At 49.0% G+C, this 55,561-nt stretch carries 66 protein-coding genes and 2 tRNA genes (1 of these 68 cut by a window edge); 29 read left to right on the top strand and 39 right to left on the bottom strand.

The window, feature by feature from the left end:
* The first annotated feature begins 266 nt into the window (after positions 1–266).
* The gene (locus tag K7P76_RS20760) at positions 267–770 is read left to right on the top strand and encodes a ferritin (protein WP_304518416.1); all 504 of its coding nucleotides are present in this window, start codon (positions 267–269) and stop codon (positions 768–770) included.
* A gap of 84 nt (positions 771–854) precedes the next feature.
* Here the strand turns inward: K7P76_RS20760 and tyrS are convergent, their stop codons facing one another.
* The gene (gene tyrS / locus K7P76_RS20765; protein ID WP_232187235.1) at positions 855–2,120 is read right to left on the bottom strand and encodes a tyrosine--tRNA ligase; all 1,266 of its coding nucleotides are present in this window, start codon (positions 2,118–2,120) and stop codon (positions 855–857) included.
* Positions 2,121–2,270: 150 nt separating this feature from the next.
* On the opposite strand from tyrS, the gene K7P76_RS20770 reads away from it, so the two are divergent.
* Entirely contained in the window at positions 2,271–5,339 is a 3,069-nt protein-coding gene (locus K7P76_RS20770) for a transglycosylase domain-containing protein (protein ID WP_232187236.1), read from the top strand.
* Between the two features lie 280 nt (positions 5,340–5,619).
* Positions 5,620–6,195 (top strand): MepB family protein, encoded by a 576-nt coding sequence (locus tag K7P76_RS20775; RefSeq protein WP_232187237.1) that lies wholly within the window; start codon positions 5,620–5,622, stop codon positions 6,193–6,195.
* A gap of 96 nt (positions 6,196–6,291) precedes the next feature.
* Here K7P76_RS20775 and acsA read toward each other — a convergent pair whose 3' ends face one another.
* Complete coding sequence (gene acsA / locus K7P76_RS20780; RefSeq protein ID WP_232187470.1) at positions 6,292–7,965, bottom strand: acetate--CoA ligase; 1,674 nt, start codon at positions 7,963–7,965, stop codon at positions 6,292–6,294.
* Between the two features lie 300 nt (positions 7,966–8,265).
* Between acsA and K7P76_RS20785 the strand changes: the two genes are divergently transcribed.
* Both K7P76_RS20785 and K7P76_RS20790 read left to right on the top strand, forming a co-directional pair.
* A complete protein-coding gene (locus K7P76_RS20785) occupies positions 8,266–8,898 on the top strand; it encodes a GNAT family N-acetyltransferase (RefSeq protein ID WP_232187238.1) in 633 nt (210 codons plus the stop codon).
* Between the two features lie 40 nt (positions 8,899–8,938).
* Positions 8,939–10,153, top strand: a complete 1,215-nt coding sequence (locus K7P76_RS20790; RefSeq protein WP_232187239.1) for an acetoin utilization protein AcuC — start codon at positions 8,939–8,941, stop codon at positions 10,151–10,153.
* A gap of 65 nt (positions 10,154–10,218) precedes the next feature.
* On the opposite strand, the gene K7P76_RS20795 is transcribed toward K7P76_RS20790, so the two are convergent.
* On the bottom strand, positions 10,219–10,971 hold the full coding sequence (locus tag K7P76_RS20795) for an AraC family transcriptional regulator (protein WP_232187240.1): 753 nt from the start codon (positions 10,969–10,971) through the stop codon (positions 10,219–10,221).
* A 206-nt stretch (positions 10,972–11,177) separates the two neighbouring features.
* Here K7P76_RS20795 and K7P76_RS20800 point away from each other — a divergent pair, with 206 nt between their 5' ends.
* From K7P76_RS20800 to K7P76_RS20815, 4 genes are all read left to right on the top strand, one after another.
* Positions 11,178–12,083, top strand: coding sequence for a nucleoside hydrolase (locus tag K7P76_RS20800; protein WP_232187241.1), 906 nt, complete (start codon positions 11,178–11,180; stop codon positions 12,081–12,083).
* 61 nt (positions 12,084–12,144) lie between these two features.
* Positions 12,145–13,473: an ABC transporter substrate-binding protein gene (locus tag K7P76_RS20805; protein WP_232187242.1), complete on the top strand. Its 1,329-nt coding sequence runs from the start codon at positions 12,145–12,147 to the stop codon at positions 13,471–13,473.
* A gap of 14 nt (positions 13,474–13,487) precedes the next feature.
* Positions 13,488–14,348 carry a carbohydrate ABC transporter permease gene (locus K7P76_RS20810; RefSeq protein WP_232187243.1) on the top strand — a complete coding sequence of 287 codons (861 nt, stop codon included), beginning with the start codon at positions 13,488–13,490 and terminating at the stop codon, positions 14,346–14,348.
* Positions 14,349–14,368: 20 nt separating this feature from the next.
* A complete protein-coding gene (locus K7P76_RS20815) occupies positions 14,369–15,211 on the top strand; it encodes a carbohydrate ABC transporter permease (RefSeq protein WP_232187244.1) in 843 nt (280 codons plus the stop codon).
* Between the two features lie 48 nt (positions 15,212–15,259).
* Here the strand turns inward: K7P76_RS20815 and K7P76_RS20820 are convergent, their stop codons facing one another.
* From K7P76_RS20820 to K7P76_RS20840, 5 genes are all read right to left on the bottom strand, one after another.
* Positions 15,260–15,961, bottom strand: coding sequence for a 5'-methylthioadenosine/adenosylhomocysteine nucleosidase (locus K7P76_RS20820; protein WP_232187245.1), 702 nt, complete (start codon positions 15,959–15,961; stop codon positions 15,260–15,262).
* A gap of 90 nt (positions 15,962–16,051) precedes the next feature.
* Positions 16,052–17,065 carry a catabolite control protein A gene (gene ccpA, locus K7P76_RS20825; RefSeq protein WP_232187246.1) on the bottom strand — a complete coding sequence of 338 codons (1,014 nt, stop codon included), beginning with the start codon at positions 17,063–17,065 and terminating at the stop codon, positions 16,052–16,054.
* A 130-nt stretch (positions 17,066–17,195) separates the two neighbouring features.
* Entirely contained in the window at positions 17,196–17,555 is a 360-nt protein-coding gene (gene ytxJ / locus K7P76_RS20830) for a bacillithiol system redox-active protein YtxJ (protein ID WP_232187247.1), read from the bottom strand.
* Between the two features lie 99 nt (positions 17,556–17,654).
* On the bottom strand, positions 17,655–18,065 hold the full coding sequence (locus K7P76_RS20835; RefSeq protein ID WP_232187248.1) for a TraR/DksA C4-type zinc finger protein: 411 nt from the start codon (positions 18,063–18,065) through the stop codon (positions 17,655–17,657).
* A 76-nt stretch (positions 18,066–18,141) separates the two neighbouring features.
* A complete protein-coding gene (locus tag K7P76_RS20840; protein ID WP_232187249.1) occupies positions 18,142–18,549 on the bottom strand; it encodes a VanZ family protein in 408 nt (135 codons plus the stop codon).
* A 78-nt stretch (positions 18,550–18,627) separates the two neighbouring features.
* Here K7P76_RS20840 and K7P76_RS20845 point away from each other — a divergent pair, with 78 nt between their 5' ends.
* Positions 18,628–19,149: a type 1 glutamine amidotransferase domain-containing protein gene (locus K7P76_RS20845; RefSeq protein WP_232187250.1), complete on the top strand. Its 522-nt coding sequence runs from the start codon at positions 18,628–18,630 to the stop codon at positions 19,147–19,149.
* A 90-nt stretch (positions 19,150–19,239) separates the two neighbouring features.
* On the opposite strand, the gene ptsP is transcribed toward K7P76_RS20845, so the two are convergent.
* From ptsP to K7P76_RS20875, 6 genes are all read right to left on the bottom strand, one after another.
* Positions 19,240–20,994, bottom strand: a complete 1,755-nt coding sequence (gene ptsP / locus K7P76_RS20850; protein ID WP_232187251.1) for a phosphoenolpyruvate--protein phosphotransferase — start codon at positions 20,992–20,994, stop codon at positions 19,240–19,242.
* On the bottom strand, positions 20,991–22,838 hold the full coding sequence (locus K7P76_RS20855) for a glucose PTS transporter subunit IIA (protein ID WP_373692457.1): 1,848 nt from the start codon (positions 22,836–22,838) through the stop codon (positions 20,991–20,993). Before K7P76_RS20855 ends, ptsP begins: the two co-directional genes overlap by 4 nt.
* A gap of 292 nt (positions 22,839–23,130) precedes the next feature.
* Complete coding sequence (locus K7P76_RS20860) at positions 23,131–23,559, bottom strand: CoA-binding protein (protein WP_232187253.1); 429 nt, start codon at positions 23,557–23,559, stop codon at positions 23,131–23,133.
* A gap of 34 nt (positions 23,560–23,593) precedes the next feature.
* Positions 23,594–24,886 (bottom strand): 3-phosphoshikimate 1-carboxyvinyltransferase, encoded by a 1,293-nt coding sequence (gene aroA / locus K7P76_RS20865; RefSeq protein WP_232187254.1) that lies wholly within the window; start codon positions 24,884–24,886, stop codon positions 23,594–23,596.
* 22 nt (positions 24,887–24,908) lie between these two features.
* Positions 24,909–25,289 (bottom strand): fluoride efflux transporter FluC, encoded by a 381-nt coding sequence (locus K7P76_RS20870; protein ID WP_232187255.1) that lies wholly within the window; start codon positions 25,287–25,289, stop codon positions 24,909–24,911.
* On the bottom strand, positions 25,286–25,663 hold the full coding sequence (locus K7P76_RS20875) for a fluoride efflux transporter FluC (RefSeq protein WP_232187256.1): 378 nt from the start codon (positions 25,661–25,663) through the stop codon (positions 25,286–25,288). Before K7P76_RS20875 ends, K7P76_RS20870 begins: the two co-directional genes overlap by 4 nt.
* Before the next feature lie 80 nt (positions 25,664–25,743).
* Here K7P76_RS20875 and K7P76_RS20880 point away from each other — a divergent pair, with 80 nt between their 5' ends.
* The gene (locus tag K7P76_RS20880) at positions 25,744–26,049 is read left to right on the top strand and encodes a rhodanese-like domain-containing protein (RefSeq protein WP_232187257.1); all 306 of its coding nucleotides are present in this window, start codon (positions 25,744–25,746) and stop codon (positions 26,047–26,049) included.
* A 10-nt stretch (positions 26,050–26,059) separates the two neighbouring features.
* Here the strand turns inward: K7P76_RS20880 and K7P76_RS20885 are convergent, their stop codons facing one another.
* A complete protein-coding gene (locus tag K7P76_RS20885) occupies positions 26,060–26,596 on the bottom strand; it encodes a shikimate kinase (RefSeq protein WP_255678677.1) in 537 nt (178 codons plus the stop codon).
* A gap of 126 nt (positions 26,597–26,722) precedes the next feature.
* On the opposite strand from K7P76_RS20885, the gene K7P76_RS20890 reads away from it, so the two are divergent.
* Positions 26,723–27,007 carry a hypothetical protein gene (locus K7P76_RS20890; RefSeq protein ID WP_232187258.1) on the top strand — a complete coding sequence of 95 codons (285 nt, stop codon included), beginning with the start codon at positions 26,723–26,725 and terminating at the stop codon, positions 27,005–27,007.
* Position 27,008: 1 nt separating this feature from the next.
* Here K7P76_RS20890 and gnd read toward each other — a convergent pair whose 3' ends face one another.
* Positions 27,009–28,424: an NADP-dependent phosphogluconate dehydrogenase gene (gene gnd / locus K7P76_RS20895; protein WP_232187259.1), complete on the bottom strand. Its 1,416-nt coding sequence runs from the start codon at positions 28,422–28,424 to the stop codon at positions 27,009–27,011.
* Positions 28,425–28,594: 170 nt separating this feature from the next.
* Here gnd and K7P76_RS20900 point away from each other — a divergent pair, with 170 nt between their 5' ends.
* Entirely contained in the window at positions 28,595–29,128 is a 534-nt protein-coding gene (locus K7P76_RS20900; RefSeq protein ID WP_232187260.1) for a YceI family protein, read from the top strand.
* Between the two features lie 109 nt (positions 29,129–29,237).
* On the opposite strand, the gene K7P76_RS20905 is transcribed toward K7P76_RS20900, so the two are convergent.
* On the bottom strand, positions 29,238–29,837 hold the full coding sequence (locus K7P76_RS20905; RefSeq protein ID WP_232187261.1) for a YkzI domain-containing protein: 600 nt from the start codon (positions 29,835–29,837) through the stop codon (positions 29,238–29,240).
* 245 nt (positions 29,838–30,082) lie between these two features.
* Here K7P76_RS20905 and K7P76_RS20910 point away from each other — a divergent pair, with 245 nt between their 5' ends.
* Positions 30,083–30,727 (top strand): YktB family protein, encoded by a 645-nt coding sequence (locus K7P76_RS20910; RefSeq protein ID WP_232187262.1) that lies wholly within the window; start codon positions 30,083–30,085, stop codon positions 30,725–30,727.
* 202 nt (positions 30,728–30,929) lie between these two features.
* Here K7P76_RS20910 and K7P76_RS20915 read toward each other — a convergent pair whose 3' ends face one another.
* Positions 30,930–33,947 carry an efflux RND transporter permease subunit gene (locus K7P76_RS20915; RefSeq protein WP_232187263.1) on the bottom strand — a complete coding sequence of 1,006 codons (3,018 nt, stop codon included), beginning with the start codon at positions 33,945–33,947 and terminating at the stop codon, positions 30,930–30,932.
* Between the two features lie 288 nt (positions 33,948–34,235).
* Between K7P76_RS20915 and K7P76_RS20920 the strand changes: the two genes are divergently transcribed.
* Genes K7P76_RS20920 through K7P76_RS20930 form a run of 3 tightly spaced genes read left to right on the top strand, consistent with a single transcriptional unit; the run spans position 34,236 to position 36,715 of the window.
* On the top strand, positions 34,236–34,991 hold the full coding sequence (locus K7P76_RS20920) for an ABC transporter ATP-binding protein (RefSeq protein ID WP_232187264.1): 756 nt from the start codon (positions 34,236–34,238) through the stop codon (positions 34,989–34,991).
* Positions 34,988–36,016, top strand: a complete 1,029-nt coding sequence (locus K7P76_RS20925) for an ABC transporter permease (RefSeq protein ID WP_232187265.1) — start codon at positions 34,988–34,990, stop codon at positions 36,014–36,016. The genes K7P76_RS20920 and K7P76_RS20925 overlap by 4 nt, the downstream gene beginning before the upstream one ends.
* A gap of 42 nt (positions 36,017–36,058) precedes the next feature.
* Positions 36,059–36,715 carry a TetR/AcrR family transcriptional regulator gene (locus K7P76_RS20930; RefSeq protein ID WP_232187266.1) on the top strand — a complete coding sequence of 219 codons (657 nt, stop codon included), beginning with the start codon at positions 36,059–36,061 and terminating at the stop codon, positions 36,713–36,715.
* Positions 36,716–36,796: 81 nt separating this feature from the next.
* Here the strand turns inward: K7P76_RS20930 and K7P76_RS20935 are convergent, their stop codons facing one another.
* A complete protein-coding gene (locus tag K7P76_RS20935; protein ID WP_232187267.1) occupies positions 36,797–37,972 on the bottom strand; it encodes an MFS transporter in 1,176 nt (391 codons plus the stop codon).
* 237 nt (positions 37,973–38,209) lie between these two features.
* Here K7P76_RS20935 and K7P76_RS20940 point away from each other — a divergent pair, with 237 nt between their 5' ends.
* Complete coding sequence (locus K7P76_RS20940) at positions 38,210–39,682, top strand: aminotransferase class I/II-fold pyridoxal phosphate-dependent enzyme (protein ID WP_232187268.1); 1,473 nt, start codon at positions 38,210–38,212, stop codon at positions 39,680–39,682.
* A gap of 52 nt (positions 39,683–39,734) precedes the next feature.
* Here K7P76_RS20940 and K7P76_RS20945 read toward each other — a convergent pair whose 3' ends face one another.
* Complete coding sequence (locus K7P76_RS20945; RefSeq protein ID WP_232187269.1) at positions 39,735–40,022, bottom strand: DUF3055 domain-containing protein; 288 nt, start codon at positions 40,020–40,022, stop codon at positions 39,735–39,737.
* A gap of 133 nt (positions 40,023–40,155) precedes the next feature.
* Between K7P76_RS20945 and K7P76_RS20950 the strand changes: the two genes are divergently transcribed.
* A complete protein-coding gene (locus K7P76_RS20950; RefSeq protein WP_232187472.1) occupies positions 40,156–40,575 on the top strand; it encodes a DUF1885 family protein in 420 nt (139 codons plus the stop codon).
* 86 nt (positions 40,576–40,661) lie between these two features.
* On the opposite strand, the gene K7P76_RS20955 is transcribed toward K7P76_RS20950, so the two are convergent.
* From K7P76_RS20955 to K7P76_RS20970, 4 genes are all read right to left on the bottom strand, one after another.
* The gene (locus K7P76_RS20955) at positions 40,662–40,988 is read right to left on the bottom strand and encodes an L-rhamnose mutarotase (RefSeq protein WP_232187270.1); all 327 of its coding nucleotides are present in this window, start codon (positions 40,986–40,988) and stop codon (positions 40,662–40,664) included.
* 103 nt (positions 40,989–41,091) lie between these two features.
* Positions 41,092–41,391: a DUF1292 domain-containing protein gene (locus K7P76_RS20960; RefSeq protein WP_232187271.1), complete on the bottom strand. Its 300-nt coding sequence runs from the start codon at positions 41,389–41,391 to the stop codon at positions 41,092–41,094.
* Positions 41,392–41,512: 121 nt separating this feature from the next.
* Complete coding sequence (locus K7P76_RS20965; protein ID WP_232187272.1) at positions 41,513–42,103, bottom strand: stalk domain-containing protein; 591 nt, start codon at positions 42,101–42,103, stop codon at positions 41,513–41,515.
* A 173-nt stretch (positions 42,104–42,276) separates the two neighbouring features.
* Positions 42,277–42,480 carry a hypothetical protein gene (locus K7P76_RS20970; RefSeq protein ID WP_232187273.1) on the bottom strand — a complete coding sequence of 68 codons (204 nt, stop codon included), beginning with the start codon at positions 42,478–42,480 and terminating at the stop codon, positions 42,277–42,279.
* A gap of 184 nt (positions 42,481–42,664) precedes the next feature.
* Between K7P76_RS20970 and K7P76_RS20975 the strand changes: the two genes are divergently transcribed.
* A complete protein-coding gene (locus tag K7P76_RS20975) occupies positions 42,665–43,438 on the top strand; it encodes an MBL fold metallo-hydrolase (RefSeq protein ID WP_232187473.1) in 774 nt (257 codons plus the stop codon).
* A gap of 194 nt (positions 43,439–43,632) precedes the next feature.
* On the opposite strand, the gene K7P76_RS20980 is transcribed toward K7P76_RS20975, so the two are convergent.
* Positions 43,633–43,821: a hypothetical protein gene (locus tag K7P76_RS20980; protein WP_232187274.1), complete on the bottom strand. Its 189-nt coding sequence runs from the start codon at positions 43,819–43,821 to the stop codon at positions 43,633–43,635.
* Between the two features lie 186 nt (positions 43,822–44,007).
* Here K7P76_RS20980 and K7P76_RS20985 point away from each other — a divergent pair.
* Positions 44,008–44,083, top strand: a tRNA-Val gene (locus K7P76_RS20985).
* Between the two features lie 240 nt (positions 44,084–44,323).
* Here K7P76_RS20985 and K7P76_RS20990 read toward each other — a convergent pair.
* Positions 44,324–44,701 (bottom strand): type II toxin-antitoxin system HicB family antitoxin, encoded by a 378-nt coding sequence (locus tag K7P76_RS20990; RefSeq protein WP_232187275.1) that lies wholly within the window; start codon positions 44,699–44,701, stop codon positions 44,324–44,326.
* Positions 44,698–44,874: a type II toxin-antitoxin system HicA family toxin gene (locus K7P76_RS20995; protein WP_232187276.1), complete on the bottom strand. Its 177-nt coding sequence runs from the start codon at positions 44,872–44,874 to the stop codon at positions 44,698–44,700. Before K7P76_RS20995 ends, K7P76_RS20990 begins: the two co-directional genes overlap by 4 nt.
* Before the next feature lie 234 nt (positions 44,875–45,108).
* Between K7P76_RS20995 and K7P76_RS21000 the strand changes: the two genes are divergently transcribed.
* From K7P76_RS21000 to K7P76_RS21015, 4 genes are all read left to right on the top strand, one after another.
* Positions 45,109–45,255 (top strand): hypothetical protein, encoded by a 147-nt coding sequence (locus tag K7P76_RS21000; protein ID WP_232187277.1) that lies wholly within the window; start codon positions 45,109–45,111, stop codon positions 45,253–45,255.
* A 33-nt stretch (positions 45,256–45,288) separates the two neighbouring features.
* Entirely contained in the window at positions 45,289–45,459 is a 171-nt protein-coding gene (locus K7P76_RS21005) for a hypothetical protein (RefSeq protein WP_232187278.1), read from the top strand.
* Positions 45,460–45,472: 13 nt separating this feature from the next.
* A complete protein-coding gene (locus tag K7P76_RS21010; RefSeq protein WP_232187279.1) occupies positions 45,473–45,622 on the top strand; it encodes a hypothetical protein in 150 nt (49 codons plus the stop codon).
* A 107-nt stretch (positions 45,623–45,729) separates the two neighbouring features.
* Positions 45,730–45,954: an alpha/beta-type small acid-soluble spore protein gene (locus tag K7P76_RS21015; protein WP_232187280.1), complete on the top strand. Its 225-nt coding sequence runs from the start codon at positions 45,730–45,732 to the stop codon at positions 45,952–45,954.
* Positions 45,955–46,015: 61 nt separating this feature from the next.
* Here the strand turns inward: K7P76_RS21015 and K7P76_RS21020 are convergent, their stop codons facing one another.
* The 3 genes from K7P76_RS21020 to K7P76_RS21030 form a co-directional block, all read right to left on the bottom strand.
* On the bottom strand, positions 46,016–46,969 hold the full coding sequence (locus K7P76_RS21020) for an aldo/keto reductase family protein (RefSeq protein WP_232187281.1): 954 nt from the start codon (positions 46,967–46,969) through the stop codon (positions 46,016–46,018).
* Positions 46,970–47,048: 79 nt separating this feature from the next.
* Positions 47,049–47,222 (bottom strand): aspartyl-phosphate phosphatase Spo0E family protein, encoded by a 174-nt coding sequence (locus K7P76_RS21025; protein WP_232187282.1) that lies wholly within the window; start codon positions 47,220–47,222, stop codon positions 47,049–47,051.
* 87 nt (positions 47,223–47,309) lie between these two features.
* A complete protein-coding gene (locus tag K7P76_RS21030; RefSeq protein ID WP_232187283.1) occupies positions 47,310–47,531 on the bottom strand; it encodes an alpha/beta-type small acid-soluble spore protein in 222 nt (73 codons plus the stop codon).
* A gap of 162 nt (positions 47,532–47,693) precedes the next feature.
* Between K7P76_RS21030 and ku the strand changes: the two genes are divergently transcribed.
* From ku to K7P76_RS21050, 4 genes are all read left to right on the top strand, one after another.
* Positions 47,694–48,533 (top strand): non-homologous end joining protein Ku, encoded by an 840-nt coding sequence (gene ku / locus K7P76_RS21035; RefSeq protein WP_232187284.1) that lies wholly within the window; start codon positions 47,694–47,696, stop codon positions 48,531–48,533.
* Between the two features lie 147 nt (positions 48,534–48,680).
* Complete coding sequence (locus tag K7P76_RS21040) at positions 48,681–49,604, top strand: ComEC/Rec2 family competence protein (RefSeq protein ID WP_232187285.1); 924 nt, start codon at positions 48,681–48,683, stop codon at positions 49,602–49,604.
* Positions 49,601–49,816 carry a DUF3006 domain-containing protein gene (locus K7P76_RS21045; protein ID WP_232187286.1) on the top strand — a complete coding sequence of 72 codons (216 nt, stop codon included), beginning with the start codon at positions 49,601–49,603 and terminating at the stop codon, positions 49,814–49,816. The genes K7P76_RS21040 and K7P76_RS21045 overlap by 4 nt, the downstream gene beginning before the upstream one ends.
* A gap of 223 nt (positions 49,817–50,039) precedes the next feature.
* Positions 50,040–50,957, top strand: a complete 918-nt coding sequence (locus K7P76_RS21050) for an S-layer homology domain-containing protein (RefSeq protein WP_232187287.1) — start codon at positions 50,040–50,042, stop codon at positions 50,955–50,957.
* On the opposite strand, the gene K7P76_RS21055 is transcribed toward K7P76_RS21050, so the two are convergent.
* The 9 genes from K7P76_RS21055 to K7P76_RS33370 form a co-directional block, all read right to left on the bottom strand.
* Complete coding sequence (locus tag K7P76_RS21055; protein WP_232187288.1) at positions 50,897–51,769, bottom strand: SPL family radical SAM protein; 873 nt, start codon at positions 51,767–51,769, stop codon at positions 50,897–50,899. The two genes, K7P76_RS21050 and K7P76_RS21055, sit on opposite strands and share 61 nt — an antisense overlap.
* Positions 51,770–52,471: a uracil-DNA glycosylase gene (locus K7P76_RS21060; RefSeq protein WP_232187289.1), complete on the bottom strand. Its 702-nt coding sequence runs from the start codon at positions 52,469–52,471 to the stop codon at positions 51,770–51,772.
* Positions 52,472–52,563: 92 nt separating this feature from the next.
* A tRNA-OTHER gene (locus K7P76_RS21065) sits at positions 52,564–52,657 on the bottom strand.
* A gap of 246 nt (positions 52,658–52,903) precedes the next feature.
* The gene (locus K7P76_RS21070; protein ID WP_232187290.1) at positions 52,904–53,524 is read right to left on the bottom strand and encodes a DUF4352 domain-containing protein; all 621 of its coding nucleotides are present in this window, start codon (positions 53,522–53,524) and stop codon (positions 52,904–52,906) included.
* 102 nt (positions 53,525–53,626) lie between these two features.
* Positions 53,627–54,355 carry a peptidoglycan recognition protein family protein gene (locus tag K7P76_RS21075; protein WP_232187291.1) on the bottom strand — a complete coding sequence of 243 codons (729 nt, stop codon included), beginning with the start codon at positions 54,353–54,355 and terminating at the stop codon, positions 53,627–53,629.
* Complete coding sequence (locus K7P76_RS21080) at positions 54,321–54,758, bottom strand: phage holin family protein (protein ID WP_232187292.1); 438 nt, start codon at positions 54,756–54,758, stop codon at positions 54,321–54,323. Before K7P76_RS21080 ends, K7P76_RS21075 begins: the two co-directional genes overlap by 35 nt.
* Positions 54,759–54,774: 16 nt before the next feature.
* Positions 54,775–54,909 (bottom strand): hypothetical protein, encoded by a 135-nt coding sequence (locus tag K7P76_RS33200; RefSeq protein WP_255678679.1) that lies wholly within the window; start codon positions 54,907–54,909, stop codon positions 54,775–54,777.
* Positions 54,909–55,277, bottom strand: a complete 369-nt coding sequence (locus K7P76_RS21085) for a hypothetical protein (RefSeq protein ID WP_232187293.1) — start codon at positions 55,275–55,277, stop codon at positions 54,909–54,911. Before K7P76_RS21085 ends, K7P76_RS33200 begins: the two co-directional genes overlap by 1 nt.
* A gap of 9 nt (positions 55,278–55,286) precedes the next feature.
* On the bottom strand, positions 55,287–55,561 hold the end of the coding sequence (locus tag K7P76_RS33370; protein WP_304518415.1) for a LamG domain-containing protein. It continues 1,963 nt past the right edge of the window; only the last 275 of its 2,238 coding nucleotides appear in the window; its start codon lies off the right edge, out of view; the stop codon is at positions 55,287–55,289.

A 55,561-nucleotide genomic window follows, 5' to 3' on the forward strand; every position in this document is an offset into this window, starting at 1 on the left:
AAGACATCGGATCATCTTGTTTTCGCCCCCTATCTGAAACCTATGCGCTAACTTCATTATACCAAACACTTGTTCTTATATCTAGATTTCCGAGCTCATTGTAAGTTTTTAAGGTCATGACTTCGAGTACGAAGATTCTAGGCTTCGCCTAGCCGAAATTCATCCCCTCCCTATAGAGGAAGAGGACTTCTTTCGGATTGCCGTTAAATTATGGTACAATCCGGGTATAACGTCCAAGCGCATTTCAAAGGGAGTGAAAGGTAATGATGAAAGATTCATTAAGCGAAAGTCTAAACGAACAACTTAATTTCGAGCTCTTCTCTGCTCACGTTTACTTAGCCATAGCCGCCTATTGTTCAGGAGAAAGCCTAGATGGGTTCGCTAACTTCTTTATGGTGCAAGCAGAAGAAGAGAAATTTCACGCCATGAAAATTTATAAGTATTTGAACGACAGAGGCCAGCGAGTAACGTTATCCGGCATGGATGTCCCGAATAACGAATATCATTCTATTCTCGATGCGTTCGAGCACGCCTACGCCCATGAGCAAGAGGTAACCAAACGTATTTACCACCTATCCGACCTGGCCATGAACGACCGTGAGCATGCAACCATCCAATTCTTGAAATGGTTTATCGACGAGCAAGTCGAAGAAGAATCCATGTTCGACAGCATTATTAACAAGCTCAAACGGATCGATAAGGACAGCAACGCCTTTTTCATGCTCGATGCCGAGTTCGCACAGCGTACGTTCACCCCGCCTGCCGTATAAACTTCATAATAAGCGCACATTAAAGAGAGACCGACCGTTAAGTTAAACTTATCGGCCAGTCTCTTTTATTGTTGTCGGAATTTACTATCTCTTCGCCGTAAACCGGACAAACTTGCGTTTGCCGACTTGCAGAACGTCACCGTCAGACGGTGCAATATCGCCGTCGATATCCGCGAGCTTCTCTTCGTTCAACCTCACTGCGCCTTGCTGGATGCTTCTTCGGGCCTCGCTGACCGACGCTTGCAACCCTAGCAGGATGAGCAGTTTAGTCACGCGGATTTTACCCTCTACGAGCTCGGCGGTCGGGATAGCGACTTCTTCGATATCGTCCGGGAGCGCCCGTTTCTGAAACACGGTAATAAAATGATTCTCGGCTGCCGCTGCCGCTTCCTCTCCATGGTACATTCGGACGAAGGTGCGGGCTAACCGCATTTTGGCATCTCTTGGATGAACGCTTCCGTCCGCCAATCCTTCACGCAGCGTCTTCAGATCCTCCAGGCTCAAATCCGTAGCCAACTCGTAATATTTCAGCATCAACTCATCCGGCACGCTCATCGACTTGCCGTAGATTTGATTGGCTTCCTCATCGATCCCGATATAATTTCCCAAGCTCTTGCTCATCTTGTTCACGCCGTCAAGACCTTCGAGCAGCGGAAGCATAAGCGCCGCTTGCGTAGCCTTGCCGTATTCCTTCTGCAACGTGCGGCCCATAAGCAGATTGAACTTCTGGTCCGTCCCGCCAAGCTCCACATCGCTATCCAGCGCGACTGAGTCATACCCCTGCATAAGCGGGTAGAAAAATTCATGGACGCTGATGGGCTGGTTGGATTGGAACCGTTTCGTGAAGTCATCCCTTTCCATCATGCGCGCAACCGTAATTTTCCCGGCTAGTCCGACAACGTCCGCGAAAGTTAACGGGGACAACCAAGAGGAATTATAATAAATGGTCGTTTTTTGCGGATCCAAAATTTTGAAAATTTGCTTCTGGTACGTTTCCGCATTGCGCTTGACGTCTTCTTCGCTTAATTGCTTGCGAGTTTCCGATTTCCCCGTCGGATCGCCGATTCTGCCTGTGAAATCGCCGATGATCAATTGCACTTCATGGCCGAGCAATTGAAACTGTCTTAATTTATGTAGGACGACCGTATGTCCGACATGGATATCCGGCGCAGAAGGATCAAGTCCCAGCTTCACCTTAAGCGGTCGCCCAGTCATCACGGATTCCGCAACTTTGTTAACTAGTTCTTCCTCCGGCACGATCTCTACAGTGCCTCGCCTTATCACTTCGAGCTGACGAGCGACCTCGCTTTGCTGCTCAGCGGATAAAGTATTTTTCCCGTCCGTCTTCAATTCCGATTTCCTCCCTCGTGATCACTCGCTTCGTCCCGATTACCGCATTTTCAGGTGCGAATTTCTCTCTTTATAGCACACCCTTCCGAAGGAAGTCAAACGATGGCTAAATGTGCTATAATAGTTCTGTTTGTTGAAGGAGGCTTCCCTATGAATGAGACGAAACAACCCCCTTCCACGCCGGGGCGTAAAGGCGCAGGATTCAGAACGGCCGGAAAAATCGCAGGATTTACCGTGCTTTGGCTTATCTTGTTCGGCGTGTTGGCCGGACTTGTCGGCGCAGGAGCAGTGACTGGATACATCGCTTCTTTAGTAAATGACGACCCGATTCGGTCCCGCAGCCTGATCGAAGAGAAAATAAACGAGAATGCCATAACCGGGTTCGTCTATTTCAACGATGGCACCCCTATCGGACAATTGCGTTCCGAAGAAGATCGTCGCCCTGTTACATACGACCAAATTCCGAAAACAATCATCGACGCGGTTGTCGCGATAGAAGATAAAAACTTCTTCACGCACCCCGGCGTCGATACGAATGGCTTATTCCGTGCGGTCAAACAGCAATTGTTGAACGAGAGCGTGCAGACGGGCGGCAGTACGATTACCCAACAGCTTGCACGGCGCGTATTCTTAAGCTTAGACCAGACTTCCAGCCGGAAAGCCAAAGAAATTTTCCTGTCGCTTAGACTGGAACGGTTTCTGAGCAAAGAAGAAATCATTACGGCCTACTTAAATAAAGTCCCTTATGGGAACGGATCTTCCGGTTATCAAGTTTTCGGAATCAAAGCGGCTTCCAAAGGAATATTCGGCATCGAGAAATTGGAAAAGCTGAACATAGCCCAAGCTGCCTATTTGGCCGGCGTACCGCAACTGCCTTCCTTATATTCCGCCTTTAACGGCAAAGGTGATTTCAACGAAAAGAACTTTAAGCGGGCTGTCGAGCGTCAGAAGCTCGTCCTCAGCCGCATGCTGATTGAAAAGAAGATCACCAACGCGGAATATGAAGAAGCGCTGGCTTTCGATCTCTATAGTTCACTGGCTAAGCCCAGCGAGAAGGCGTATAACACTTTTCCTTACTTAATGCTTGAAGTCGAGCGCCAAGCGGCTGAATTACTCGTTCTGAAACAAAACCCGGAGCTTAAGCTCGAGGATTTGAAAAAGAAAGAAAACTCGGCGCTTATCGAAGATGCGCGCGGACAGCTGCTGCGCAGCGGCTATAAAATAACGACAACGATTGACAAAAAAGTGTATAACCTTATGCACGGAGTAGCTGAAAATCCGGAAAATTTCGCACCCGACCATCCCGTCAAAGGGGTTGAGCAAATTGCCGCCGTTATGATGGACCAGAAAACGGGCGCCATCTTAGGCATGATCGAAGGGCGCGACTTCCATATCGAGCAAATGAACTTCGCCACGCAGATGACGCGTCAGCCGGGCTCAGCGATGAAACCGATCGGCGCTTATTTGCCGGCAATCGACAAAGGGCTCATCCAGCCTGCCAGCGTCCTTGACGATGCGCCTATCATTCTGAAAAACGGCGGAGGCGGCTACCATATTCCGAAAAACTCCAACAACCGTTATTCGGGTCTCGTAACCGCGCGCCAAGCGCTTAACAATTCCTACAATATTCCCGCATTGAAAATATTCCTTAATAAAGTAACGATTAAGGATTCTTGGGCATTCGCCCGTTCCCTTGGAATCACCACGCTGGTGAAAGAGGATGACGCTGCCCAAACGGGCGTAATCGGAGGACTTAAGTACGGCGTTTCGGTAGAAGAGTTGACCAATGCCTACTCCGCGATCGCGAACAAAGGCGTTTTCAACGATGCTTATTTAATTGAAAGTATCCGCGATGCCAACAATGAATTCGTATATAAGCATGAAGCGAATCCGAAACGAATCGTATCCGAGCAATCGGCTTATCTGATGACAGACATGCTTCGCACGGTTGTCACGAACGGTACGGCAACGTCGATCATGTCCCAATTCAAAAATTACGGTAAAATTCCGGTAGTCGGCAAAACGGGAACGACCCAAAACTATGGGGACGTATGGTTCGAAGGTTACACTCCGGACATTACGCTCGGGGTATGGGCCGGATATGAGAAAGTCATTCACACTTTGTCTGCAGACAGCCATGGTCGGGCACGCTCGATCTGGGCGAAAATTATGAACGAAGTTACGGAAGCCAAGCCGGAGCTGTTCCCGACCAAAGCTTTCGAGAAGCCGGACGGCATTGTTTCGATGACCGTATCCAGCGTCAGCGGCAAGCTGCCGACGGAAATAACGAAATCTGCCGGCAAGCTCGTAACGGATATCTTTAACCGTAAATTCATTCCGACGGAGGAAGACGACGCCCTCGTCAAAGTCAAATATATTTCCTACAACGGCGTTAACTACTTGCCGCACCCCGAGACCCCGGAGGATCTGCTGCGGGAGTCCGTAATGGTCGTACGCGAGACGCCGTTAGATACGCTTATAGAGGAATTACAAGCGAAGCTCGGAAAGGTGTCCGCGCAATCCCGCAAATCGCTTGCTTATTATTTACCGAAGGATGCCGCTCAAAGCGCTCCTTCCAAGATCGATCCGCGCGTAGACGATGGGGGCGCCCCGAGACCTCCAGCGCACATCTCGGTGGAAACCATGAACGGCTTGGCGAGGATTTCGTTTACGCCTTCCACGCAAGCCGATGTTGCTGGCTATAGGCTCTATCGTTCCGTTAATGGCGGGGCCTTCGAGAAAGTCGAGGCTTCCGTACCGACGGGGGAGGACCCGAAATTCGTCAACTACATCAGCTCAAACCAAACCTATCGTTATTATGTCGCGGCCGTTGATGTTGTCGGCAATGAATCCGCACCGAGCGAGTCCATATCGACGGACGGCGGTCAAATCATAACCGATCCTAACATACCGGATGGCGGCGATCCCGGATTCCCGGATAATCCGAACAACAGCAACAATCCCACAACGCCAACAGGGCTTAAAGCGGAAGGAACGGATATCGGCGTTACGTTATCGTGGAATGAGAATCCGGGCAGTGAAGGCGTAACCCAGTATCAGGTATGGTATAGTTCGACTGAACGCGGTAAATACAAGCTGCTCGGAACGACGGAATCCGCATCCTTCGAGTATATTGCTCCTATGTCGACCGGATGGTATCGCATAACGGCGATAAATTCGTCCGGAGAGTCTTCTCCTACCCGGTCTGTCGAAGTTTAATCTACAGAGCCCGCCACCGTCTTGTACGGGGGCGGGCTTTGTATAACGAGAAAATAGCGCAAACCTAGTCCCATATATTTGGGCGCTCGATTTCAGCCGTTCTACCGGTTTCCAATCCAGACTTTCCTCAGGAATACTTTCCCACACTTTAATGCTCCTACGTCTAACTTCTTCATATAGCTGAAGTGAGCTTGTGAACTAGCCACGTTTACATTAAGATAGTGAACATTAAGAACAACAATGGATTGCTACATGTGACGCATATGGGGGATTTGAATAGATGGATGAAATAAAACGAGACTTTTCAAAAGCAAGCCATAGCGATCAAAATGATTCGACTTCCTCTGACACAATTCACAGTGACTTGCTTGCCACCAAAGATCTTGTTTATAACCCCTGCAGGTTTGATTGCTCTCGACCACTCTTAGAAGAACAAAATGCTGAGTATGGGGCTTATGTATTTAACTTAGATGGTCTCTCCATTAGATTTCGAGTCGCAAAAATCACTCCTACAAAGATCGGGCAATTTGTGACTTTATGGGAGAGAATTGGAGATGGACCAATCCAACCATACGACGTATCCGATCCAGCCGATTTCTTTGTTATTAGTACACGCAAAGGTAGTAACTTTGGTCAGTTTATATTTCCAAAGGCTGTTTTATATGATCACGATATCGTATCCAATCAAGGCAAAGGCGGTAAAAGAGCAATGCGCGTTTACCCACCTTGGGACAATCCTACGAGCCGTCAGGCTCAGAAAACTCAAATATGGCAATTGGAATATTTCCTAGACATACCTGAGAATCTCCCGATAGACTTCGTTCGTGCTCAACTGCTTTACGGTCCCAATCGTTAAAGGCATAAGTAAATTACAAATCAAAAAACCTCCCTTCGAGCGAGTACGTTAAAACGTACCCACCCTAGGGAGGTTTTAAGTAATTAAAACTAGATTCTAATCTTCAATCGTGGACAAGTCGCCTGTAGGCAAGTTGAGCTCCCAAGCTTTCAGCACCCTGCGCATGATTTTACCGCTGCGGGTTTTGGGAAGCTTATCTTTGAATTCGATCTCGCGCGGGGAAGCATGGGCGGAAAGCCCTTCCTTTACGAACTTGGCGATGTCGGCTTTTAACTCATCCGATGGCGAGTAACCTTCCCGCAAGGAAATGAATGCTTTAATAATCTCTCCGCGAAGCGGATCCGGTTTCCCGATAACGCCCGCTTCGGCGACAGCAGGATGCTCTACGAGCTTGCTCTCTACCTCGAAAGGCCCTACTCGCTCGCCGGAAGTGTTAATGACGTCATCGATACGCCCTTGGAACCAGAAGTAACCTTCGTCGTCCTGGTAAGCGGAATCACCCGAAACATACCATCCCGGGATATGGAAGTACTCCGCGTATTTCATCGGGTTGTTCCATATTTTACGCATCATCGACGGCCATGGTGTCCGGATCGCAAGATTACCCATGCGGAACGGCGGCAATTCATTGCCTTGATCATCGATAATCGCAGCTTGAACGCCTGGAACCGGCCGCCCCATCGAGCCCGGCTTAATCTCCATGCTCGGATAGTTACAGATTAATTGTCCACCTGTTTCCGTCATCCACCACGTATCGTGAATGCGTTGACCGTAAACCTTGTTGCCCCAACGGACAACTTCGGGATTCAGCGGCTCACCGACGCTCAACACATGGCGCAAGCTGGACAGATCGAACGAATTAACGACATCGTCACCCGCCCCCATCAGCATGCGGAATGCTGTCGGTGCGCTGTACCATACGGTTACTTTATATTTTTGAATCGTCGAGTACCAATCCTGAGGGCTAAATCTGCCGCCGCGAACGACGTTGGTGACCCCGTTCAGCCAAGGCGCGAAAATACCGTATGAAGTTCCCGTTACCCAGCCCGGATCGGCCGTGCACCAGTATACGTCGTCTTCCCTCAAATCCAGAACGATACGTCCCGTATGATAATGTTGGAGCATCGCGTTCTGAACGTGGAATACCCCTTTGGGTTTGCCTGTAGAGCCTGATGTATAATGCAAAATAAGTCCGTCTTCCCGATCAAGGAAAGTCAACTCCGCAGTATCGGAAACATTCGCCATCGCTGCGCGATAATCGACGATTCCGTTGCCCTCTTCGACATCGTCACCATATAGGATAACATGTTTAAGATCTGGGAGTTCCGCCCGCGGAACCCGCGACAACAGCGCAGGGGTCGTAACGATCGCTACCGCGCCGCTATCCTGAAGGCGATCTCTGACAGCCGTCTCCATGAATGCTTCGAATAACGGACCTACGACTGCGCCAACTTTAAGCGCGCCGAACAAACTAAAGTACAATTCCGGCGTGCGGGGCATGAAAATAAATACTCGGTCTCCCTTATCAACGCCTAACCCGCGAAGCACGTTGGCAAACCGATTGGATTGCCTCGACAATTCCGCGAAGGAGTAGCTTTCGTCACGCTTGCTGTCGCTGTAGTGAAGCGCTATTTTGTCCCCCCGGCCGTTCTCTACATGGCGATCGATCGCTTCGTAAGCCATATTGACCTTGCCGGTCGACGCCCAAGAAAATTGATTCTCGACATCCGCCCAGTCGAAGCTCTTTACCGCATCTTCATACGTTCCCATGTTTGCCGCCGTCGCTGTGACGGCTAATTTCTCGTCAGACTGAAATGTCACGATCCATCACCTTCCAAATTGGAATACATGCATTCGATATCGAATGCGCTTTCATTATCATGAGGTAATTGTCTTCTCTGCCAAAATTCATTATATCACATTGAGTGTGAGCTAGGCATAGGGGAAAAGAACCTTTTCAGGCACAAAAACGACGATATTTTCCGCCCCGATTTCAGACGCGCTGTTCCTCCCCCATCCCCCTATAGTGTATAATGACATCAAAGTTAGCACGGCTGAAGGGAGAACGGCATGGAGCATATCAAATCTTATGTCCGGTATCCAATAGACCGAAATGGCCGATCCTTGATCGTTGAAGGTCCCGTATCACCTGAAACGTTAAGCGAATGGACGCTCCATCAGAAATTGGACGCTTTTAGAAGGCCTAAAGAGCAGCATCAGGCATTAGTTGAAATCGCCGAGCTTCCGGAGGGGAGAATCATCCTTGCGAGGGAAGAGAACGTCATCGTCGGATACGTCACTTTCCACTACCCGGACGAGATGGAACGGTGGTCGGAGGGCGGCATGAAAGACCTTGTCGAGCTTGGCGCGATCGAAGTAGCGGATGATTACCGCAATCTCGGTCTAGGTAAAGCGCTCATCACCGCAGCGTTTCATGACGGTCAATTGGACAATATGATCGTTTTTACGACCGAATACTATTGGCACTGGGATCTGGAATCCAGCGGGTTAAATGTGTGGGAATACCGCGAAATGATGGAACGGCTAATGAAATCGGTCGGAATGGTCTGGTTTGCTACGGACGATCCGGAAATATGCGCGCACCCCGCCAACTGTTTGATGGTGAGAATAGGCAAAGACGTCCCCCTCTCCTCCGTGGAACAATTCGACCGGGTACGATTCCGGCAACGCTTTATGTATTAGTGCCAAACAAAGCGGCTTCGCCGCACTTGGAACAGCTCTGATGAAAGGCAGGCGACCTCCACTGGATTCGAGAACGATTTGGATCAACAATTCGGCTTCCGGGCTTTATCGTTTTCATGACGATCATCCTTTTCATCCCATACGCCTGGAATTGACGGAAAACCTTTTGCGAGCTTGCGGAGCATTGGATAATAAACAAATGTCTCCTCCCTTCTCTCAAGAAGAAGCCGAACAAGTTATCCGCGATATTCATAGACCCGATTACATCGATGCAGTAACCGCTTTAAGCTCCGAAAACCCGGACATGGCTGCAATAAAGCTAGCCGCGCAATACGGCCTCCAAGCTGATGGGGATACTCCTTATTTTCACGGCATGCATGAAGCTTCTATAGCGGTGGCCGCCGGGTCTCTCGCAGCAGCTGAAGCGGTTATGTCGGGACGAGCGGATCATGCGCTGCATCTGGCAGGAGGGCTTCATCACGCTTTTCCCGACCGCGCTTCCGGCTTCTGCGTTTACAATGACGCCGCGGCAGCGATATCCTATATTCGGCATCATTATAAAGCACGAGTACTCTATATCGACACGGATGTTCATCATGGGGACGGCGTTCAATGGTTTTTCTATACGGATCCCGAGGTGTTCACGCTATCCATACACGAAACGGGCAAATTTCTGTTTCCAGGCACGGGCTTCCACCATGAGAGAGGAGATTCCTCCGGCTATGGAGCCTGTCTGAATCTATCCATGGAGCCCTATACGGAAGACGAGTCATGGCTCGATTGTTTCCGGCAAGCCGTGGAGCATGCCGCCCGCTCCTTCCGACCCGATATTATCGTCAGCCAGCATGGCTGTGATGCGCATGCGTTCGACCCGCTCGCCCATATCCATTGCAGCATGGAAATTTATCGTGAAATGCCGCGAATCATCCACGACTTAGCGGATCGTTATACGCAGGGCAAGTGGGTGGCGCTTGGCGGCGGCGGGTATGATCATTGGCGGGTAGTGCCTAGAGCGTGGAGTTTGTTGTGGCTGGAGATGAGCGGTCATCCTCTTCTCAATAAGATCGATTCAACGGAGAATGGCGGCCCTCTTCCTCAACAATGGCCTAACATGAATACGAACCGCAAGCCCGACTTTCCGCTCCCAAGCACATGGCTTGACGACGTGGGTTCCTGGACCTCGATGCCAAGAAGAGCGGAAATAACCGCCAAAAACAAAACCATGCTGGAGCTAGCCTTGCAGCATATCGGATAGGCGTAGATGTCCCCCATATAATACCTCAGGCTTCTTAACCGAAATCTATTGATTTCGGTTATTTTTTATAAACATTTATTCCGAAACGTCTTGGGTGTTAACCCGGTTTCACGCTTGAATATGCTGCAGAACTGAGCATCATTTACAAACCCCGTTTCCGAAGCAATATCGGATATGCGCATTTTTGTGCCCAGCAGCAGAGATTTAGCGAACTCGATCCGCTTGAGAAATATATACCGTAACGGGGCGATCCCCATTTTTTCTTTAAATAAATGCCTGAACCGCCCATAGCTGTATCCCGACATTATCGCCAATGATTCAACAGAGACATCCTGCTGATAATGTTCATCCATGAAGTTAATGACATACTGCAACTGATCTTCCTGCGGCTGCGGAATTCCTTTTAGCCCGATTAATCTTTGAAGATGAATGGTGAGCTCTTCAACCATTAGATTAAGCATATCGGAATATCCGTCCCGCTTTTGCGTGAACTCCTGTTTCATGCGAAGAAGGAATTGTCCGATCGTTTGATCGTTGTCATCCTCGTACATGCTTTTCAAATCCTTCAAATCAACATGACTGGAATGAAACCCGATGCAAAGCACGTCAGATTCCTCTGCTACATGGTGCTCATCATGCAGAACGTGGGGAGAAATAATTGCAAAACTATTGTCCTGGAAGTTGTATTTCCGCCTTCCGATTTGCGTTACCCCCTGCCCCCGAAAATAATAAACGAGTTCGTGGCAGCCATGCTGATGGGCTTGGATGTAAGTTTGCTGCGGATGCTTGATAAAGAAAATGAAATTAATCCGGCTCATGCATTCACCTCCTCCCTACATATAATTAGCCAAATCATATAATAGTTCGATCGAAAATAGATAATGATTTATTTGGATTCTTGTTATGATTATATCACCCCGCTAATCAAATCATAAATTAGAAGGGAAGACAACTTGTTTATTCGGCTTCAAACGTAAGCGATTACAACAATAAAACCTGTATAAAGGATGGAAGGAATTTGACTATGAATCGAATTATTATCGACACGGATATCGGCAGCGATATCGATGACGCAATGGCATTGGCACTTGCTATGAGATCTCCGGAAATAACTATAGAAGGCGTAACGACCGTTTACGGAGACGTCGACTTGCGGGCCAGAATGACTCGAAAAATGCTTCAGTATGGACAAAGAGAAGATGTACGGGTTTATCCAGGCATCAACAAGCCCCTGCTCCACAATCGAGAAATCTGGCTTGCGGGACATGAGGGCAAAGGAATTCTAACGGAGGAGGACGTTAATCTTGAGATCGAGTCAAAGCATGCCGTTGATTTCATTATCGAGACCGTGATGGCCAATCCCGGACAAATCACTTTGGTACCGATCGGCCCCCTTACTAATATCGCCGCATGCATTATTCGCGAGCCGGAACTGGTGAACAATGTAAAGGAGATTATCATGATGGGCGGCGTAACGCGCCTTGGCGATAACGGAGCCAGCCTTGCGACGGTAGAGCATAATATCGTCAGCGATCCGGAAGCAGCGTCTCTCGTATTCGGAAGCGGGGCCAAAATCGTAATGGTAGGACTCGATGTCACACTCAAAGTGGTTATTACGGACGAAGAACAACGCAGGCTGCATGAGACTGGAGATCCACTGAATATGGCTTTAGCACGAATGCTGGAGGAATGGTTCAGCTTTGTCAAGAAACCAAAAACCTTTATGCATGATCCGTTAACCATTTCTTTATTAATCGACCGGACGCTCGTGCGTACGAAGAAAATGAAAGTTCATGTCGAGTATGACCATCGTCAGAAGACGGGCCAAACCGTAGCTGCTTTGTCCGATGACGGGAACGTCGAGGTGTGTCTGGAGGTCGATCAAGACAGATTCATGAAACTGCTCATGGAGAGGCTGACTACGATATAAATGCAGTCGAACGCGGTCATTAGCTGAACTCAATCGATATATAAAAGGGGATTATTAACCAATGAAAAAATCATTACCTCTTCTTCTGCTGCTTGCGTTAATTACGACCATCTTGGCCGGCTGCCAATCCAAAAACGACGTTTCCCCCGATACCGCAAGCGAAACGACCGGCCAGAATGCTGGCAAAGAAACCGAAATTACGATGGTTACCCTCAGCGATTACGATAAATACGGTCTTAACGATGTAATCTCCAGCTTCGAGAAAGCAAATCCAACAATTAAGGTAAAGCTGGAAATGTACCCTTTTAACAACTACTTCGAAACCCTCGAAGTCAAACTAGGCTCAAGGTCCACCGATTACGATCTTATCATGGTGGATGGTCCGCTCATCTCCAACTACACGGTAAAAGGATATTTGGCTCCTCTTGACTCCTACCTGAAGCCGGAGCAGTGGAATTCCAAATGGGTGGATTCCTCTGTAAAGGCCGGAACCTATAACGGTAAATTGATGGCGGCGCCGATGGATACATCTACTCAGGTGCTCTATTACAACAAAGATCTTTTTGAACAAAAAGGAATTACGCCTCCGTCCTCCGATCCGGATCAAAGATGGACTTGGGAGCAAGTTGTCGATGCAGCCGCAAAGCTGACCTACGACACCAATGGAGACGGCCAGAACGATGTGTTCGGATTCGGGTTCGAACAAGTTAGCCGCGCCTATCAAATTCTTTCCCTTTCGGATAGCCTTGGAGCCAAACCGCTTAGCGATGACGGTTTGGTGGCGACGGGTTATACCAATTCCGACAAATTCGTTCAGGCCGGTAAGTTCTATTACGATTTGTTTCATACTTCCAAGGTAAGTCCAAAAACGGATCAAACCCAAGAATATTTCAAGACGGGTAAGCTGGCCATGCTGATCGGCGGCACTTGGGATCCGAAAATATTCGCCGAGGCGAAGGTTAACTTCGGTATTGCGCTGCATCCTTATTTCGCCGGTCAGAAAGCGGCTACGCCTACTGGCAGCTGGCACCTTGGCATCAGCGAGACATCGGGGAAGAAAGAAGCCGCCGCTAAATTCATTGAATATTTGACCCTGGGAGAGGGAGCGAAAATTTGGTTTGAAAAAGACGGTTCGCTTCCAGCCAACGTGGACGTCCTAAACGCAATTGATCAGGATCCGAAGTACGATCAATTCCCGAACAACTTATACCGCATCGCTTCCTATGAAGCCAAAAATACGGCCGTCTCTAGACCGGTGACCCCAGGATACTTGGATTGGGAATCCCTTTATTTCAAAGCTTTCGAGGACATCCGCAACGGCATTGAGCCGAAGCAAGCGCTTGATGGTATTGTCACGCAAATGGATCGCCAGTTGAAAAAGTATGAATAGAAGGGGCAGCCCACATGGCCAAAGTGAAGTACACGCCCTACTTATTCTTGCTGCCAGCAGTCTTGTTACTTCTTATTTTCAAAATGTATCCGATCGTTCTGGGGTTTAAAACAAGTCTTTACACGGAAAGTTTCATCGGCAACATCGAATCGTTCGCGGGTTTTGACAACTACACGGGACTGTTCACGGATACAGTGTTTTGGAAATCGGTATACGTGACATTGTTTCTGAACGTCTTCATCAACCCGATTCAAGTCGTTTTATCCTTTATACTAGCGATTCTGCTTAACAAAAAGTTAAAAGGGATTAGTCTATTCCGCAGCATCAATCTGCTGCCCGTCGTCGTATCGCTCCCGATTGCATGCATCCTATGGAACATCATGCTAAGCCCGGAACAAGGCATCGTGAATTCGATTTTGAATTTCCTTCATTTGCCCCAACAGCCTTTCCTTGCAAGCCAGCATCAGGCCATTTGGATCATTATCGCGATCGCGACCTGGAAAGGGGTTGGATACTGGTCCGTCTTCCTGCTCGCAGGGCTGCAGGAGGTTCCTGATTCGTTGTATGAAGCGGCTAATATCGATGGCGCAAGCAAATGGGAGCAATTCAAAAACGTCACTTTTCCGTTGATGAAGCGACCGCTCACCTTCGTTACCGTAACCGATACGGTTACCAACTTCTTGTTGTTTGCGCCTATGTATCTTCTGACCAAAGGTGGACCCCAGAACAGTACCAACGTATTGATGCTGGAAAGCTACAACAGCGCCTTCGTCTATTCGGACCCGGGGAGAGCCTCCGCGATCGTCATGTTGCTGTTAATTCTAATTTTGACCATTATCGCCTTGCAATTTCGTATGCTTCGTTCCAAGGTATGACATCAGGGAGGTATTCGCTCGTGGCCTCGACCAAACCGATCAAGGAAATTGCTTATTACGCGCTTCATATTCTGATCGTGCTGGCGATCGTCTCGCCGTTGCTGTTTGCATTAGTCTCTTCCGTGAGGCCCTTAAACGACATCTTTAAGTACGTGTCGCCGGTAACTTGGAGAACGTTTATCCCAACGGAGATTACCCTGCAAGCTTATGTTGATTTATTCAAGGAATGGGCATTTGGCACCATCCTTTTCAACACGCTCTTGGTGGCTGTAGCTACGGTTTTATTCGGCATTATCATTGGATCGATGGCTGCGTTTTCTTTTGCCAAATTCGAATTCAAGGGCAAGAGCCTGCTATTCGGTTTTGTATTGCTGACCTTCATGATTCCGTTCGAAGTCATCGCCATTCCCCTATACCGGCTTATCGACCAGCTCAATTGGATCGACTCTTATTATGCGTTGATCGTTCCAGCGGTCGCGAACGGATTGGTTATCTTCTTGTATCGTCAGTTTTTCATGGACTTGCCGAACGCTTTAATTGAATCCGCTCTTCTTGACGGCGCCCGTTGGTGGAAAATTTATACCGCAATCATAATGCCTCTATGCAAACCGGTGTCTATCAGCGCAGGATTGATGCTTTTCATCTCGCAGTGGGAATCGTTCCTCTGGCCGCTTCTCGTAACGCACTCACAGAAATTCAGGGTCATCCAAGTGGCATTAAGCGATTTTACGACGGAACACTCTACCCTATGGAACGAAATGTTCGCCATGGCGGTAATCGCGGTCATTATCCCGATTCTGATCTTGCTCCCACTCCAGCGCTACTTTGTGCAAGGAGTTACGAACACCGGGATTAAAGAGTAACTGAAAAAGCCAAGCCTACCGATACAACCGGGATGGCTTGGCTTTTATTTATAGTGCTTTTACCATCTCATTCACGATAGCAAAAGATCGATTAGCTGCCTCTACCGTAAACTCCGCGAAATTAACATGAGCAGAGCCGTCCGCTTTATCCGACATCGAACGGATAATGACATGCGGAATGTTATTCATGTAGCATACTTGGGCTACGGATGCCCCTTCCATCTCCGTGCAGGCACCACCTAGCTCGTCATATAGTCCCTTCACGGTAGACCGATCGGCGATAAATTGATCTCCGGACAGCACTTTTCCAGTAAGGCACCGGTCGGCATATACTTTCTGCCCGGCTGCCTCCGCTAACGCGATTAATCCGCTGTCGGATGGATATTCCGACACTTCTTGATAAGGGATCGTCCCTCGCGGGAAGCCTAGGGCCGTAACGTCGACGTCATGCTGCAAGCTGCTTGTCGAGATTACGATGTCTCCGATGTTCAATTGCGGGTCTACAGCCCCTGCCACGCCGGTGAAGATAATCGCGTCCGCGCCAAAGCGATCAATCAATATTTGGGTACAAACCGCCGCATTGACTTTACCCACCCCCGAGCGGGTTAGAACGACTTTCTTGCCTTGGAATTCACCCCGATGATACGTAATGCCGGCATGTTGTTCTGTCAGTCTATTATCCAACTGTGCCAGCAGCAGCTCGATTTCTTCCTGCATGGCACCCATAATCCCTATTGTTCCGTAAGTCATTATGATCATCCTCTCCAATCTTCTCATAAAGAGGCCCCGCACCGTCGGAAAATATCGGTGCAGGGCTTTCTATCTTTTCATTCATTTCCTTTAGTTGCCTTTAGGCCCCGTAACGGAACGGCGAGTAATTAATTCATGCGGCAAAGTCACCTTGGAATTCTCCACGGATTCTTTCTTCATCAGCTTCGTGAGAAGCCTCATGGAGACAGCGCCGATATCGTACATCGGCTGTGCCACCGTAGTCAGAAGAGGGCGAACCATGGAAGAAATACGGCTGTTGTCCACGCTGATGACGGAAACGTCTTCGGGAACGTTGAGACCGGCATCCTGAATGCAATGTATCGCTCCGATCGCCATTTCATCCGTCGCGGAGAATACCGCCGTAGGACGTTCGGGCAAATCGAGGAAATATTGCATTGCCTCAATACCTGACTCGTACTTATAATTGCCGATTCTGACGAATTCCTCGCGGTACGGCAAGCCGGCTTGGGAAAGCGCGCGTTTGTAGCCTTGGTAACGAGCGTAACCGTTCGCTGGATCCTGCAAAGTGCCGCTGATCATGGCAATCGACTTATGTCCTTCTTCGATGAGTCGATTAACCGCATCGAAAGCAGCATCTTCGTGGTTAATGTCCACGGACGGGATCGAGCTCTTCTCGTCGGTCGTCGCGCAAAGCACGATTGGAACATTAGAAGATTTGAAAGCTTGGACGTGCTCGTCCGTCACCGCGCCGCCCATGAATAACAAGCCGTCGACCTGTTTCTCCAAGAGCGTATTGATGACTCTGATCTCTTTGTCTTTACGTTTGTCCGCATTACAAAGAATAATATTGTAATGATACATATTGGCAATATCTTCGATGCCCCGTGCGACTTCAGCAAATATCGCATTAGCAATATCGGGGATGACAACGCCGACCGTTGTCGTTTTCTTGCTCGCTAAACCGCGAGCAACAGCATTAGGCCGATAGCCGAGACGCTCAATGGCTTCGTATACCTTCTTGCGGGTTTGCGGTTTGACATTCGGATTGTTGTTGACGACTCGAGATACTGTCGCCATCGAAACACCAGCTTCGCGTGCCACGTCGTAAATGGTTACCGTCACAATAGTTCGCTCCAATGTTCGTGACCTGGATGCATAAGCTTGTCCGGTCATGGATTATTAAGGTAATCATACGACAAAACCGCATGTTTAGCAATCTGACATGTGGTTTATTGACCGCATGAAGTTGAGATTAGGGGTTGTTCACAGAAGATCCAAGCTTTTCCGATAGGAAAGAGTACGTAATATGCCAATGCGAGGTATCCCACACCGGTTGGCCATCCTTCACAAGAATCGTTTGCGGAGAGGCATGTTTGATTCCTAATTGCTCGGCGATCGCGTTGCTTACCGGACGTTCCTCGATGACGTGGACGATTGCAAAATCTACCGGAGCAGTCGCCGCATCCTCTATGTAGTGCATTAATTCTTCGTGTGCCCCGGCGCTGATCGAGCAACTCGTACTATGTTTGAAAATAAGCAATGGCTTATCGGAACTCGCTTTTAATGCATCGTCCCATTGCTCAACCGTCATAAGCTGTTGAATGCCCGCCATCTTTCAGCCTCCTTTAGAGTCAATATGATAATCGTATCAGAAAAAAGAACCATTCGCAAAAAAACGGGGGATACGACCCCCGCTTACCGTTTTTGATCACTACGATATGTATTGGCCGCTCAATTGAGATAAACGGTTCGACAATTCCATCTTCCAAGTTTCATCCTCTAACGATGAGGCTATCAGCCATAAATCCAGCAATTGGTTGACCCGTTCCTCGGCGGCTCGGGCAATAACGGCTGCCTGCAACGAATCGGAACGATTCATAGCTTGGGATAGAACCCCTGCCCATTCATGCACTTGATCGAACGGAATGCTGCGCGGCGAGGGCTTCGATCCCAACTGGCCGACCAGCTTACCGACATCCTCTTTAACGCCTGGGAACACATCGTTTCTTCCGCACATGGAACAATTGTAAACCGGAACGTTGTTGATATTCACTTTTTTGGCGAAAATAACGGTACGGAGCACGAGATTCATATCTCCACCGCAAGAACAGCGCTTAAGCAACGGGATTCTCTCCTTAGAAATAAAGAGCTTTCTCGTAACTTATTCGCGACGAAACGGATGATATCCTGCTTCATTCCTAGGTGTAATATTTGGAACCGCGCCTATTAAATAGGACGAAAAAGATCAGAACAATCAGTCCGGCAACCGCGGCTCCTATTCCGTCGTGCAGCAAATCCATAGGATCGGGAGACCTCATGGGGACATAAGACTGATGCCACTCGTCGGTCAAGCCGTAGAGCACGCATATCGCGACATTAAGCGCTAATCCCCGCCACGTAGCAGCTCTCCGTCCCATCGCAAAAGCAACCGTCAGTCCGAGAATGAAATAGGCGACGTAGTGCATCGGATTAAAATCGGTTAAACCGGGCAACCACTTCTGCACCCAGGGAAGAATACTGTCCAATTGTTCGCCGCTCCTTGAGGAGGTGATGAAAATGGCCAGCATGCAAAATATAGCCGGCAGGTATCTCCATTTTTGGGCCAAGATTTCGTTCTCCCTTCATTTCCGGTACAATAGATTCTGACGACCCCATGATTGGGACAGGGATGGAGGACTGCAATAATGACAACAACCAAAAGAGTCGTATGTTTGCTAGATGATGAATTTGAAGATTTGGAGCTTTGGTATCCGGTTTATAGAGCCCGGGAAGAAGGTGCCGAAGTATTGTACGCCGGTCCGGAAAAAGGACGCAAGCATATCGGCAAATACGGCGTGCCGGCCGTAGCCGATATCTCGTATGACGAATTGGATGCCGATCGTTTCGACGGCTTGCTCGTACCCGGAGGCTGGGCGCCCGACAAAATCCGCCGCGACCCCCGCGTCCTTGATTTCGTGCGCCGAATGAACGATTCGGGCAAACCGATCGGGCAAATTTGCCACGCCGGCTGGGTGCTCATTTCCGCCAAAATACTCGAGGGCAGAACCGTAACTTCAACGCCCGGAATTCGGGACGACATGGAGAACGCCGGCTCAATCTGGCTTGACGAAGCGGTCGTTATCGACCGTAACATCGTATCGGCCCGCAGGCCGCCGGATCTTCCGCCTTATGCCAAAGCCTTCTGCGATTTGCTGTTCGGGAGATAAACTACAATTCTAGCCTTCATACCTTCGGATTATCACAATCCCTCGGAATGAAGGCTTTTTTGTGCGACACCGTGAAAATGGTCGATCGCTTTAGAGAAGCGGTTGCGCGTTGCCCGGGGCAAGCGCGGCTTCCGCATGGAAGCTTTCGGCCAGACGCCGTACTTCGCGTGCCGTCTTGCAACGGAACATTTGCTCTAGAAGCCTGCGGCTGTCCGAAGCCTTCGTGCGCAGCATGCTTTCTTTGACCGGCAGGATCGCTTGGGCGGACAAGCTTAATTCTTCGATACCGAGTCCTAGCCATATCGGCAACGCGTTCACGTCGCCGGCGATTTCACCGCATACGCTGACCGGAATTCCGCTCGCCTTGGCCGCGTTCGTAACGGTTCGCAGCATGCGAAGAATGGCCGGATGATACGGCTCATACAAATAACTGATTTGCTCGTTCATCCGATCGACGGCCAAAGTGAATTGAATCAAATCATTCGTTCCGATACTGAAAAACGACACTTCGTCCGCCAGCAAATCCGCGATCGCGACCGCTGCCGGAACCTCGATCATAATGCCGGCTTTGACATCGGAACGGTGAGGGACACCCTCCTCGACCAATTCCCGCTGGGCTTCGGCTAACACCTCGTTCGCTTCCCTTACCTCTTCGACGGAAGCGATAAGCGGGTACATGATTTGTACGTCTCCGTATTGAGAAGCGCGAAGGATGGCGCGCAGCTGGGTTTTGAACAAATCTTTACGTTCTAGGCTAAACCGGATAGCCCTGAATCCGAGGAACGGATTTTCTTCTTCGGGCAACTCGTAATAATCAAGCTGCTTGTCTCCGCCAATGTCAAGCGTGCGAACGATTAAAGTCTCGCCGTTAAGCTTCTCCGCGACAGCCCGATAAACTTCGAACTGCTCTTGCTCGGTTGGAAACTGATTCCGGTCCATGTAAAGGAATTCCGTACGAAACAATCCTACGCCTTCCGCCCCATTGTTAAGCGCCGCCTCTAATTCCTTAAGCGAGCTAATGTTCGCCGCCAGCGTCAACGATACCCCATCCTGCGTAACTGCAGGCACTTCCGCGATCGTCAACAGCTGCTCTCTCGCGGCAAGCTGGCGTTTGCGTATTTCCGTGTAGCGAGACACCATTTCCGGAGTCGGATCCACTTGCAGCAATCCGGTTCCGCCGTCGATGATGAGCAAATCCCCTGTCCCGATCGTCAGCTCCAGCTTTCCTTCTACTCCCATGACCATCGGAATACCGAAAGCTCGGGCCATGATCGCCGAATGCGAGGTCGGACTCCCCACCATCGTAACGATGCCCAGCACAAGGTCCGGCTTAAGGTGAACGAGCTGAGAAGGCGACAGTTCGCGTACGACGAGCACGAATGGCTGAGTATCTTCGGGAAGGGCGATATCCGGAGCTCCGAGCAGGTGTTTGAGGAGACGGTTCCCGACGTCCTTAATGTCGAGCGCGCGTTCTTTCATATATTCGTCGTCCAAGAGATCGAACATGGTCACGAAATGGTCGATAGCTTCTTTAACGGCCACCTCCGCCACTTTATACTGCCGTTGAATGATGCCCTGAATTTCGTTCATGAACACCGGATCTTCCAGAATAGCTAAATGGGCATCGAAAATACTCGCTTCCTCCGACCCAACGACTTCATCCAGCTCCGTTTTCATCTGGTTGATCTCGGTTTTGGAGCGCCTTATCCCTTCATACAAGCGGTCGAATTCCTTAGCTAAATCGGCCACATCGATTTTCTGATCCGGCAGCTCCCACTCCCAATGCGGCAGAACGAACGCTTTACCGATGGCAATTCCTTGCGAGGCCCCTAACGCTTGAATCATTTCTCCGCCCCCTTGTTCTCTCTCTCATGCACGACAACAGACATTACAGCGGCTTGACCCTTTTTGACTGCCTTATACGGAGCGAAACGCCAAGATTTCACGATTTCGGGATTCGTTATAACCATTGGCGTCGAGAGCGATTTCGCATGCTGCTTAAGGCTTTGAATGTTAAATTTCATTAACGGCTGTCCAGGCGATACTTCGTCCCCTAGCTTGGTCAGCATCGTAAAGCCTTTTCCTTCCAGATGCGAAGTATTGATCCCGACATGCAGCAACACTTCCAACCCGTCTTTCGTCAACAATCCGATCGCATGCAAGGAAGGATGAATGTGAATGACCTTTCCTTGAATCGGAGCGACCAATTCGCCTTTTTCGGGAATGAAGGCCACACCTCGGCCAACGAGCCGCTTAGCGAAAATAGGGTCGTCGACTTCCTCCAGAGGAATCATTCTGCCTTGCACGGGGGAGTGGAATTGAATCTGCTGCACATCCGTCTGCATATGCTTATGTATCTCTTCGCGAATCAGCTCCGAAAACGTACCGAATACGACCTGAACATGCCCGCCGCCTAGCCGAATGACTCCCGCCGCTCCTAAGTGACGCAGCGATTGCACATCCACTTTTCGGTCATCCTCCAAAGTCAGTCGAAGGCGAGTGATGCATGCTTCAAGCCTGATCATGTTCTCTTTACCGCCCAAAGCTTGCAGGATCAAAGGAGCGCGGTATGGAATATCGCCCGCCCAGTCGTCCAACCTTGTCGCGTCCTCCCGGCCCGGGGTCGCCAATTGAAAACGCCGGATGCTCCAACGGAACATGACGTAATAGATAATTCCCACTGCGACGCCTATCGGAATCAGCAGCCAGCCCCGCTTGGCCAGCGGCATATTAACCAAATACTCAAGCGCACCCGCTGAGAAGGTAAATCCGTGACGAATATCCAGTTCATAGACTAGCCACATGATTCCGCCGGACAAAAGCGCATGCACGAGAAACAAATACGGAGCTACGAATAAGAACGCGAATTCGACCGGCTCCGTAATTCCCGTAAGAAAGGAACCGAGCGCGGCCATCCGGAACTGCTTGCTCGTCTTTGGCTTCAAATCTTCCCGTGCTTCGTGGATGATCGCGAAAGCGACGGCCGGCAAGGCAAACATCATCGTCGGATACAATCCCGCCATGAATATGCCGGCAGACGGATCTCCCGCGAAAAAACGCGGTAAATCGCCGAAATAAACGGCCCCATCGGCACCCTTGAATTCGCCGACCTGAAACCAGAATAAATGATTCAAAATATGATGAAGGCCGAAAGCAACGAGTATACGATGGAGAAATCCGTATAGAAAAACTCCGAAGCCCCCTGCGGAGTTAACGAGCATTCCCGCGGATGCCGCCCAGCTCTTCAACCCTTCGCCTGCCGCGATCATGATCCAGGCGAAAATCAACGAAACGATGCTCATGAATAGCGGAACAAACCGGGATCCCCCGATAAACTGCAGGAATTCCGGCAATTGAAAGGATTTGAACCGGTCATGGGCCCAAGCGGACACGATGCCGATGACGGCGCCGGCGAACATGGACGGTTGAACGCCGTTGGGATCGTAAGTATGGGTGACGATATGAAAAATAAACATTCCCGTTAAAGCGGCCATGCCCGCGGTAGCGGTCTGGTTGGACATTCCGAGCGCGATGCCGATCGCGAATACGTAAGGAACGAACTGAAAGATAGCCATTCCAGCGGCGTGCAGAAGTTCCGGAACTTGCGGCCAGCCGAGTGAATCCCAAGGCAATCGCGATAACATGAGGAATATGGCGGCCGCGGGAAGCACGGTCATCGGGAGCATCATGGCCCGGCCCAACCGTTGGAGATAACCGACTCCAAACAAGTTTCTCCCCCTCCTTTCCGATGGAAAATTGTCGTTAAGGCTTAAAAGCGAAAAAGATGACCATAGTATTGGGGGCGACGATGTATCTCTCTCCAGCCGCATCCTGTCCGCCCATTGCCTCGATTAGATTACAAGGTGGCAATGGGCTCCCAGAGGCGGACGTAAACTCTTACGAGAGATACATCTCTGCCCCCTAAAGGGGTCATCTTATTAGCTTTAACCTTACAACCAGACAATTTTCCATTGCCTATTTTTATTTTTTACCGTGCGGGAGAAGGATGGAGTCCTCTACTTTGATGCAGCGGTCCATAATGATTTTGAGCCCGCCTTCCGTGGCGATTGTTGCGGCTTCTTCATTGGAAATACCGAGCTGGAGCCATAGAACCTTGGCACCTGCGGCTACGGCCTCCACCGCGATGGGAGGCGTGTGCTCGGGGCGGCGGAAGACGTTAACGATGTCGATCGGAACGGGTACGTCTTTGAGTGAGGCATAGCTTGTTTCGCCTAAAATAGAAGTCGCGTTCGGATTAACCGGAATGATCCGGTAACCTTTGCGCTGCATCGCTTCGGACACCATATGCGAGGTTTTGGACGGATCGTCCGACAAGCCGACTACGGCAATCGTCTGGGAGTCCAGCAAAATTTGTTTGATCTCTTCGCGGGACGGATGAACGTATGACATGATTATGTGCCTCCTTCATCTTGGTAAGTTCGGATTAGTTTACCCACTCCACTTGAGCGCCAAGCGATTTGAGATGATCGAAATAGATCGGGTACGATTTGGCGACATGATGCGCATCCTTGATCCGAATCGGCTGCGCGGAGCGCAAGCCCACGATCGTGAGCGCCATGATGACCCGGTGATCGTAATGGGCGTCGATTTCCACGCCGCCTTCTACCCCTTCCGGGCGGCCGTGAACGATAATCTCGTCTTGCTTCTCTTCTACTCTTGCCCCTGCTTTGCGCAACTCCGTCAAGTAATCCGTAATCCGGTCGCATTCCTTGTACCGCAAATTCTCGACGTTATAGAAACGGGAAGTGCCTTCGGCGAATACGGCTGCTGCAACCATAGCCAGCACTCCATCCGTAAATTCGTCTCCGTCGAACTCCACTGCGGTCAAACGTCCGTTGCCTTTCACATGAACGATACCGTTCTCATGCGTAAGCGGGACGTTCATCGCCTTAAGAACGTCAACGACGGCGCGTTCCCCTTGCTTGCTCTCCTCCAACAGGCGATGGACAATGACATCGGACTCCGTTACCGACGCCGCGGCTAAGATCGCGGCAGAACCCGGGTAATCTCCTTGCACCGTGTACGTCTGAGCCTTGTACTTCTGTTTGCCGGGAATCCGGTAGCGCATAAGATCCTCGGAAGCTTCTATGGTTATGCCCGCTTGCGCAAGCACCTCTAATGTTTGGCCGATAACGACTTTGGACTTCAAATCATGCAATACTTCGATCTCGCTGTCCTCGTCAAGAAGAGGGGTCAAGAACAATAACGAGCTTAAGAATTGGGAGCTTACGCTTCCCGAAACTTGTATTTTGCCGCCGCGCGGATTTCCACCGCGAATCGTCATCGGCAGGCGTCCGTTCTGATGCTCGATTTGCACGCCCATACTTTCAAGTGCCGTAATTAAATCGTCATGCGGCCGTTTACCTAACGATTGAGGATAAGCGTTGACGAAGTTGACCTCCGGAAGCAACGCGGCTATGGACATAATAAACCGCAAAACCGCTCCCGCATTTCCTACGTCCAACTCCTTCGTCGGATGAGGATGCCGACCGAATCCGGTAATGACGATCTTCTCGTCGTCCTCTTCCACAACCGCGCCTAGATCGTGAATACAGCGGCGCATCGCCTCTCCGTCTTCGCTGTGGGCTGGATATAAAATCGTGCTTGTCCCTTCCGCTAACGCTGAAACGAGCAAGTAGCGGGTCGTATAATTTTTGGAGGATAACGCTTGAATTTCACCTTTAAGACTTCTTGTAGGGGTAACGATCATATCCATGAACAAACACGCTCCTCGTTGACTATGTATGTAGAAGATCACCTAATCCGACGCCGATTGCGGTTAAACCAAAACCCCCAAAGTAAGTAGCACCCAAATATAACGCTAACGTAATCCGGGATCCTTTTTGGCACATCGTTGCTTTCTGTACGTTTAATGTGGAATATGTCGTTAATCCGCCTAATATGCCAATGACCGCAAAGGCATAAGCCGCAAGATGCTCTTGCTCTAAGTGAAGCCCAATAAACAATCCCATCGCGCACGAACCGGCAAGATTAACGATTAACGTTCCGTAGAAACTCGGTTTATGCTTGGCGACGAATAAACGTCCGATCCCGTAACGCATAAGCGCACCCAGCGCTCCGCCAATTCCGACCAAAATGACTAGCCCCGATTCGTTCATGCAGCTGCGCCCCTTCCCCAGGTCAAACCGGCTGTCGCAAGCAACCATCCGCCAACCGCGCTTAACAACAGGTAAGCTGCTGCGGAAAAATAAGCTGCATGCTGACACAACTGCCATAACTGTCCGTTAAAAGCGCTGAAGGTTGTAAACGAGCCTATAAAACCCGTACCCATCACTTCGCCGAACCAAGCAGGAGCGCTTCGACGGGACAACCAACCGATTAAAAGACCCAAAAGCAAAGAACCGGACAAATTAATGAATAGCGTTGCGTAAGGGAAGGAAGACGCCGAACCTTGCGGGAATAAAAATCCGATTTCATAACGCGTGACCGCCCCAAGAAAGCCAGCGGCGGCAATACCAAGCGCGATCCTCAAGATTTCCTCGCTCCTTCATTGACAGCCCCATGCGCAGTTTCTTATGATGAACCTATATTCAAAGGAAAGGATGACCGATCATGAGCTCATATGCAACGACGACAGTCGAGGAATTAAAAAAACGGCTCGATGCCGGCGAGAATATTCATCTCATCGACGTTCGCGAGGACGAGGAAGTCGCTCAAGGAATCATTCCGGGAGCTGTTCATTTACCTCTTGGCCAAGTTCCGCAACGTCTGGACGAAATTCCTAAAGAAGAGGAAGTCATCTTCATCTGCCGCAGCGGCTACCGAAGCGATCAGGCTTGCCAGTATTTGGCCTCTTTAGGGTATAAAGGCGCTACCAACCTCATTGGCGGAATGCTTGCGTGGACGAAACTTCCTTAAGCCAAGCCTTTTATGACTTAGGCTGAGGTAACCAACGAATCAACAATTCAGTCACTTCCGAAGGCGATCGCTGGGTCGTATCCACCGATACGTGCGCGAAATCGTAGGCATGCCGCCTCGTCTCGAGCAGGGCGGTTACGCGCTCCTCCGCATCGCCTGCCAGAAGCGGCCGCGTCCCCGCCGCAGCGGCGCTCGTTACGCGACGGATCAAGCTTTGCTTGTCCGCCGTAAGCGCGATAACCCATCCCCCGGATAACATCGCGCGCCGGTTAACCTCACGAAGCACCGCTCCGCCTCCGGTTGCCACCACCTGACGCCCTCTGCCTAGAACATCCGCAAGTACTTTGCTTTCCCAATCGCGAAAAACCTCTTCCCCGTCTTCCGAGAACATCTCTTTAATGGACCGTCCGGCTAACCTTTCGATCTCTTCATCCGTGTCTTTGCTTTCCCAACCGAGACGCTCCGCCAGCAATCGGCTGACCGTCGATTTGCCCGTCCCCATGAAACCGACAATGATAATATTGCGGCTTGAGTCGTTTCCGCTCAAAACAAGTTCCCCATTCCTAGTTTTTACGCTTTTTATATCATATCATATCGTTCCGAAGGTATAAAACGACGAGTTTTTCCGTAACTTTGATAGTGTACCCACACATTGTAAAAGGTGATGCTGCACTTGGATAATAAACGATTGGCTCCGCAGATCGAACAACCGCTTCGCCACCTCTTGGATCCCTCTTACCCGTTGTGCAGGGAAGACGTCCTTTGGGCGCTCGGATTCATCAAGAAAAAAGTGGCCGACGGAGCTCCCGAATGGTCGGGGCTCGATCGGCCACAGCTGCTTGCCCATTTTGCCTGTTTCGCGGATATGGCCTTGCTGCTTCTGCATCGGCGCAGTCCCAGCAATCAGGAAACGGAGTGCTTCCGCGCCATGCTAAGCGAGCTTCTTAAGCACGACTGAATTAGGAATTAATCCAGTTGTGATGGAAGGAGCCTTCTTTGTCCAGACGTTTGAATGTATGGGCACCGAAGTAATCGCGCTGCGCCTGAAGCAGGTTAGCAGGTAGGCGCTCGGAGCGGTAGCTGTCGTAGTAAGCGATAGCGCTCGCGAATGAAGGCACCGGGATGCCGTAAGCGATGGCCGTGGACACCACTTCGCGCCATGCATCTTGGTAAGCTTCCACAACGTCTTTGAAGTATTCGTCCAGCAGCAGGTTGCGCAGCTGCGGCTCGCGGTCGTAGGCATCTTTGATGTTTTGCAGGAAACGCGCGCGAATGATGCAACCGCCGCGGAAAATCATCGCGATAGCGCCGTAACGCAGGTTCCAATTGTACTCTTCGGAAGCGGCGCGCATTTGGGCGAAGCCTTGCGCGTAGGAACAAATTTTGCTTGCGAATAAGGCTTTCCGCACGCTTTCGATGAATGCGGTTTTGTCGCCTTGGAATGCGCTCGTTTTCGGTCCTTTAAGCACTTTGCTTGCGGCAACGCGCTCTTCCTTCATCGCGGAGAGGAAACGGGAGAAAACGGATTCCGTAATAATGGAGAGCGGAACGCCCAAATCGAGCGCGCTTTGGCTCGTCCATTTGCCTGTTCCTTTTTGCCCGGCGGCGTCTAGAATAACATCAACCATCGGCTTGCCGGTTTCAGGATCCTTCTGCGCGAATATATCGGTCGTAATTTCGATCAGATAGCTGTCGAGCTCGCCTTTGTTCCATTCGCTGAAAATGCTGTGCAGCTCGTCGGTGGAAACGCCCAGCACGTCCTTCAGCAATTGGTAAGCTTCGCAGATCAGCTGCATGTCGCCGTATTCGATTCCGTTGTGAACCATTTTAACGTAGTGGCCGGCACCGTCAGGTCCAATGTATGTACAGCAAGGATCGCCGTTCACCTTAGCAGAGATGCCTGTAAGAATAGGTTCGACTAAACGATACGCTTCTTCCGGTCCGCCTGGCATAATCGACGGGCCTTTCAGCGCGCCCTCTTCTCCCCCAGATACTCCCGTTCCGATAAAATGAAACCCTTTTGCCATAAGATCATTGCTGCGACGTTGCGTGTCCGGGAAATAAGCGTTTCCGCCGTCGATGATAATATCGCCTTTATCAAGATAGGGAATGAGCGATTCAATCGTAGCGTCCGTGCCCGCTCCCGCTTGAACCATGATCAAAATCTTGCGCGGCTTCTCTAGGGAGTTCACGAACTCCTCTACGGAATAAGTTCCAACGAGATTTTTCCCTTGCCCATCCGTGTTCAACAAATCGTGCGTTTTTTCCGGTGAACGGTTGTATACCGCAACGGTAAATCCGCGGCTCTCGATGTTCAGAGCGAGATTACGTCCCATTACGGCTAAGCCGACGACACCAATGTTTGCATTCGACATGGTTTTATTCATCCTTTAGTACAAAATTTTCAGAATAAAACTATTGTACTCTTTTTGCCCAGAGATGAAAACCTTCATTTGCTTTTCCAAACTGGCCTAAATTTGTTGTTGCTTTTCTTCGTTACTTATTATTTAATAGTATATATAAATAGTAAAGGGAAGTGATTTTAATGACAACAAGCAACTGGAATTTAGACAAATCTCACAGCGGCATCACCTTCAGCGTTCGTCACATGATGATTACAAACGTTCGTGGAAGCTTTAACGATTTCGATGCGGTTGTAACCGCGGATACAGACAATCTTTCCGGCACAGAAGCTACGATTACAATCGACGTCAACAGCATTAACACCAAAGACGAAGGACGCGACGGCCATCTGAAATCCCCGGATTTCTTCAATGCCGAGCAGTTCCCGCAAATTATTTTCAAAAAGACGGCTCTCGAATCTAAAGGCGGGGACGACTACAAGCTTACAGGCGACATCACGATCGCCGGCGTGACGAAGTCGATTACTTTGAACGCAGAGCTTGCTGGTCCCGCTAAAGATCCTTGGGGCAACGTGAAGTTGGGCGTTACTGCCGACGGCGTCATCAGCCGCTCCGAATTCGGACTATCTTGGAATGCAACGCTAGAAACAGGCGGGTTTCTTGTTGGTGACGCCATCAAAGTACACATCGAATTGGAATTCGCAAAAGCCGACTAATTCGACTTAAGAGAAATCATTTTCATTTAATTAAACAAAGCGGAGTATACCTCGTCGATCCATGAGGAATACTCCGCTTTTTTAATCGCTATATGGATTTACTGCCCGATTACAGCTCCAAAAGCAACATCTCGGTGCGCATGCCTTTTAGTCTCTCTTTGCTCGATTCAACTGTCTCGCTCCACCCGTTTACGATTGCTTCGTGAAGGACCGCCAGTTCATAATCGATTTCGAGACGCAAGACACCCGCGCGCTGTTCGGCCCTCTTGGATTTGAAAGCCTGAACCATGTCTTCTACCGTAATTTGCGGCCTTTTTTGAAAAATAATCCGATGTTCCATGCCGGACACCTCCACGAGACGGATAATTTCACCGAACATGATGTTCTCGATTCTGAGCACTTGACGGTCGTGAAACCTTTTTACAATGGCGTGGCCGCGGGAGTCGTTGATGAGCTTCTCGATCCAATGCGCCAGCTTCTCATCCTTGACCAGGTAATCTCCTACCATTTTGTAACGATTGAGCACCCTTAGGAATGTTAACTTGAGCAGCTTGCGCCCCGTCCTTACGGATACGATGAATTGATGCTCGCTTTCGTTCCAGTACAAGGAATAACCTTCCTGGATCAGCTCACGAATCAGATTCTGAATTTGGCGGCGGTCGAAGCGAAGCTCCAGGTTGCAGTATTCCACTTCATGACTGCGGTTCACGGCCATCCCCCCTCCTGCGTTAAGCGCATGGTTTGAGTAATTGACCGAATGTTCTGAATATTGTTGCTTACTTCTATCTTATACTCCATCTTATGTTATGGCAACTTGGTTTCTTGACTATTTTCCATCCTATTTTTTCAAAGCGCCGGAATCAGCCTGGAAAAGACCTTAGAAACATAAGAGCAAAGGCATTTACTGAATGCTATAATGTTCCTATCACAGGTTTTGCGAGGAGAAATATACGAATGAGTACAACTACTATGGAAACTTTCAAAGGATTTGACGATCGCGATTTCGAGGTGTTCGAAATTAGCGGGCTCGAATCGCGAATGGATGCGCTAATTGAGCGGGTAAGGCCGAAATTCCATTTTCTCGGGGAATCCATATCGCAATTTCTCGGTGGATTGTGCCAAGAGGAAATGTTTACCCACGTTGCTAAGCACGCTCGCAGAACGGTTAATGCGCCCAATGATTCTTGGGTCGCTTTCGCGAATAACAAGCGGGGTTACAAAGCCCATCCCCATTTCCAAATCGGACTATGGTCCACTCACGTGTTCGTTCAGTTCGCCATCATCTATGAATGCCCAAATAAAAATATTTTTGCTGAACGTGCCTTAGGCGAGCTGGATTCCATTCGCAGCGCGGTCCCCGATCACTATGTATGGTCCAAGGATCATATGGTTCCCACCGGACTTACGCATAGCGATTTGTCCGAAGAGGATCTCGCGGATCTGCTCACGCGGCTGAAAACCGTCAAGGCATCCGAGTTAACATGCGGCATTCACATTCAACGGGGCGACCCTCTGCTTGCGGATGGGGAGGCTTTCATACAGCTCGTGGAATCGACGTTCCGGACGCTTCTTCCTTTATACCGTCTGGCTTTTGCTTGATCGGCTAATTATCGTGGGGATTGCCGCGCTTATGACCATTATCCCCTTCGATCAGGTCCATACTTCGTAAAACCCTCACTGAGCGAGAGGGATAATGGTACCCCGGAAAAATAGGTCATGATGTTAAACCCGCAGCAATTGTTTATTCCCAACAACAAAAAGGGAGCTTGCATCATCTGCAAGCTCCCTTTTTTGTTGAAACTTATTGCGCCGCCACCTCGCGAAGCGCGGTTGCCGCAGCTTTGCGTTGGCGTGCTGATTTACGGAAGTACAGCAGTTCGTAAATACATGGGACAATGACTAGGGTAAGCACGGTCGAAACGACCAAACCGCCGATGACGACGATTGCCAAGCTCTGGGACACGATGCTGCCTGTTTCCGAAGTGCTGAACACGAGCGGGAACATTGCGCACACCGTAGCGATAGCCGTCATGAGGATCGGACGCATACGCGTTCCGGCAGCCTCCAGCAATGCCTCGCGAATCGTCATTTTCTCTTCGTTGTGCTTCACGCGGTCGATAAGCACGATCGCATTCGTTACGACGATACCGATAAGCATGACGACGCCGAAGATTGCGGTAAAGTCCGGAGTGACTCCCGTAACGATCAGACCGAGTACGGCGCCGATAGGCACGAACAGGATCGAGCTCATAATGGCTAGCGGTGCTTTTAACGTCTTGAACGTTATGACCATGAGCAAGTATACGATTCCGATTGAAACGAGCATCATCATGAACAAGCTCGACATATCGGCAGATTGATCGGCTGATGCACCGCCGACATTTAATTTAACGCCTTCAGGCGGTTTTACGTCTTGCAATTGTTTCTTGATTTCTGCGCCGACGATCGATAACTGGGACGGTTCGACCGCAGCGGAAACGCGGACATAGCTCTTGCCGTCCTTATGGAAATACTTCGTCGCTTGTTCTGTCTTTACCCACTTCGCAACGCTGGATACCGATTTCGGACCTTTGTCGGTCATCACAGTCAGAGAGGAAAGATCGCTCTCGGTTTTAGGATTAAGCGATGGCTCAAGCAGAACGCTCAGCGACTGTCCGTCAACATTCAAGCTGCCGATCGGAAACGGATTAAGCATGCCCTGCAGTTGCGTTGCGATGTCTCCCCCCTTCGCTTCCGTCGCATTGACTTCAAGCGTATAAACCGTCTTCTTCTGTTCTTGGTTGCTTTGAACCTTTAGAACGTCTTTAATCGGTTTAATCTTGGCGATGACATCATCGGCAGTTTTAGTAATGGCGTTCAGATCGTCTCCCGTTACGTCAACGAATACTTGAGTTGAGTTTCCGTTCGAGAACATATTACCTGCACCTGCGCTCAAATCAGCACCTGGGTAGTTGGCGCGTTCGGCTTTGACCGCGTCGATTATTTTTTCAGCGTCTGCGCCCTTCTTCATTTGAATTGCATAAGTAACGATCGTCGGGGACGTTACCGAGCCGTACTTAGCTGCATCCGCGCTATTGCCCATCGACATGCTTAACCAGTCAAGGCCATCTAGCTTCATTAGGGTGGATTCAAGCTTTAACCCATTCTCGCGCACTTGGGCTACCGGAGTATCCGCTTGGTACTCCAAAGTAACGTTAAGGTTGGAAGCGCTGGATTGATCGATCGCACCTTTAGGAATTGACATATAAGTGGCGATTGAAGCAAATAATAATATTACTGCACCGATGATCGGAATCCACTTGTGACGCAAGTTCCAATCAAGCAACCGGGTAAAACGCTTGGATGGCTTATGTTCTTTAATTTGTGAATTTTTCAGTACGCCAGAGCTTAGCAACGGAATAACCGTTAATGCGACTACCAGTGAAGACAGCAACGCATAGGTCATCGTTAAAGCGAACGGAAGAAGGAAAGATTGCAGCGACCCGCGCAACAAGCTCATCGGCAGAAATACGGCGACGGTCGTTAACGTAGATGTCGTAATAGCAACTGAGACTTCTCTTGTAGCATCGATAATCAGTTCTTTCGAGAAGGCTTCCTTCTGCAACCGGCGGAATATATTCTCGATGACGACGATACTATCGTCAACCAGACGTCCTACCGCTACCGCAACCCCGCCCAGCGTGAGGATGTTCAGCGTAATGCCGGACATATCTAGCAAATAAAGAGTAGCCGCTAACGATAACGGGATCGATATAACAGTCACGAGGGTCGCTCTAACGTTACGCATGAAAAGAAGAATGACCACGGTAGCGAATAAAGCGCCAAGCAATACTTCCCTCATCATGCTGTTAACCGAATGAACGACTTGATCCGAAGTGCTGAGAAGCAGCTTCATATTCGCTTCTTTAATTTCCGTATTGATTTTCTCGATCGCTTTCACTACGCCTTCTCCGACTTTAACCGCGTTGGAGTTAGCTCCTTTGGAAACGACAAGTTGCAGTGCGTCTTTGCCGTCTACTCGATTAACGCTTTCCACGTCAGGGTCGATCTTTACTTCCGCTACATCGCCTAGCAATACACCTTCAGCGACCGGAAGTTTCTTCACCGCTTCAATGTCCTTAAGCTTGGCAGTCACATTCAGCCCGACCGTTTGGCCGTCTAGAATGCTTTCGCCCACGGAAGCAGAGGTTTCACGTCCCTGCAAGACACCATACAGAGCTTGAAGCGGCACGCCTTTGGCGGCTAATTTGGCTAAATCCGGAGTAATGCTTACTTTCGGCTGCGACTTGCCCGATAGCTGCACTTGCCCGACGCCGTCGATCGAACGGAATTCGTCGTACACGCGCTGCTCGATCTTTTCCTTCTGAGCATCCGTTACCCCCTCATTAAAAGTTAGGGTTACGAAGGAAATCGGGATCATCGACGTATTGAATTGAACGATGTATGGCGGGGATACCCGATCCGGCAGCTTAACCGCGTTAACCGCGCGTTCGACTTCCGTCTTCGCTTCTTTCATATTCGTTTTGGAATCGAAGTTAAGGTTGACTTGGGAAAATCCATCTCCCGAAGTCGAGAATACATCCGTTTTCCCTTTAATGGCGACAAGCGCCTGCTCCAATGGGTCCGTTACGGATTTCTCCATCGTTGTAGCATCGTATCCAGGTCCAATAACCGATACCGTGACTTGCGGGTTATCCGCCTCCGGTAGAAATTCCATAGGCAGTTTCGTATAACTGAATACCCCCATGACTAATACCATCAAAATACAAATAATGATGGCTGCTTTGTTGCGAAATGCACCGGTAATAATACTTTTCACTTAGCTTTTTCCCCTTCCACTCCATCGTTTTCATTACTCTTGGCATTAGCATAACGGAATGACCGGTCTTGCGGAAAACGGCTGAAGACCGGACTTGAACCTAGACTAAAGTCGGATATTTGTTCCGGCTGAAGTCTCTGTCGATATTCCATTACTTAACAATAAGGGACAAATGTGAACGGAATATGAACTCAAAAATAAATGAGTGACTACTCACTTTACAGTTCTATCCAGTCACCCTATAATAAAAAGTGAGTAATCACTCATTTATTAAAGGAGAGATGCCCAATGAATCTCAACGCCCCTTCCCCGATTGTTGCAGCGGACGATTGCATCGAAGCCGTTCAAGTGTCTAAAGCATTCGGGAAAAGAATCGTGCTGGATCAAATATCGTTAACGGTCAAACGAGGTGAAATTTTCGGCCTTCTAGGGCCCTCCGGTTCGGGTAAAACAACGCTAGTCCGCTTAATCACCGGCCTTGACGTGCCCGATAACGGCTCCATTACCTTGCTTGATGTGCATATGCCAAAGCTTAGCGTCCTTAGCCGAATCGGTTATATGGCCCAATCGGACGCTCTTTACGGTGAGTTAACGGCGCAAGAAAACCTGGAATTTTTCTCGTCTTTGTATGGACTGCGCGGTGCCGTGTTGAAGAAGCGAATCCAGGAGGTGGCGGAGCTTGTTAAATTGTCCGGCGATTTGAAGAAACCCGTTCAGCTCTATTCAGGGGGCATGAAGAGACGATTATCGCTTGCCGTTGCTCTGATGCACAAGCCGGAAGTGCTCATTCTCGACGAACCTACCGTCGGAATCGATCCGGTGCTGCGCAAAACCATCTGGGATGAGTTGGATCATCTTCGCAAGAACGGCGTGACGATCCTTGTTACGACACATGTCATGGATGAAGCGGAAAAGTGCGATAGATTGGCGATGATCCGGGATGGGCGGGTCATTGCCTTTGGCAGTCCGGAGCAGTTAAAAACCGAATCCCATTCGTCGACGATGGAAGATGCATTCATTACTTATGGCGGGGGTGCGGCATGAGAATCCGGGCGCTAGCTTTCCGTATAATACGTCAATTCATTAAAGACAAGCGCACGCTCGCGCTAATGCTGCTTGCGCCGTTGCTTGTTCTTACGCTAATGAAGCTCGTGTTCGACGGCCAAGCGGTTGATCCGCTCATCGGCGCTGTAAAGTTACCCTCTCCGGTCGTATCCGCATTGCAAAATAATGGCGCTGTCGTTACCCCTTATGAGAATGAAGAGCTTGCTTTAAAGCAAATGGGCGATAACGAGCTGGATGCGGTAATCACGCTAGACGGACTGCAGCCCCACATCGTTCTCGAGGGGAGCAACCCGACGAAAATCCGCAACGTGATGGCCGTTGCCCAGAAGGCTTTGCAGGAACTAAGCAATAAAGGCAACGAAGTTGAGCCGGTTCTTTCCTATTTGCATGGCTCGGGCGATCGGGATATTTTCGATTATTACGGCTCCGTGTTAGTCGGGTTCTTCTCCTTCTTCTTCGTTTTTTTAATTGCCGGCGTTTCTTTCTTAAGGGAAAGAACGACCGGAACGCTGCAACGGTTGCTTGCCACGCCGCTTAGACGTTGGGAAGTCGTCGCCGGTTATTTGCTCGGATTCGGACTGTTCACGCTTTTGCAAGCAACGCTTATCGCCTGGTACGCGACGAGCGTGCTGGGAATCGCGTTGGAGGGCTCTTTTATCCTCGTATTAGTTATGAATCTTCTGCTTGCCCTTGCGGCGCTTACTTTAGGCACGCTTCTATCCGCTTATGCCCAGAACGAATTTCAAATGTTTCAATTTATTCCGCTTATCGTCGTGCCTCAAATTTTTTTCTGTGGACTTATTGATTTACAATCGATGCCGGAATGGCTGCAAATGGTCGGGAGGGCTCTCCCGCTCTACTATGGGGCAGATGCGCTTAGAGGAATTATGCTAAGAGGCGAAGGCTGGAACGACGTTTGGGTCGATTCCGCCGCGCTTGTCGGCTTCTCCTTGCTGTTTGCGATTCTAAACGTGCTGGCGCTGCGCAAGCACCGTCGAATATAATGAGCGGATAGAGCTTGGCTTACAGCATTGGAGGTGAGCACCGTGAAGGATCCGTTAGAGAATTGGTTGGAGGAACTGCTGGAAAAGCACGAAGGCGAACAGATGACCGACAAGCAATCCCGAATATTGCGAGCGGCCGTGGAGGTATTCGCGGAGAAAGGCTACTCCGGCGCTGCAACGAGCGAAATCGCGCAGCGTGCAGGCGTGGCGGAGGGAACGATTTTCCGGCATTACCGGACGAAGAAGGATTTGTTGTATTCCATCGTCGCTCCTTTCGTGGCGAGACTTATTGAACCTTTTGTCTTACGCGGTCTATACCCGCTTATCGATAAACCTCATGCGACTTTCGAAGGTTTTGTTCGGGGATTGTTGGACAATCGAATTGCTTTTGCCGAGAAAAATATTAAAGTCATCCGGATTTTACTGCAAGAGGTTCCCTTCCATCCCGAGCTGCGGGAACAGTTTCTATCGAAAGTAGCCGATCGGGTGCTTCAGAAAATGTCTCGGGTCGTCAATCATTACCGCGAGCAAGGGCAAATCGTCGATTTACCGGCGCTTACGACGATTCGGATGGTAGGGTCGACCCTATTCGGCTATTTGCTCGTACGGTTTCTGCTGGCGCCGAAGGAATGGAACGACGCGCAGGAACGAGAAGCGACGATTCAATTTATATTGCATGGCATTAGTCGGAAAGATTGATGCATGCACGTAAAAAAACTGGAGGCGAACCCTCCATTTTTTTTACGTCTTTATGGATAATCATAATTCAGACGATTCAACCTAGGCTTCTACTCGCTGCTGCCGATCCTGGCTGCGGAATTGTGCCAACAGTCCAAGAGCCGCAACCGAGAGCAAGCCCGATACGACAAAAGGCAGCCAAGATGTCGCTCCGAGCAGAGCCGCCCCCAGCAATGGGCCGACAATGCGCCCTAAGCTGTCCATGGAAGAGCTAAGGCCCGAAGCGATGCCTTGACCGACCGTCGTCTTCTGCGTAATGAGAGACGTGACACAAGGCTTGATTAACGAGTTGCCTATTCCGAATACACAGAGGTAAACCGTTGCCATCCCCCAACTGTTTGCCGTCAGCAGCAGGAAAAATCCAGCCGCGGAAATGAGCAGCCCAATGGCTATATACTGCCCTTCCTGCCCTTTTTTCACGCGACGACGAACGATTCCTCCTTGCACGACAGCGCCGGCGAGCCCGCAGAAGAAGAACATCATGCCGATTTGCAACGGCGTTACGTTGAATTGCTCGATTCCGAACAATTGCAAGGTTGCCTCCAATATCGCAAGCGAGAACGTCACGAAGAAGGCTAACACGTACAAGTATTTAAGCGGGCCTTGAAACGCCGTCCACCGGGAAACCCGTTTACCCTGTTCCCTCGAGGCTCGTCGCTCCGGCGGCAGCGATTCGGGAAGCTTGAACCATGCTGCGACAAAAACGATAAAGGAAAGCGCCGCGGCTGCATAGAATGGGGTGTGCAGCGTAATTTCGCTCAGAAATCCGCCAAAACCAGGCCCGAACGTAAAGCCGAGCCCGATGCTCATTCCCACAACCGCCATTCCCTTCGTCCGTTCTTCCTCGGTCGTGATATCCGCTACATAAGCAACGATACAGGATACGACCGCTCCGGAGAACAACCCTCCCAGAATCCTGGAAGCATACATGATGGCCAGATTATCTCCCGATAGGGCGAATATCAAGAAACTGATGCTGAAGCCTAATACGCCGGTCATGATCACAGGACGACGGCCCACTCGCTCCGAAAGCCCGCCCCAGACCGGGCTGAGTAAAAACGACATTAAAGAGTAAATAGCCAGCATCGCCCCGGTATGCCAATTCGCCGATTTAGCGCTAGCTTCCGTCACTAACTGGGGCAATACGGGAATAATGATGCCAAAACCGATAAAAATCGTAAAGAGCATAAGTCCGACGATAGCTAATTTGCTTTTCACGGTAGTTCTCTCTCCTCTTTATAGAACGATAAAGGGCGTTTTTCGTTGCCGCAATCTATACCTGATGGTAGCATATACAACGCTTTGTTCCAAATCGGACTGTTGACATTTTGGTGACAAGACCTGTTTTGTATAGACAGCGGTTGATTTCCCCCCCATATTTGTTATACTCATGCTTGTTTGAACTATGTTTTCTTACCTATTAGATGAACGTTTGAGAAAGGCAGGCAACTTCCCTTGGATCATAACCGTACTCCGTTATTTGATGCTCTGCGTTCCCACGCAGAACGTAATCCAGTGCAATTTCATATTCCAGGCCATAAAAAAGGGGCGGGCATGGACCCCGAATACCGTGAATATATTGGACAAAACATTCTGGACATCGACTTGATCAATATTGCTCCTCTCGATGACTTGCATCAGCCTATCGGTGTTATTCTTGAAGCGCAGCAGCTCGCAGCGGACGCATTCGGCGCGGATGCCACCTACTTCTCCGTACAGGGAACAAGCACAGTCATTATGACAATGATCCTATCCGCTTGCAGCCATGGGGACAAGATCATCGTGCCCCGGAATGTTCACAAATCGATTTTATCGGCTATTATATTCGCCGGCGCGCGCCCCGTGTTCCTGTCACCCGTTCGCGATACGAACTTGGGAATCGATCATGGCGTGACGACTAAGTCGGTACGCCGGGCATTGGAACGCCATCCGGACGCCGCAGCTGTTCTGATTATTAACCCAACTTATTACGGGGTATGCACTCACTTGAAAGAAATCGTCGATCTGGTGCATGAATACGATATTCCGGTTCTTGTCGATGAGGCGCATGGCGCGTTAATTCATTTCTCCGATGAATTGCCCTTATCCGCTATGCAGGCCGGTGCCGACATGGCTGCGACGAGCATTCATAAGCTGGGAGGTTCCATGACCCAAAGCTCTGTTCTGAATATCCGTAAAGGCTTGGTCAACCCTCACCGTGTACAGACGATTCTTAGCTTGCTTATGACGACGTCCACTTCGTATCCTCTATTAGCTTCTTTGGACACGGCACGGCGCCAACTAGCGATTCATGGCAAGCAATTAGCGGAAAGAACCGTGAATCTGGCGGCAAAAGCCCGGACGGCTATCAATCAGATTTTCGGACTTTACTGCTTTGGCGAGGAATTGCTAGGCGAAGAAGCAACTTACGATTATGATCCGACGAAGCTGACGATTCATGTTCGCCACCTGGGCATAACCGGTTATGACGCGGAAAACTGGCTGCGGGAAAATTACCGTCTCGAGGTCGAGCTTAGCGATATGTACAACATTCTTTGTCTCGTTACTCCCGGCGACGATGATGAATCGATCGGGATATTGGTGGAGGCGCTCACGGCAATGTCCGATGCCTACCATGCGGACTCCAGGGAAATTCTCGAGGTCGTGGTCAAAATCCCGGAAATCCCGCATCTCGCTTTAACGCCTCGCGATGCTTTCTATGGGGAAACCGAGGTTGTCCCCTTCAAGGAGTCGGCAGGCCGAATTATCGCCGAGTTCATCTACGTCTATCCGCCCGGCATTCCGATCTTGCTGCCCGGGGAAGTCATCTCGCAAGAAAATATCGATTATATCGTCGATCATCTGGAAGTAGGCCTGCCGGTAAAAGGGCCCGAGGATCGTTCCGTTACTAACGTTAAGGTTATTCTTGAGGAAACCGCAATTTCGTAAATAGAACTAAGAAAGGGTCTGTTCTCGTTAAACGAGCAACAGACCCTTTCTATCAATATTGATCCTGCATTTCTAACGTAGGCAACCGACTGCGAAGCAAGCTGCTCAGTTCAATGGCCGCTTGATCCGTAACGAGGAATCGCGATCGCAGAATTTCCGTATCCCCTAGATCGTCGGCGCTGAGCGGTGACGATCTGCCGGTTTGCATGCAGACGACAAGCGGTTTTCCAAAGAAATGACTCGTATAAACGATGGCAAAATCAAAACGGCTCTCTTCGGAGATACAGCCGACAAAATTGACGTTAGACGATTCGATCACATCGTAGAGGTTCTCAAGCATTCGCTTCCCTCCCGGTTTGATTTAATTGTCTGAATATTATGTCTATTCTAACATTGGCGGCTTGTCCTTGGCAACATGGTACCCGTTGCCAAGGCAAGAAGGAAATGCTATCATGGGCGTGGGGGTGGAACCGATGAGTCAAAGCGCTTACATTTCTCTTGTACAGGGCTCGACTGTAGCCGAGATCGATCTAAATGGCGTCAAGGAGCAGCTTCACCATTATCGGGAACAAATGACGCTAACCGGCAAGCAGCTCGATTGGGATTACGCCGAAGCCGCTTTTCCTTACAGCATTGAGAGTAAACCCGAAGCCAAAGATCAATGGTTTTATCTAAAAGGGATTAATCCACTGTATCGCTATATCGTGGTCGGAACGGGCAAACGGGAAGAAGACGGTACAACCGTGCCTTATATCCAACTCGTATTACCCGACGACTCGACCCACGGAGATAAATCGAAAGCCAACGAACTGTGCAAATGGATCGGCAAGCAATTGCAAGCCGAAGTGAAGATGTTTAACGGCCGGACGATTTATTTCAACCCACGCAAATAAATGAAATTCATCATACGCAATCGCAAAGAAGCCTCTTCCGTCGTCTGCGGAGGAAGCTTCTTTATGTTTGCGTCCGGATTATTTTACTATGCTAAATAAAACACTTCCCGCATCGGCGATATCGGCTCCGCCTCTTGGAAGTCAAATGAGCCCTGAACCATCTTGGACGTTATCGCATTCCAACGGTTGCAAGCTTCACTCTGGGCGATATAAGCGAAAGCCGCCTCAACGTCGTCGCATTCGAAGCAATAAAAAAACTGCGTGCCATTCTGGAAAATAGAATAATTGCGGATACCCGCTTTACTGTGCTCTTCCATAATTTCCGGCCAGGGCGCCAAATGCAAACTAACGTACTCCTCCAGAAACTGTTCCTTAATCGACCATGTCCAAGCAAACTTATTGCTCCGGTTCACGATTTCGCCTCCTTTTTATGCAAGAACAAAAGGCTGCTCCCATGTCCATGCGGACTCGTAAGGAACAGCCTTCTTTCACAGATGATCTTGATGACGGCAGCTCTTACCCGTTCTCGTTCTCTTGGGCGGCCAGCTCTTCATATACCTTCATAACCGTTTCCCATTCTTGATCGTCTTCGATGTTAACGAGAACCTCGTCCTCGCCTTCTTCTTCGACACGGAAAATAACGCCGTCGTCCTCAGGATCATTGCGATCCAATAATACGGCGTACGCACGATCATTGGTTTCAAATGTGTACACCAGCACCATTTCGTGTTCTTTGCCGTCTTCGTCCGTTACGATAAATACGGCTTCCTCATCGTGGTCATGTTCGCAGTTCTCATCATGGACATGATCGCTCATGGTGGCGAACCTCCGTTCAATCGGTTGAATTTACCTACCCACGTATCGTATCATTTCCGGTTTCAAGGGTCAAACGGAAAACGTCCGAACCTTAGAAGGGGTTCGGACGTTTTCATCTATTTTATTTGGATGTTATGACTTTTTCCGAGACAACTTGGTAAGAGGACTCACCTACGGGTTTCATCCAGAAACGAATCAAGTACGAACCAGCGCTATCAAACGTGTATGAAATATCCTTGCTATTGACCCAGAAGTTATCTTTGCCGGAATCGGGAAAATCCTTATCATCCGAACTCCGCGCCTCAATTAATGTTTCTTCTTGGTAAGGATCCACGATTGTCCATTTAAATGCGCTTATTTCCGCTTTAAGCGTGTCTATCTGCGTAAAAACATTGAACTTAACTTTCTGATCCTTGTCTTTATTTACAACGCCGAAAATGTCGTTATCCTTGTTTTTAGTAAGCATATGGACATTGGGTTTATAAATAGTGACTTTCTTGTTGCTCTCATCCCAAAGCAAAATCGCTTGAAGCTTATCAGCAACTAGCTTAGCTGAAATGTAAGGCTTGTTATCTACGAGTACGCTTGCCGCATCAACTTCCTTCTTATTCAACAAAACACGTACTTTCTGAGTAATGGAATCTGCGAATACAGCGCTGCCACAGATCAATGTAAATATTAAAGTTAATAGGATAATTTTACGGACTTTCATGATCAGCATCCTCCGTCTCACCGACTCAATTGCGTGTCTGTACTTGGTTATACCGACGGTCCGGCGGAAAGTTGCGCACGAAAGCCAAAAATTTCTGGAGTTTTTTTTATAAAGGCAAAACCATTATTGTCGCTTCCTGGCGAAGCTTGCGCTTGCCCGGGAAATGGACGCTATTAAGGCTTGCGTCCCGGTAATGTTAATACGCATGGAACACCGTAACCCATCGCGCCGGAGGAACTCATTTTGTCCAAATAAGCCAAACCTCTGGCGCATGGGGTTTTGCAAACCGCGCAAGTATCGGACGTAACGATTTTCATTTGCGCTCTTCTATTTTCTGCCGCGGCAGTTGACTTCTTCTTGGTCTTCGCTTTCGACATCGGAATCTTCCTCTCGCAAGGCGCTAAGGCGAAATTAACTTCCCCTCAGACTATGCCGATTCCGCCCAAAGCGTCACAACAATCCGACTATGTTTTTTGCACAATCTTGTTACGCGGCACGGTAAATTATGGTACATTGGTAAAAGCTATATCTTAGAGAGAACCGCGTCCATGTGTAGGGGGTATCGATTTGAAGATTCAAATGTTGGGAACAGGCAGTGCCTTTGCCAAAGTCTTCAATAATAACAACGCGCTGCTTACCGTCGATGGATTAACCCTTCTGGTGGATTGCGGCATTACCGCTCCTAAAGCGCTGTACGAGCTCGGTTACAGCTTTAATGACCTTGACGCCATACTCCTTACACACATTCATGCCGATCATATCGGAGGACTTGAAGAGCTTGCTTTCCAAATGAAATACATCTTCGGCCGCAAGCCTATTTTGTTTTTAGCCGATACATTAGTGGAGACGCTGTGGGAACATTCGTTAAAAGGCGGTCTTCAGCAGGACGAAACCGAAACGTTGCATGATTTCTTTGATGTCCGTCCCCTATCGGTTGGACAGCCGCATGACTTATTGCCTGGCTTGCATGTCGAATTGATCGCTACCCGCCATATACCCAATAAGGCAAATTACTCTTTGCTGTTTAACGACTTCTTTTTTTATTCCGGCGACACCGTATTCGATTCGGACTTGCTTAACTCCTTAGTGAACGACCGGGATGTTCGGGTCATCTTTCACGATTGCCAGTTGCATCCCCCGGGGGTCGTACATGCTTGCTTGTCTCAATTGCTCACCTTGCCCAAAGCGATCCAAGAGCGGGTATTCCTCATGCATTACGGCGACGACCAGCCTGACTTTGTTGGACGCACCGGACCTATGAAGTTCGTGGAGCAGCACCGTATCTACGATGTGGACCAGTTAACATTTGCCGGACAATTCGGTATGATAGAGTAATACCTTCGCACGAAAGGAAGTTATCCATTGCTTGCCACGTATATTTTTGCCGGTGTCATTGCCGTCTTGCTCATTTGGGTTGTCCTATGGGTTACCAAGAAAGCCTATTCCCGTAAATGGGATGAAGAAGAATAAACGAATAAGGGGTGGTTTACGTCGTTAATGGCTTAAACCGCCCCTCATGTTTCAATCAATCATTCACCATCATCGTCAGGGTCTTTATTTCGATTGCTTCCCCATAAGCTGCTATACGCTATCCAAGTAAATTGCTTATCGTATTTCACGGAATCCTTTTTCACGAATCGCGCAACAGCCGCAAGAACACCGCCGATCAACCCAAAAAGGCCGACCAGCCACACCATAAGCAACGCCGCATCCCTCATCCAACGTTCCTCCCGCCGGAATACTATTGTTACATATGTACGTTAGGTTGTAACGAAAAAGCACACATTAAGAAGGAATATCGGGCTCCCTGAGGTTGGCGTGAATAATACAAAAAAAGTTCTCGGATTTGGATTGACTTTCCCCTTAAGAGTTGGTAAGATATTACCTGTCGCTGTTAAAAACATGATCTGATAGCTCAGCTGGGAGAGCACCATCTTGACAGGGTGGGGGTCACAGGTTCGATCCCTGTTCAGATCACCATATACTTAAACCCGAGAAGCCTTGTACAATAGGGCTTCTTTTTATTGTTCATTCTTTTTCTTATTTCATAATTCAAATCTTCGTCAGAAAATTAATCACCTGAAATCTCATTTAATCAGAATAAAAAATGCCGATCCAGATATCGCCTAACCAAAGAGAGTCGAAATAATTCGATTTCTCATTGTAAGAAGCGATTGGACCGACATATGAGGGAAATATTTTATGGTGTACAAGATATGATTATTTAACCAGACCGGCTATAAAAGAAGTTTTTAATCCATGATCTTCAAGCTCTTTCTCTGCATCTCGGTATAAATGTTCTGTAACCCATGAGTTTAAGCTCTTATCAGACACTTTAGCAGCCAAAGAGATTAATCTATGTTGCTCAGGCGTTAAGCGAACCACAAACTTTCCAGAGAACGGCTTTTCCGGTTCTTCACCTTCTTCAGCGCAAAAATCAATATAGTCATTAACTGAATCCCTAAAAGCAGATTCAATATCATCTACATTCGTAGCCTGAAATGTAATCACATCTCTAATGTTAATTACTTCGCCGTGTAATATTTTGGCTTCATCATCATACTCTACACGTCCTATATACCCTTTGTACTCCATCATGGTGTAACACCTGCTTCCGATAAGAATTTTCTAACAGACTTCAAAGCGCCTTTATCCGTCACTCTCTGCGGGTGAGGTCGATGAAACGTCGCCTTAACATCATCTAGTTCTGCGCGCACTCGGGACCCACTCCCCTCCGAGACAGTTACGCCACACCCACGAAACAAAGACACGATGTCATCCCAAACAACATCTGATCTTCATATTCCGTAGTATCACCGCCTGATACTATAATATACCCATTTCGAGTCTACATTCTACTGTTTTCTTGTTAAGAATAACTTTCAGACTTTTTGAGGATACCCCTTATTCCGTCCCCCATCTTGACAGGGTGGGGGTCACAGTATAAACCGACTTGCTGAAGCAAAGAATGATGTGGTAATGCCATCCAGCAAAGGAGCTTACCCATGACAGACAATAATCAAAACGATGATGCACAAAAAGTAAAGCTTACTGCTGAAATGCCCGATGACAACGAAAGATCAGACGACCCTCAAGAGAACGAATTTTTGTTTCCGCCAATTCACCCTCATTACCGAAATGACTCAGAATAGCGTCATTCCCTACAAATGAAAGGAGACAAATTAATGGATAAAATCAATCAAACAGATGAAACCCAAGAAAAATTAGACTACCCAGTACGAACGGTAAAGATAGTTGCTGAAATGCCTCATGACGATGAGATGAGCGACGAGCTTCAGGAAATGAAAGAAAACGACGGCTATTCTGATTCCTGCGGGATCAATCCTCAAACCTAGGAGCGTGACTTCCATGTCAATAGAAAAAGATCACGAACCGACGATCGCACCAAGCATTGACACGCACAATACCCTTGAAGAAGATGCAACAGCAGAAGAAAAGGACCGCGGAGACTCAACCGAAGTAACACACCTTTACCTTGATCGAACGCCAGAGGATTAAAATTGCGTCGATTCGCTAGATAAAGTTGAACTTTAGCCGGTATGTTTATGGATAGAAAAATATTTAGAGAAGCATAATAAGTGGCAAATAGTGGAGGTGAGACAATAATGGCAAACGATCGTAATTCGAATCAACTCGTTGTTCAACAAGCCCGTGCTGCACTAGATCAAATGAAGTATGAAGCAGCCCAAGAACTCGGGATTCAATTCTCGAAGGATGGTTATAACGGAGATTTACTTTCTAGAGACGCAGGTCGTATCGGTGGTAACATCACGCGCCGCTTAGTGCAAATCGCTGAACAACAATTGGCCGGACAAGCAAATTTTAGATAAAACGGCAATAATAAAAGAGCAGCGAGGATATCCTCCTGCTCTTTTCTATTTTACTACAACTCTAAAGGTCAATCAGAGCGGAATGAACACGAACCCATTGCTCTTCTTTAAGACGAACCCCTGACGCTCGAACATTCTCTTCTACCTGTTCCGGACGGCTCGCTCCGATAATTGCGCTTGATACGTTAGCCATTCGCAGAGTCCATGCGATCGCCATTTGAGACAAAGTAAGGCCGAACTCGGCAGCAATCAGCTGCAGTCTTCTCGCTTTGATCAGAAATTCTTCCTTAAGCCATGACTGAACCGCTTGATAACCATCTCTATCGGATGCTCGGCTGGCCGGAGGAATTTCGGCGATAGAACGGTATTTACCTGAGAGGACGCCTTGGGCTAGCGGAGAATAGACAACTTGCCCTATCCCGTTCCGTTCGCATAATGGGATAATTTCATGTTCGATTTCATTTGTGAACATATTGTATAATGGCTGATTTGCTGCGATCGGATGCAACCCATGCTTTTCTCTAATGGACACCGCTTTTGAAATTTCCAAAGCGGACATGTTGCTGATTCCGACATAAAGAACTTTCCCCTGTCGAACCAAGTCGTCCATCGCTCTCAATGTCTCCTCCATCGGTGTGTCCGCGTCGGGATAGTGGCAATAGTATAAGTCAATATATTCCACGCCTAAACGTCGCAAAGAAGCGTGACACTGTTCTATGATGTGCTTGCGGGACAGCCCCTGATCATTGGAGAGCTCTCCCATCGGCCCTCTAACTTTCGTTGCCAGCACATAAGACGATCGCGGATACATGGCCAGCGCTTTGCCAACGACCTGCTCGGATTCACCCCGCCGGTACACGTTTGCCGTGTCAAAAAAATTAATTCCAAGCTCATACGCCCTAACGATTGTTGCGATTGCCTGGTGATTGTCTACATACCCTCCGTAAGTAAGCCAACTTCCCAAGCTGATTTCGCTAACCTTTAGTCCGGTATTTCCCAATTTCCTATACTTCAATTAGCTTCCCTCCCACTCCCAAATGACCTTTCACTATTTTATTTATCTTCGCCAAATATATGAGTACGATGTTCGTGCGTTATTCTTTAGATTTTCTTGCTAATAAACGCTGGTATTCGTTTAATATAGAATCAAGCATCTGGCTTGCAACAATGACTTCCTGATCCGTGAACCGTTTACCGTTAATCAATTCATAAAGTTCGCTTCTCATCTGCTCGATTTGTCGGAGCAATTCTTCAAGTTCTCGTGCCATTTTCAACCCTCTCGATCGTGGTTATTGTTGTGGGTCATAATAAAAGAGCAGGAGGAAGCCTCTCTGCTCTTCTTATGTCCTGAGTTATTAACGATTAAACTGTCCAGCCAATTGCTGTTCTGCTATTAGAACCAAACGTCTTGTGATGTTACCGCCGATACGACCGGTATCCTTCGTCATCATATTCCCATAATATCCGTCTTGAGGGATCTGGATGCCAAGTTCCTGACAAGCTTCGAATTTCAGTTGGTCAAGTGCGGCCCGGGCTTGTTGAACGACGAGTTGGTTTGAATTGCGATCGTTTGCCATATTATCTCACCTCCACTAATTTCCCTCGTATTATGCTTCCTTGAGTTTCCTCTTATGCATTCTCCAGGCTATTTCCATCATAAAAACCATAAAAAAACCGCTCTTCTTCACATCAACTTTTGAGCTGAATTGGGAACACTGAACCAAAAGGAGAGTGGCGGTATGCATACGGTTTGGAAAGGCGCGATCAGCTTCGGTCTTGTTCATGTGCCCGTTAAGATGTTTACGGCAACGGAAGATAAGGATATCCATTTCAAAAACATACACAAAACATGCGGCACCCCGATCTCTCACGTCAAAACATGCAAACACTGCGAGAAGGAAGTGGAATACGAAGAAATCGTCAAAGGATTCGAGTACGAGAAGGGCAAATTCGTCATTTTTAACGAAGAAGAGCTTGAGGCCATTAAACCCGATACGAATAAAACCATTCAAATATTGGATTTCGTCGATCTTACTGACATCGATCCCATTTACTTCGCGAAGGCTTATTATCTGTCCCCGGATATGGCAGGAGGCGGCGCTTACAGCCTGCTGCTGGAGGCAATCAAACAATCGGGCAAAATCGGGATCGCAAAAATTTCCATTCGCAGCAAAAGCAGCCTAGCCGCGATTCGAGCAATAGAAAATTGCATCTGTATGGAGACCATGCACTATCCGGATGAAATACGCGCATTGCAGCAAGTGCCTAATTTACCGGAAGCAGGGCAAGTCAACGAACGAGAATTGTCAATGGCCAAGATGCTAATCGAGCAATTGTCTGCAAAGTTCGAACCGGAGAAATATACCGATGACTACAGAGTTGCGCTAACGGATGCCATCCAACAGAAAATTGCCGGGAAAGGAATTGATATCGTCAGTTCCCCTGCTGCCGAAAGAACGAATGTTATTGACCTGATGGCCGCCCTCCAGGCCAGCCTTGAAGCCGCCAAAACGCCGGCTCCCGCGACTACCGGCCGAAACAAACGCAAAACTGCCGCAAAGAAGGAAACCGTTTCGTAATTCATAAGTTTGCTTTACCATTCCGTAATAGGCTGAAGCCTTGCATGTCGAGGCTTCTTTTTTTATTATTTGATAATAATTACCTGTAAGTCCGCCTCGTGCCATTGTAAAATTGCTCTATCCCCGATGACACAGGAGACAATTCCCATGCGCAAAGTATGTCCCGCCCTTGTTATGCTCTTGATAACCATAATAAGTACAAACTGTACGAACATTAAACAACCAACTTCCAGTCCCTCGACTTTCACGAGCGACTCAAGCGCTTCTTCGGTAAGCCGTCCAATCAAAGCCGATCAAATCAAAGCGCCGGAAAAAGGAAAGCTATCGGTTTATTTCCTTAACGTCGGACAAGGCGACTCCACTTACATAAAGACGGCTGCAGGAGAAGACATATTGATAGACGGCGGCAAAAATGAGGCAGGGCCTATAGTCGTTGATTACCTTAAGCAGCTTGGCGTTGATGATTTGGAAGTCATGATCTCCACTCATCCCGATGCGGATCACGTCGGCGGACTTGACACCGTACTCGCAAACTTTAAAGTTAGTACTGTATACGCCCCCAAAGTGTCGCACACGACCGATACCTTCAAAGACTTCCTGTTAGCCGTGAAAAATCAGGGTTTAACCATTAAAGAAGCTAAATCCGGTGTTGTTTTATCGCTTGAAGGCATAGCAGCCAAGTTTGCAGGACCCGTTAGAGCTTATGGCGACGACCTGAATGATTGGAGCGCGGTCCTTCATCTTACCTATGGCGATAATAAGTTTCTCTTCACCGGCGATGCCGAGAAGAAATCGGAGTCGGACATGATCGAGGCGAAACAACTTTTACGAGCGGATGTCTTAAAGGTGGGCCATCACGGTTCCAACTCCTCCACCTCAGCCGCTTTTCTCAAAGCCGTCTCTCCCACATACGCCGTTATCAGCGTTGGACACAATAGTTACGGGCATCCGACCTCGGCCATCTTAAACCGGCTCAAAGCCTCAGATATTACGATCTATAGGACGGATTTGAACGGCACGGTTACCGCAATAAGCGATGGCAATAAAATCTCATTCGTGAAGGTGAAATGATGGAGCGCGGAGTGATCGATCGGTTTGAAGGTGAAATGGCCATTATCGAAATCGGCGGGATAACGAAGGATTTTCCAAGGGCGTCTTTACCGCATGGCATTAAGGCAGGGGATGCCGTCATACTGGAGGATGGAGAAATTCGTCTAGACAGTCGGGAAACAGCCAGGAAAAAACAGGAAATTCAGCAACTCATGGATGAGTTATTCGAATAAACGAAAAACGGTTTGATGTGCCTCTTTTGACGCCGCTACAAATCTTGTCCATTACGAGATCAACGAGCGCTTCATAAACTACACCTTCCTTACTTCTTGGAGGTGTGAATTGCCGATTACAGCTTCTTCGACGGCAATCTTCGAATAAACCGCAACATTTTCCATCCGGACGCCGTCTAGAGGGTACCCATTGGGAAATGATTATATTATTTGGAGGGATACCATGATGAACAAATTGTTGAAGAAGCCGATAATGTACCTTATGCTAGTTGCGATTTTCAGTATGGCATTAAGCGGTTCCGCTTATGCCCATAAAGGCAATGACGACTGGAACAAACACAATGAGAAGAACAGTATCGATGCGGCTACGGCAGTAACCTTGATCGTGAAAGGCTTGGATTTAAACATCGATAACATTCGTTTTATTAAAGAACCGAAGGCAAGCGACTATTATACTAAGGTCAAAGACAACGCCTCTTATGCGGGAAGCTTCATAATCGCCCAGTTTAACGGGCTAGATCTTCCGAAAGATATTAATCCCTCCGCCAAAGTGACTAGAGAACAGTTCGTCAAGTGGCTGTTTGGCGCTTTGAGCCACAAGGGGGATTATGCATGGATTGAAATTTTCCAGGAAATCGCGGACGCTAACCAAGTTACGAAAGGGTATATGGACAGCATTCAGAAATTGCTGATTGCTAAGATTGTTACGCTCGATAACAAACAAAAGTTCCACCCTAAGAACAGCGTCACAACCGCTGAAGCTTCGACCATGATTGCCAGAACCGTGAACTTTATCAAGAATACGAAACCTGCGCCAATTCCTGAAACTCCGGTCTTAAATGACGTTAAATTAACTTCGGACAAAGAATCGGATACCGTAACTCGGGTTACGATTGCCGCTTTAGCCCCCAATCCGGGTTATGGCATCGAAATTACAGGCATCCAGTTCGTAAAAGGCGAAGCCATCATCAGTTATAAAGCGGTGCTTCCAGATCCCGATAAAATGTTCGCGCAAGTGATTACCGAAGTGAAAGCCGTTACCTACGTTCCGTCGAGCTACAAGCCGGTATTGGGGCAGCTTCAACCTTCCGACTCGGTTTCTGCCGGATCTAATGCAACTTCCGTATCTTCGGGACAGTAAGCAACTTTGTATTCAGGCGGTGCGAAACCTGCCGCATTAACACCGATAGCAGCCTCAGGCATATATGGCCTGAGACTGTCCACAAATCTCCCTATGACGGATGGATCGTACCATGAGATCCATCCGTTTTGTTCGAATATTGGCCTCATTCCGAGCACCTCGCTGCGTCGGCCGCCGCTTCCGTCACCGCTGAAGAAGTCGTCTACGACAACTCGGGGAGCCGTAACAGACAGTAACCGCGCGAAATCCGGGGTATGCGGCAATATGGGCGACACCGCCGCTTGAGTGTCGATCCCTGCATCCCTTAATTGCCTTAATGCATTCAACCTACCTGCCAACGGAGGCGCTGAAGGCGTCAGAACGCGCCTAACGTCCTCGCGGTCGGTTTCAACCGTCATGCTCACCCTCACTCTATCCTTCAGTTGCTGAAGCAAATCCATATCACGGACAACAAGAGGGCTTCTTGTCTGCAGTAGAACGAAATCCGGCGGTTCATCCACCATAACCTCGAGCAGGGATCGCGTAACTTGCGCGCTAACCTCTATAGGCTGATAAGGGTCCGTTGCCGATGAGAAGAAAATGGCGACGGACCCTTTGCTTTTGGCTTTAGCCAACTCGCTCATAAGCTTCAGCGGTTCGGCTTTCTTGGCATCCACCCAACTCCCCCACGGCTCGCTCCGGAACAAACCTACCGGCAATCGGCGAACATAACAATAAGAGCAACCAAACGAACAACCGACATAAGGATTCAACGTGTGCGTATACCCTTCCAAGTATCCCGAAGCCGGGGTTAGCCATCTGGCTGTACCCATTTATTTACCATCCTCCAAAATCGGAATATACCAATCAATCTCCTCAAGACCTTTCTCACGCAGGAAAGCATTACATTTTGAAAAAGGCCGACTCCCCCAGAAGCCGTTATAGGCCGATAATGGACTGGGATGCACCGAGTTCAGCACGAAATGTTTGGTCTCGTCGATGTAACGCCCTTTATCTTGTGCATGCTTGCCCCATAAGACGAATGCCACAGGCTTTTCACGCTCATTAAGAAGACTAATGATCTTATCCGTATAAGTTTCCCATCCCAGCTTGCGGTGAGAGTTCGGCACACTTTCCCGTACCGTAAGTACGCTGTTTAGCAGAAGCACCCCTTGCTTCGCCCAATGCTCCAAAAATCCGTGGTTGGGAATCGGACAGCCGATATCCTCCTGCAATTCTTTGAATATATTCTTTAGCGATGGCGGCAATTTAATGCCGGGCAGTACCGAGAAGCTTAGTCCATGAGCCTGATGTGGTCCGTGATACGGATCCTGACCTAGAATAACTACCTTAACATCCGCATAAGCGGTTAGCTCAAGCGCACGATAGACGTCCGTCTGGGGCGGATACACGGTCTGCTCCCGATAATTCTCCCCCACGCGCTGAATAAGCTGTCTGTAGTAGGGCTTTTCCTGCTCATCCCTCAGCAATTTTCCCCAGTCATTCTGCAGCCCCGCAAGTAGGCCTGTCCCCATACTAACCCTCCGCTTTCCCAACTATTGACCTTAATTATAGCAAAAGAAGCTCCCCAAGGTTGAGGAACTTCTCGATTCATTGATTAAGTATGTGGTGCCGAGGACGGGGGTCGAACCCGTACGGTAGTCACCTACCGCAGGATTTTAAGTTTGACGAGCGGAGGCAAAAATCGATATGCCTACGGCGTCTTACGTTATCCGTCGTATCAAGCACGTCTTATTAGGTGCGTTCGCGGAACACTTTTACGGATGCTTACCGAAGGGTTAAACGGAGGCTATCCGAATCCTGCGTTATGCCGGCGTCGTTACTCGAAAATAGCGCGCCCCATAACCTAATCCGATAATATCACCGCGAGGTAATTACGTCAATTAAACGAAGAAAAACGACCCACCTACGGGGTTTATTCCGCAAGTGAGCCGCCTAATTAACGCTTATTGTCCGAGGTCTATGTCGATGAACTCTCCGCCAGCTAACGCGACACCGCTGTCCGCGCGTAATGTTAATCCGCTAATGCCCGCCGGTGTTTCGAATATGACGACGCGCGTCCGGCTTAATCCGGGATTTAGCGTTTCATAATATAGCGGCTCGTCCTTGCCTACGTTGCTGTTGCGGTCAAACGCCTTGTATGAATTGCCGGATTGATCGCGCAGCTCGAATGAATTAGCGCTTATATCGCGCGGATTTACATCACCGTTAGTTATGCGTATCTTTACAACTACGAATTGGTCCTCCGTTTTCGTTTCGTCATACCCCGATTTGAGCACGTCCGTAACGGTTACTCCGGAAACTTTATACGTAAACGTTCCGGCCTTGGCGTCCTGACCTAGTTTATAAACGGGGATTATAGCGGCCGCGGGCGTTTCAACGATCGAAATAGGCGAAGAAGACGTAGCCACGGGATTTTCATTGCTACCGTTACTTGCGAATATCCCCGCTATAATTATAAGTAGAATAATTACCCCAAGTGCCCAGTATAAAATTTTATCGCCTTGTTCTCTTTTCTTTTTATGATCACCTTTATTTACCGGCTTTACTTTTCCGTCGATGTGCATCCTCATATCACCCAATTCTTAGAATAAACAAAAAAAGACCCTTCGACAAGATTCTACGAATATATACGTAGTTCCTGCCGAAGGGTCGCGTTTACTATTCAATTATTTTCCAACGGATATCCCCGCCACTTTCCGCACCTCATCCGCTAACCGGTGTATCTCCGGCCTATCCGTTACTTTCGCCGCTCCCCACGCCGCAGATAAATGCGCGATAACTTTTTCCGCATCCTTAACGTTCATCTTCGGTTTAACCTCCGTTATTGGTTTCGTAGGTACCGCGCCAAGCGCCACCACTCCCGCGATGAATTGCGCGCGGTCGACGCCGCTACCCGGACACGTTTTCGCGCTCGTGTAATCGCGGTGAAAGTGGACGATCTCAGTTCCGCGCCCCATTAGCGTCATCACCGCGCGGCATAATCCGAGCGCCGTTCGGAGTTGTGCACCCTCTAACCGTTCGCAGCCGCGGTCAAAGTTTCCGACCATCTCGAACATGAACGGATGCACGCCGTCATTATCAGAGTCGTTATAGTCTTCGGCTGACGCAGGGGGAACGAGTAGTGAGCGTCCTTCCCATACGTAGCCGTCCGGATCAACCGTTGCGTGCTGCCCGATATCCGACCAACCGCGCGTACCCGTATGGAAACGCCACATTGCCTGAACGATTTTTAAGCCGCCATCCTTACGGAATTGGGCGATCGTTGGCTTCCACGTTCCGTGTACGTGAACCTCGGAGAAACGGACTCGTGCGGCTGCTGGCGCTAGGGCTTGCGTGATGTATTCTTCGAGTGTGTACCGCTTAAACGTCCGTCGGTTTACCGCGGATTTCGCCATTATCACTCACGCCTCCCTTTTCGCGAAGCACCGTTACTAAACGTTTAACGACGTCCGGCAGCGGCAAGCCCGCACGACCGTAGTTTTCGATAACGGAGAGTAGTTCGTTCGCAACGTAAAAGTAAATTGCGCTGCCCATGACGACGTCGATTCCGAGCAAAACATCCGCACGATGGGCGACGAGGATAACGAGAATCATAAGACCCTTATTCGCGAAGCCTCGGCGTCCGATTGACGATTTAACGCCGGTCCCTTCCGCGATAGATGCGGAGATTCCGGAAACGATGTCCGCCGCGATTACCACGAGTAGGAACGTCATTGCCTCCGTCCAGTGTCCGAAAGCGAACGTAATAAAAGCGCCCAAGAGCCCGGCGCTTACGTTGATTATCGATTGTCCGTTCATATTGCGTAAACCTCCGTTATGATACCGTAATATATTCGTATTCGGCTTGCGTGATCTTCCCTTCGGCTAGGAGTGCGTCCAGTTTTTCTATCGTAACCTTCGGGGGATCGGCGTTATAAAGCCGCTTTAAACTTTCGACTAGTGTCCGCATTAAATCACACCTCCGTCAATTAATTCGAGCGTATATTCGTCGATAGCCGTAGCTTTTTCCACATTGATTAAATTATCTAGACGATGCGTCTCAGCTTGATGGATAGCAAGCTCGTCCGCTTCCATGCGTTGATATAAGATTGCGGTAAGCAGTAGTTTTCCGTCTACTCCTTCGTCAAGTAGCGCTTGCCCTTGCAAGTGTTCGTCAGCCGAGATAAACGCCGGAGTCTCCCGTACAAGCCGCCTGACAAGATCAGGAGCCTCATCGATCGGCACGATCTCAACGTACCCGCCAAGCTCCGTTTGTACACGAGAAATAAGCGCAACCTCTGGCGCGCTGTGTGGGTTATAAATATATATGGCTCTCATATTAGCCTCCTATGCGATTTGTTGAGTATGGATGGTTCCTGCGCTGCCGGATGTGCCTGCGCCGCCTGCTTCTCCACCAGAACCAAGCGCGCCTCCGGAACCTCCTACACCACCATTTGATTGGACAGTTCCATTGTTTGTATAGGCCCCCTTATAAAATAATGCGATAACTCCGCCTCCAGAGCCACCACCACCACCGCCTCCACCACAGCTTCCACCGCCACTATAATTACCCGCGGCCCCGTTTCCACCATTACCACCATTAGCCGATAGCACTCCACCGG

Origin of the sequence: Cohnella silvisoli (assembly GCF_021190915.1) — a bacterium.
In the GTDB taxonomy this organism is placed as follows: Bacteria; Bacillota; Bacilli; order Paenibacillales; family Paenibacillaceae; genus Cohnella; species Cohnella silvisoli.

What these genes read in the sequence shown, in the direction of transcription:
- K7P76_RS20760 (WP_304518416.1), top strand. Translation starts at nt 267, where the DNA reads ATGAAAGATTCATTAAGCGAAAGTCTAAACGAACAACTTAATTTCGAG.
- K7P76_RS20770 (WP_232187236.1), top strand. Translation starts at nt 2,271, where the DNA reads ATGAATGAGACGAAACAACCCCCTTCCACGCCGGGGCGTAAAGGCGCA.
- K7P76_RS20775 (WP_232187237.1), top strand. Translation starts at nt 5,620, where the DNA reads ATGGATGAAATAAAACGAGACTTTTCAAAAGCAAGCCATAGCGATCAA.
- acsA (WP_232187470.1), bottom strand. Translation starts at nt 7,965, where the DNA reads ATGGGAACGTATGAAGATGCGGTAAAGAGCTTCGACTGGGCGGATGTC.
- K7P76_RS20785 (WP_232187238.1), top strand. Translation starts at nt 8,266, where the DNA reads ATGGAGCATATCAAATCTTATGTCCGGTATCCAATAGACCGAAATGGC.
- K7P76_RS20790 (WP_232187239.1), top strand. Translation starts at nt 8,939, where the DNA reads ATGAAAGGCAGGCGACCTCCACTGGATTCGAGAACGATTTGGATCAAC.
- K7P76_RS20795 (WP_232187240.1), bottom strand. Translation starts at nt 10,971, where the DNA reads ATGAGCCGGATTAATTTCATTTTCTTTATCAAGCATCCGCAGCAAACT.
- K7P76_RS20800 (WP_232187241.1), top strand. Translation starts at nt 11,178, where the DNA reads ATGAATCGAATTATTATCGACACGGATATCGGCAGCGATATCGATGAC.
- K7P76_RS20805 (WP_232187242.1), top strand. Translation starts at nt 12,145, where the DNA reads ATGAAAAAATCATTACCTCTTCTTCTGCTGCTTGCGTTAATTACGACC.
- K7P76_RS20810 (WP_232187243.1), top strand. Translation starts at nt 13,488, where the DNA reads ATGGCCAAAGTGAAGTACACGCCCTACTTATTCTTGCTGCCAGCAGTC.
- K7P76_RS20820 (WP_232187245.1), bottom strand. Translation starts at nt 15,961, where the DNA reads ATGACTTACGGAACAATAGGGATTATGGGTGCCATGCAGGAAGAAATC.
- ytxJ (WP_232187247.1), bottom strand. Translation starts at nt 17,555, where the DNA reads ATGGCGGGCATTCAACAGCTTATGACGGTTGAGCAATGGGACGATGCA.
- K7P76_RS20845 (WP_232187250.1), top strand. Translation starts at nt 18,628, where the DNA reads ATGACAACAACCAAAAGAGTCGTATGTTTGCTAGATGATGAATTTGAA.
- ptsP (WP_232187251.1), bottom strand. Translation starts at nt 20,994, where the DNA reads ATGATTCAAGCGTTAGGGGCCTCGCAAGGAATTGCCATCGGTAAAGCG.
- K7P76_RS20855 (WP_373692457.1), bottom strand. Translation starts at nt 22,838, where the DNA reads ATGATGCTCCCGATGACCGTGCTTCCCGCGGCCGCCATATTCCTCATG.
- K7P76_RS20860 (WP_232187253.1), bottom strand. Translation starts at nt 23,559, where the DNA reads ATGTCATACGTTCATCCGTCCCGCGAAGAGATCAAACAAATTTTGCTG.
- aroA (WP_232187254.1), bottom strand. Translation starts at nt 24,886, where the DNA reads ATGGATATGATCGTTACCCCTACAAGAAGTCTTAAAGGTGAAATTCAA.
- K7P76_RS20870 (WP_232187255.1), bottom strand. Translation starts at nt 25,289, where the DNA reads ATGAACGAATCGGGGCTAGTCATTTTGGTCGGAATTGGCGGAGCGCTG.
- K7P76_RS20880 (WP_232187257.1), top strand. Translation starts at nt 25,744, where the DNA reads ATGAGCTCATATGCAACGACGACAGTCGAGGAATTAAAAAAACGGCTC.
- gnd (WP_232187259.1), bottom strand. Translation starts at nt 28,424, where the DNA reads ATGTCGAATGCAAACATTGGTGTCGTCGGCTTAGCCGTAATGGGACGT.
- K7P76_RS20900 (WP_232187260.1), top strand. Translation starts at nt 28,595, where the DNA reads ATGACAACAAGCAACTGGAATTTAGACAAATCTCACAGCGGCATCACC.
- K7P76_RS20910 (WP_232187262.1), top strand. Translation starts at nt 30,083, where the DNA reads ATGAGTACAACTACTATGGAAACTTTCAAAGGATTTGACGATCGCGAT.
- K7P76_RS20920 (WP_232187264.1), top strand. Translation starts at nt 34,236, where the DNA reads ATGAATCTCAACGCCCCTTCCCCGATTGTTGCAGCGGACGATTGCATC.
- K7P76_RS20925 (WP_232187265.1), top strand. Translation starts at nt 34,988, where the DNA reads ATGAGAATCCGGGCGCTAGCTTTCCGTATAATACGTCAATTCATTAAA.
- K7P76_RS20945 (WP_232187269.1), bottom strand. Translation starts at nt 40,022, where the DNA reads ATGCTTGAGAACCTCTACGATGTGATCGAATCGTCTAACGTCAATTTT.
- K7P76_RS20950 (WP_232187472.1), top strand. Translation starts at nt 40,156, where the DNA reads ATGAGTCAAAGCGCTTACATTTCTCTTGTACAGGGCTCGACTGTAGCC.
- K7P76_RS20960 (WP_232187271.1), bottom strand. Translation starts at nt 41,391, where the DNA reads ATGAGCGATCATGTCCATGATGAGAACTGCGAACATGACCACGATGAG.
- K7P76_RS20965 (WP_232187272.1), bottom strand. Translation starts at nt 42,103, where the DNA reads ATGAAAGTCCGTAAAATTATCCTATTAACTTTAATATTTACATTGATC.
- K7P76_RS20970 (WP_232187273.1), bottom strand. Translation starts at nt 42,480, where the DNA reads ATGTCGAAAGCGAAGACCAAGAAGAAGTCAACTGCCGCGGCAGAAAAT.
- K7P76_RS20980 (WP_232187274.1), bottom strand. Translation starts at nt 43,821, where the DNA reads ATGAGGGATGCGGCGTTGCTTATGGTGTGGCTGGTCGGCCTTTTTGGG.
- K7P76_RS20990 (WP_232187275.1), bottom strand. Translation starts at nt 44,701, where the DNA reads ATGATGGAGTACAAAGGGTATATAGGACGTGTAGAGTATGATGATGAA.
- K7P76_RS21000 (WP_232187277.1), top strand. Translation starts at nt 45,109, where the DNA reads ATGACAGACAATAATCAAAACGATGATGCACAAAAAGTAAAGCTTACT.
- K7P76_RS21005 (WP_232187278.1), top strand. Translation starts at nt 45,289, where the DNA reads ATGGATAAAATCAATCAAACAGATGAAACCCAAGAAAAATTAGACTAC.
- K7P76_RS21010 (WP_232187279.1), top strand. Translation starts at nt 45,473, where the DNA reads ATGTCAATAGAAAAAGATCACGAACCGACGATCGCACCAAGCATTGAC.
- K7P76_RS21015 (WP_232187280.1), top strand. Translation starts at nt 45,730, where the DNA reads ATGGCAAACGATCGTAATTCGAATCAACTCGTTGTTCAACAAGCCCGT.
- K7P76_RS21025 (WP_232187282.1), bottom strand. Translation starts at nt 47,222, where the DNA reads ATGGCACGAGAACTTGAAGAATTGCTCCGACAAATCGAGCAGATGAGA.
- K7P76_RS21030 (WP_232187283.1), bottom strand. Translation starts at nt 47,531, where the DNA reads ATGGCAAACGATCGCAATTCAAACCAACTCGTCGTTCAACAAGCCCGG.
- ku (WP_232187284.1), top strand. Translation starts at nt 47,694, where the DNA reads ATGCATACGGTTTGGAAAGGCGCGATCAGCTTCGGTCTTGTTCATGTG.
- K7P76_RS21040 (WP_232187285.1), top strand. Translation starts at nt 48,681, where the DNA reads ATGCGCAAAGTATGTCCCGCCCTTGTTATGCTCTTGATAACCATAATA.
- K7P76_RS21045 (WP_232187286.1), top strand. Translation starts at nt 49,601, where the DNA reads ATGATGGAGCGCGGAGTGATCGATCGGTTTGAAGGTGAAATGGCCATT.
- K7P76_RS21050 (WP_232187287.1), top strand. Translation starts at nt 50,040, where the DNA reads ATGATGAACAAATTGTTGAAGAAGCCGATAATGTACCTTATGCTAGTT.
- K7P76_RS21055 (WP_232187288.1), bottom strand. Translation starts at nt 51,769, where the DNA reads ATGGGTACAGCCAGATGGCTAACCCCGGCTTCGGGATACTTGGAAGGG.
- K7P76_RS21060 (WP_232187289.1), bottom strand. Translation starts at nt 52,471, where the DNA reads ATGGGGACAGGCCTACTTGCGGGGCTGCAGAATGACTGGGGAAAATTG.
- K7P76_RS21070 (WP_232187290.1), bottom strand. Translation starts at nt 53,524, where the DNA reads ATGCACATCGACGGAAAAGTAAAGCCGGTAAATAAAGGTGATCATAAA.
- K7P76_RS21075 (WP_232187291.1), bottom strand. Translation starts at nt 54,355, where the DNA reads ATGGCGAAATCCGCGGTAAACCGACGGACGTTTAAGCGGTACACACTC.
- K7P76_RS21080 (WP_232187292.1), bottom strand. Translation starts at nt 54,758, where the DNA reads ATGAACGGACAATCGATAATCAACGTAAGCGCCGGGCTCTTGGGCGCT.
- K7P76_RS33200 (WP_255678679.1), bottom strand. Translation starts at nt 54,909, where the DNA reads ATGCGGACACTAGTCGAAAGTTTAAAGCGGCTTTATAACGCCGATCCC.
- K7P76_RS21085 (WP_232187293.1), bottom strand. Translation starts at nt 55,277, where the DNA reads ATGAGAGCCATATATATTTATAACCCACACAGCGCGCCAGAGGTTGCG.